This window comes from Cronobacter sp. 153480017-3 (genome assembly GCF_053627815.1).
This window is the reverse complement of the sequence record NZ_JBSEYN010000002.1, coordinates 515520-573190: the sequence shown is the minus strand read 5'-3', so window position 1 is coordinate 573190 and position 57671 is coordinate 515520. Positions and strand designations below refer to the sequence as shown.

Annotated in this window: 53 protein-coding genes (2 of these 53 cut by a window edge); 18 read left to right on the top strand and 35 right to left on the bottom strand. The window is 57.6% G+C overall.

The window, feature by feature from the left end:
* The 7 genes from ACUW6V_RS07120 to ACUW6V_RS07090 all read left to right on the top strand — a co-directional run.
* Window positions 1–431, top strand: the end of a protein-coding gene (locus ACUW6V_RS07120; protein WP_454038170.1) for a methyl-accepting chemotaxis protein. The gene continues 1519 nt to the left of window position 1, outside the view; only the last 431 of its 1950 coding nucleotides appear in the window; its start codon lies off the left edge, out of view; its stop codon occupies window positions 429–431.
* A gap of 189 nt (window positions 432–620) precedes the next feature.
* Entirely contained in the window at window positions 621–1730 is a 1110-nt protein-coding gene (gene mnmA / locus ACUW6V_RS07115) for a tRNA 2-thiouridine(34) synthase MnmA (protein ID WP_014729118.1), read from the top strand.
* Between the two features lie 55 nt (window positions 1731–1785).
* Window positions 1786–2415, top strand: coding sequence for a high frequency lysogenization protein HflD (gene hflD / locus ACUW6V_RS07110; RefSeq protein ID WP_085045525.1), 630 nt, complete (start codon window positions 1786–1788; stop codon window positions 2413–2415).
* A gap of 17 nt (window positions 2416–2432) precedes the next feature.
* Window positions 2433–3803 (top strand): adenylosuccinate lyase, encoded by a 1371-nt coding sequence (gene purB, locus ACUW6V_RS07105; RefSeq protein WP_007901069.1) that lies wholly within the window; start codon window positions 2433–2435, stop codon window positions 3801–3803.
* 154 nt (window positions 3804–3957) lie between these two features.
* Complete coding sequence (gene phoP, locus ACUW6V_RS07100) at window positions 3958–4629, top strand: two-component system response regulator PhoP (protein ID WP_004387968.1); 672 nt, start codon at window positions 3958–3960, stop codon at window positions 4627–4629.
* Entirely contained in the window at window positions 4630–6135 is a 1506-nt protein-coding gene (phoQ, locus tag ACUW6V_RS07095) for a two-component system sensor histidine kinase PhoQ (RefSeq protein ID WP_014729120.1), read from the top strand.
* 49 nt (window positions 6136–6184) lie between these two features.
* Entirely contained in the window at window positions 6185–7306 is a 1122-nt protein-coding gene (locus ACUW6V_RS07090; RefSeq protein ID WP_088277710.1) for a ribosomal protein uL16 3-hydroxylase, read from the top strand.
* Between the two features lie 293 nt (window positions 7307–7599).
* Here the strand turns inward: ACUW6V_RS07090 and pepT are convergent, their stop codons facing one another.
* On the bottom strand, window positions 7600–8829 hold the full coding sequence (pepT, locus tag ACUW6V_RS07085) for a peptidase T (RefSeq protein ID WP_076727052.1): 1230 nt from the start codon (window positions 8827–8829) through the stop codon (window positions 7600–7602).
* A 287-nt stretch (window positions 8830–9116) separates the two neighbouring features.
* Here pepT and potA point away from each other — a divergent pair, with 287 nt between their 5' ends.
* From potA to potD, 4 genes are read left to right on the top strand one after another with little or no spacing between them, the layout of a single operon-like run.
* A complete protein-coding gene (potA, locus tag ACUW6V_RS07080; RefSeq protein ID WP_454038169.1) occupies window positions 9117–10265 on the top strand; it encodes a spermidine/putrescine ABC transporter ATP-binding protein PotA in 1149 nt (382 codons plus the stop codon).
* The gene (potB, locus tag ACUW6V_RS07075; RefSeq protein ID WP_007866863.1) at window positions 10249–11106 is read left to right on the top strand and encodes a spermidine/putrescine ABC transporter permease PotB; all 858 of its coding nucleotides are present in this window, start codon (window positions 10249–10251) and stop codon (window positions 11104–11106) included. The genes potA and potB overlap by 17 nt, the downstream gene beginning before the upstream one ends.
* Entirely contained in the window at window positions 11103–11915 is an 813-nt protein-coding gene (gene potC, locus ACUW6V_RS07070; protein ID WP_007866860.1) for a spermidine/putrescine ABC transporter permease PotC, read from the top strand. Before potB ends, potC begins: the two co-directional genes overlap by 4 nt.
* Window positions 11912–12958 (top strand): spermidine/putrescine ABC transporter substrate-binding protein PotD, encoded by a 1047-nt coding sequence (potD, locus tag ACUW6V_RS07065; RefSeq protein ID WP_004387334.1) that lies wholly within the window; start codon window positions 11912–11914, stop codon window positions 12956–12958. The genes potC and potD overlap by 4 nt, the downstream gene beginning before the upstream one ends.
* Before the next feature lie 225 nt (window positions 12959–13183).
* Here potD and cobB read toward each other — a convergent pair whose 3' ends face one another.
* From cobB to lolC, 5 genes are read right to left on the bottom strand one after another with little or no spacing between them, the layout of a single operon-like run.
* Complete coding sequence (gene cobB, locus ACUW6V_RS07060; RefSeq protein ID WP_104658599.1) at window positions 13184–14008, bottom strand: Sir2 family NAD+-dependent deacetylase; 825 nt, start codon at window positions 14006–14008, stop codon at window positions 13184–13186.
* 1 nt (window position 14009) lies between these two features.
* The gene (gene nagK, locus ACUW6V_RS07055; RefSeq protein ID WP_454038168.1) at window positions 14010–14930 is read right to left on the bottom strand and encodes an N-acetylglucosamine kinase; all 921 of its coding nucleotides are present in this window, start codon (window positions 14928–14930) and stop codon (window positions 14010–14012) included.
* A 15-nt stretch (window positions 14931–14945) separates the two neighbouring features.
* Window positions 14946–16190 carry a lipoprotein-releasing ABC transporter permease subunit LolE gene (gene lolE, locus ACUW6V_RS07050; protein WP_004385170.1) on the bottom strand — a complete coding sequence of 415 codons (1245 nt, stop codon included), beginning with the start codon at window positions 16188–16190 and terminating at the stop codon, window positions 14946–14948.
* Complete coding sequence (lolD, locus tag ACUW6V_RS07045) at window positions 16190–16894, bottom strand: lipoprotein-releasing ABC transporter ATP-binding protein LolD (protein ID WP_109995577.1); 705 nt, start codon at window positions 16892–16894, stop codon at window positions 16190–16192. The genes lolE and lolD overlap by 1 nt, the downstream gene beginning before the upstream one ends.
* The gene (gene lolC, locus ACUW6V_RS07040) at window positions 16887–18086 is read right to left on the bottom strand and encodes a lipoprotein-releasing ABC transporter permease subunit LolC (protein WP_454038167.1); all 1200 of its coding nucleotides are present in this window, start codon (window positions 18084–18086) and stop codon (window positions 16887–16889) included. Before lolC ends, lolD begins: the two co-directional genes overlap by 8 nt.
* 140 nt (window positions 18087–18226) lie before the next feature.
* Between lolC and mfd the strand changes: the two genes are divergently transcribed.
* Window positions 18227–21673, top strand: coding sequence for a transcription-repair coupling factor (mfd, locus tag ACUW6V_RS07035; RefSeq protein ID WP_454038166.1), 3447 nt, complete (start codon window positions 18227–18229; stop codon window positions 21671–21673).
* A 134-nt stretch (window positions 21674–21807) separates the two neighbouring features.
* Window positions 21808–22782 (top strand): L,D-transpeptidase LdtC, encoded by a 975-nt coding sequence (gene ldtC / locus ACUW6V_RS07030; protein ID WP_454038165.1) that lies wholly within the window; start codon window positions 21808–21810, stop codon window positions 22780–22782.
* A 54-nt stretch (window positions 22783–22836) separates the two neighbouring features.
* Here the strand turns inward: ldtC and bhsA are convergent, their stop codons facing one another.
* Window positions 22837–23094, bottom strand: coding sequence for a multiple stress resistance protein BhsA (gene bhsA / locus ACUW6V_RS07025; RefSeq protein ID WP_007866836.1), 258 nt, complete (start codon window positions 23092–23094; stop codon window positions 22837–22839).
* Window positions 23095–23345: 251 nt separating this feature from the next.
* Between bhsA and ACUW6V_RS07020 the strand changes: the two genes are divergently transcribed.
* Complete coding sequence (locus ACUW6V_RS07020; RefSeq protein ID WP_004385175.1) at window positions 23346–23975, top strand: TetR/AcrR family transcriptional regulator; 630 nt, start codon at window positions 23346–23348, stop codon at window positions 23973–23975.
* A 642-nt stretch (window positions 23976–24617) separates the two neighbouring features.
* Here the strand turns inward: ACUW6V_RS07020 and ACUW6V_RS07015 are convergent.
* The 8 genes from ACUW6V_RS07015 to hinT all read right to left on the bottom strand — a co-directional run bounded on the left by ACUW6V_RS07015 (window position 24618) and on the right by hinT (window position 30712).
* Entirely contained in the window at window positions 24618–25157 is a 540-nt protein-coding gene (locus tag ACUW6V_RS07015) for a glycine zipper 2TM domain-containing protein (protein ID WP_007866833.1), read from the bottom strand.
* 184 nt (window positions 25158–25341) lie between these two features.
* Window positions 25342–26646 carry an NAD(P)/FAD-dependent oxidoreductase gene (locus tag ACUW6V_RS07010; protein WP_105622066.1) on the bottom strand — a complete coding sequence of 435 codons (1305 nt, stop codon included), beginning with the start codon at window positions 26644–26646 and terminating at the stop codon, window positions 25342–25344.
* Between the two features lie 236 nt (window positions 26647–26882).
* A complete protein-coding gene (gene ycfP / locus ACUW6V_RS07005) occupies window positions 26883–27425 on the bottom strand; it encodes an alpha/beta hydrolase YcfP (RefSeq protein ID WP_004385179.1) in 543 nt (180 codons plus the stop codon).
* Window positions 27426–27463: 38 nt separating this feature from the next.
* Window positions 27464–28489 carry a beta-N-acetylhexosaminidase gene (gene nagZ / locus ACUW6V_RS07000; protein ID WP_007888910.1) on the bottom strand — a complete coding sequence of 342 codons (1026 nt, stop codon included), beginning with the start codon at window positions 28487–28489 and terminating at the stop codon, window positions 27464–27466.
* A 17-nt stretch (window positions 28490–28506) separates the two neighbouring features.
* Window positions 28507–29325, bottom strand: coding sequence for a thiamine kinase (gene thiK / locus ACUW6V_RS06995; protein WP_105622065.1), 819 nt, complete (start codon window positions 29323–29325; stop codon window positions 28507–28509).
* Window positions 29303–29968 (bottom strand): penicillin-binding protein activator LpoB, encoded by a 666-nt coding sequence (gene lpoB / locus ACUW6V_RS06990; protein WP_012125073.1) that lies wholly within the window; start codon window positions 29966–29968, stop codon window positions 29303–29305. The genes thiK and lpoB overlap by 23 nt, the downstream gene beginning before the upstream one ends.
* 8 nt (window positions 29969–29976) lie before the next feature.
* Window positions 29977–30351 (bottom strand): YcfL family protein, encoded by a 375-nt coding sequence (locus tag ACUW6V_RS06985; RefSeq protein ID WP_105622064.1) that lies wholly within the window; start codon window positions 30349–30351, stop codon window positions 29977–29979.
* Window position 30352: 1 nt separating this feature from the next.
* The gene (gene hinT / locus ACUW6V_RS06980) at window positions 30353–30712 is read right to left on the bottom strand and encodes a purine nucleoside phosphoramidase (RefSeq protein WP_004385184.1); all 360 of its coding nucleotides are present in this window, start codon (window positions 30710–30712) and stop codon (window positions 30353–30355) included.
* Window positions 30713–31058: 346 nt separating this feature from the next.
* Here hinT and fhuE point away from each other — a divergent pair, with 346 nt between their 5' ends.
* On the top strand, window positions 31059–33260 hold the full coding sequence (fhuE, locus tag ACUW6V_RS06975) for a ferric-rhodotorulic acid/ferric-coprogen receptor FhuE (protein WP_454038164.1): 2202 nt from the start codon (window positions 31059–31061) through the stop codon (window positions 33258–33260).
* A 177-nt stretch (window positions 33261–33437) separates the two neighbouring features.
* Here the strand turns inward: fhuE and ptsG are convergent, their stop codons facing one another.
* From ptsG to yceD, 14 genes are all read right to left on the bottom strand, one after another.
* Window positions 33438–34871 carry a PTS glucose transporter subunit IIBC gene (gene ptsG / locus ACUW6V_RS06970; RefSeq protein WP_004385186.1) on the bottom strand — a complete coding sequence of 478 codons (1434 nt, stop codon included), beginning with the start codon at window positions 34869–34871 and terminating at the stop codon, window positions 33438–33440.
* Window positions 34872–35169: 298 nt separating this feature from the next.
* A complete protein-coding gene (locus tag ACUW6V_RS06965) occupies window positions 35170–35964 on the bottom strand; it encodes a metal-dependent hydrolase (protein WP_007866811.1) in 795 nt (264 codons plus the stop codon).
* A 10-nt stretch (window positions 35965–35974) separates the two neighbouring features.
* Entirely contained in the window at window positions 35975–36982 is a 1008-nt protein-coding gene (gene holB, locus ACUW6V_RS06960; RefSeq protein WP_004385188.1) for a DNA polymerase III subunit delta', read from the bottom strand.
* Window positions 36982–37620 carry a dTMP kinase gene (gene tmk, locus ACUW6V_RS06955; protein ID WP_007888922.1) on the bottom strand — a complete coding sequence of 213 codons (639 nt, stop codon included), beginning with the start codon at window positions 37618–37620 and terminating at the stop codon, window positions 36982–36984. The genes holB and tmk overlap by 1 nt, the downstream gene beginning before the upstream one ends.
* Window positions 37610–38632 (bottom strand): cell division protein YceG, encoded by a 1023-nt coding sequence (gene yceG, locus ACUW6V_RS06950; RefSeq protein WP_014729136.1) that lies wholly within the window; start codon window positions 38630–38632, stop codon window positions 37610–37612. The genes tmk and yceG overlap by 11 nt, the downstream gene beginning before the upstream one ends.
* Window positions 38633–38642: 10 nt before the next feature.
* Window positions 38643–39443, bottom strand: a complete 801-nt coding sequence (pabC, locus tag ACUW6V_RS06945) for an aminodeoxychorismate lyase (RefSeq protein ID WP_454038163.1) — start codon at window positions 39441–39443, stop codon at window positions 38643–38645.
* Window positions 39444–39551: 108 nt separating this feature from the next.
* Window positions 39552–40793 carry a beta-ketoacyl-ACP synthase II gene (gene fabF / locus ACUW6V_RS06940; protein ID WP_004385192.1) on the bottom strand — a complete coding sequence of 414 codons (1242 nt, stop codon included), beginning with the start codon at window positions 40791–40793 and terminating at the stop codon, window positions 39552–39554.
* Window positions 40794–40885: 92 nt separating this feature from the next.
* Window positions 40886–41122, bottom strand: coding sequence for an acyl carrier protein (gene acpP / locus ACUW6V_RS06935; protein WP_000103754.1), 237 nt, complete (start codon window positions 41120–41122; stop codon window positions 40886–40888).
* Between the two features lie 154 nt (window positions 41123–41276).
* The gene (gene fabG / locus ACUW6V_RS06930) at window positions 41277–42011 is read right to left on the bottom strand and encodes a 3-oxoacyl-ACP reductase FabG (RefSeq protein ID WP_007707910.1); all 735 of its coding nucleotides are present in this window, start codon (window positions 42009–42011) and stop codon (window positions 41277–41279) included.
* 13 nt (window positions 42012–42024) lie between these two features.
* Window positions 42025–42954 (bottom strand): ACP S-malonyltransferase, encoded by a 930-nt coding sequence (fabD, locus tag ACUW6V_RS06925; protein ID WP_142407946.1) that lies wholly within the window; start codon window positions 42952–42954, stop codon window positions 42025–42027.
* 17 nt (window positions 42955–42971) lie between these two features.
* Window positions 42972–43925 (bottom strand): beta-ketoacyl-ACP synthase III, encoded by a 954-nt coding sequence (locus tag ACUW6V_RS06920; RefSeq protein ID WP_004385195.1) that lies wholly within the window; start codon window positions 43923–43925, stop codon window positions 42972–42974.
* Window positions 43926–43931: 6 nt separating this feature from the next.
* Entirely contained in the window at window positions 43932–44966 is a 1035-nt protein-coding gene (gene plsX, locus ACUW6V_RS06915; protein ID WP_071602526.1) for a phosphate acyltransferase PlsX, read from the bottom strand.
* Between the two features lie 72 nt (window positions 44967–45038).
* Window positions 45039–45212: a 50S ribosomal protein L32 gene (gene rpmF / locus ACUW6V_RS06910; RefSeq protein WP_004385196.1), complete on the bottom strand. Its 174-nt coding sequence runs from the start codon at window positions 45210–45212 to the stop codon at window positions 45039–45041.
* Between the two features lie 51 nt (window positions 45213–45263).
* Window positions 45264–45785, bottom strand: coding sequence for a 23S rRNA accumulation protein YceD (yceD, locus tag ACUW6V_RS06905; RefSeq protein ID WP_007782922.1), 522 nt, complete (start codon window positions 45783–45785; stop codon window positions 45264–45266).
* Window positions 45786–45925: 140 nt separating this feature from the next.
* On the opposite strand from yceD, the gene ACUW6V_RS06900 reads away from it, so the two are divergent.
* Window positions 45926–46513, top strand: coding sequence for a Maf family protein (locus ACUW6V_RS06900; protein WP_012125082.1), 588 nt, complete (start codon window positions 45926–45928; stop codon window positions 46511–46513).
* Between the two features lie 57 nt (window positions 46514–46570).
* Here ACUW6V_RS06900 and ACUW6V_RS06895 read toward each other — a convergent pair whose 3' ends face one another.
* Together ACUW6V_RS06895 and rluC are read right to left on the bottom strand one after the other, a co-directional pair.
* Window positions 46571–47287 (bottom strand): DUF3053 family protein, encoded by a 717-nt coding sequence (locus ACUW6V_RS06895; RefSeq protein ID WP_007866801.1) that lies wholly within the window; start codon window positions 47285–47287, stop codon window positions 46571–46573.
* 124 nt (window positions 47288–47411) lie between these two features.
* Window positions 47412–48365, bottom strand: coding sequence for a 23S rRNA pseudouridine(955/2504/2580) synthase RluC (gene rluC / locus ACUW6V_RS06890; RefSeq protein ID WP_081396405.1), 954 nt, complete (start codon window positions 48363–48365; stop codon window positions 47412–47414).
* Between the two features lie 567 nt (window positions 48366–48932).
* Between rluC and rne the strand changes: the two genes are divergently transcribed.
* Complete coding sequence (gene rne, locus ACUW6V_RS06885; RefSeq protein WP_454038162.1) at window positions 48933–52109, top strand: ribonuclease E; 3177 nt, start codon at window positions 48933–48935, stop codon at window positions 52107–52109.
* 23 nt (window positions 52110–52132) lie between these two features.
* On the opposite strand, the gene ACUW6V_RS06880 is transcribed toward rne, so the two are convergent.
* Entirely contained in the window at window positions 52133–53104 is a 972-nt protein-coding gene (locus ACUW6V_RS06880; protein ID WP_015386798.1) for a LysR family transcriptional regulator, read from the bottom strand.
* 115 nt (window positions 53105–53219) lie between these two features.
* On the opposite strand from ACUW6V_RS06880, the gene ACUW6V_RS06875 reads away from it, so the two are divergent.
* Window positions 53220–54452: an MFS transporter gene (locus ACUW6V_RS06875; protein WP_454038161.1), complete on the top strand. Its 1233-nt coding sequence runs from the start codon at window positions 53220–53222 to the stop codon at window positions 54450–54452.
* 81 nt (window positions 54453–54533) lie between these two features.
* Here ACUW6V_RS06875 and flgL read toward each other — a convergent pair whose 3' ends face one another.
* The 3 genes from flgL to flgJ form a co-directional block, all read right to left on the bottom strand.
* Window positions 54534–55496 (bottom strand): flagellar hook-associated protein FlgL, encoded by a 963-nt coding sequence (gene flgL / locus ACUW6V_RS06870; protein WP_007866788.1) that lies wholly within the window; start codon window positions 55494–55496, stop codon window positions 54534–54536.
* Window positions 55497–55510: 14 nt separating this feature from the next.
* Entirely contained in the window at window positions 55511–57169 is a 1659-nt protein-coding gene (gene flgK / locus ACUW6V_RS06865; protein WP_007888943.1) for a flagellar hook-associated protein FlgK, read from the bottom strand.
* Window positions 57170–57244: 75 nt separating this feature from the next.
* On the bottom strand, window positions 57245–57671 hold the final stretch of the coding sequence (gene flgJ, locus ACUW6V_RS06860; protein ID WP_012125090.1) for a flagellar assembly peptidoglycan hydrolase FlgJ. Its footprint extends 539 nt past the window's final position; the window shows 427 of its 966 coding nt (coding positions 540–966); its start codon lies beyond the right edge, outside the window — the gene reads right to left on this strand; the stop codon is at window positions 57245–57247.

The window sequence follows — 57671 nt, the reverse complement described above, 5'->3', positions numbered from 1 at the left end:
TCAACGCGGCGGTAGAGGCGGCGCGCGCGGGTGAACAGGGCCGCGGCTTCGCGGTGGTGGCAAGCGAAGTCCGAAGCCTGGCGCAGCGCAGCGCCAACGCGGTGAAAGAGATTGCGGCGCTGATTGAAGAGTCGGGCCAGCGCGTGGCGAGCGGCGTACAACTGGTGAACGACGCCGGCAAAACCATGCAGGAGATGACCCAGGCGGTGCATTCCGTGCAGACCATTATCGGGGAGATTGTCAGCGCTTCGGATGAGCAGTCGAAAGGCATCAGCCAGGTGACGATCGCCGTGAACGAAATGGACGGCGTGACGCAGCAGAACGCCGCGCTGGTGCAGCAGATGGCGGCAGCGGCCAGCTCGCTCGAAGAGCAGGCGCAGCAGCTGGCGCAGACCGTCGAGCAGTTTAGTCTTCAGGAAAGTTACGCCTGATCCCACTCGCGGGGGCCGATGCGCCCCCGCCTCTTTTCCCCCTGTTTTTATACGCACCCGCGCATCGCAATTCTTGCCGTTAAGCCCTTTTCTTCACGCCCGTAGGCAAACCCGGCGCGCTCAGGGGGTGTTTGCGCCGCCAGCGCGTGCTAGAATACGCCGCCTTTGTTTTAAGTCGTGAGTGGTGCAATGTCTGATAACAGCCAGAAAAAAGTCATCGTCGGCATGTCCGGCGGCGTCGATTCCTCCGTTTCCGCATGGTTACTGCAACAGCAGGGCTATCAGGTGGAAGGTCTCTTTATGAAGAACTGGGAAGAGGATGACGGCGAGGATTATTGCACGGCCGCATCCGACCTCGCAGACGCCCAGGCGGTGTGCGATAAGCTCGGCATTGAGCTGCATACCGTGAACTTCGCGGCGGAATACTGGGATAACGTGTTTGAGCATTTCCTGGCGGAATATAAAGCCGGACGCACGCCAAACCCGGATATCCTCTGCAATAAAGAGATCAAATTTAAAGCCTTTCTCGAATTCGCGGCCGAAGATCTCGGCGCGGATTATATCGCGACCGGCCACTATGTGCGTCGCGCCGATGTGGACGGCAAAAGCCGCCTGCTGCGCGGGCTTGATGGCAATAAAGACCAGAGCTACTTCCTCTATACGCTCGGCCACGATCAGGTCGCCCAAAGCCTGTTCCCGGTCGGCGAGCTGGAAAAACCGGAAGTGCGCCGCATTGCCGAAGAGTTAGATCTGGTGACGGCAAAGAAAAAAGATTCCACCGGCATCTGCTTTATCGGCGAGCGTAAGTTTCGCGAATTCCTGGGCCGCTATCTGCCAGCCCAGCCGGGTAAAATCGTGACCGTTGACGGCGATACCATCGGCGAGCACCAGGGGCTGATGTATCACACGCTCGGCCAGCGCAAAGGGCTTGGCATCGGCGGCACCAAAGACGGCGGCGAAGAGCCGTGGTACGTAGTGGATAAAGACGTCGAAAACAATATTCTGATTGTCGCTCAGGGCCACGATCATCCGCGCCTGATGTCAGTCGGTCTTATCGCACAGCAACTGCACTGGGTCGATCGCGAGCCGGTCACCGCGCCGTTTACCTGCACCGTGAAAACGCGCTACCGTCAGGCCGATATTCCCTGCACCGTCCGTCCGCTGGATGACGATCGCATCGAAGTGGTGTTTGACGAGCCGGTCGCCGCGGTCACGCCGGGACAATCCGCCGTGTTTTATCGGGGCGAAGTGTGTCTTGGCGGCGGTATTATCGAACAGCGCCTGCCGCTGCCGGTTTAAGCCTGATGCCGCGTGCGCGGCCATGAATGAACAGCCGCGATAAAAAGGAGTCTGTGTGGCAAAGAACTTCTACGACATCACCCTTGCGCTGGCGGGCATTTGCCAGTCGGCACGTCTGGTTCAGTCGCTCGCGCATGAGGGCACGTGTGACAGCGAGGCCCTGCGCGTCTCGCTTAACAGCGTGATTGATCAGAACCCGGCGTCGACGCTTGACGTTTTCGGCGGCCGCGAAGCCGGGCTGAAAATCGGCCTGGAGACGCTGCTTGGCATGCTGAACACCAGCAGCCGTCAGGGCCTGGGTGCAGAACTGACGCGCTACACACTGAGCCTGATGGTGCTGGAGCGTAAACTTGCCGCCAGCAAAGGCGCGATGAATACGCTTGGCAATCGCATCGCGGATTTAAGCCGCCAGCTTGAGCATTTCGAGCTGGAATCCGATACGCTGATGAACGCGATGGCCGGCATTTATGTGGATGTGATTAGCCCGCTCGGCCCGCGTATTCAGGTCAACGGCTCGCCCAACGTGCTGCAAAGCCCGCAGATCCAGGCGAAAGTTCGCGCCACGCTGCTCGCCGGTATCCGCGCCGCGGTGCTCTGGCAGCAGGTCGGCGGCGGACGCCTGCAACTGATGTTTTCCCGTAATCGTCTGACCACCCAGGCGAAACAAATTCTTGCTCAATGTTAACCTCTCAGGAGTGACTGATGGAATTATCCTCACTGACCGCCGTTTCCCCCGTTGATGGACGCTACGGCGACAAAGTCAGCGCGCTGCGCGCCATTTTCAGCGAATTTGGCCTGCTGAAATTCCGCGTACAGGTTGAAGTACGCTGGCTGCAAAAGCTGGCCGCACACGCAGCGATCAAGGAAGTTCCTGCTTTTGACAAAAACGCAAACGATTTCCTCGATGCGATTGTCGCAGGCTTTAGCGAAGAAGACGCGGCGCGCATTAAGACCATCGAGCGCACCACCAACCACGACGTCAAAGCGGTTGAGTATTTCCTGAAGGAAAAGGTGGCTGACGTTCCGGCGCTGCACGCGGTGTCTGAGTTTATCCACTTCGCCTGTACGTCAGAGGACATCAACAACCTCTCCCACGCGCTGATGCTCTCCACCGCGCGCGAAGAGGTGATCCTGCCGTTCTGGCGCAACATTATTGACGCAGTGAAAGATCTGGCGCACCAGTACCGTGATATCCCGCTGCTCTCCCGCACGCACGGCCAGCCAGCCACGCCGTCCACCATGGGCAAAGAGATGGCGAACGTCGCGTACCGTATGGAGCGCCAGTACCGTCAGCTCCAGCAGGTCGAGATCCTCGGTAAAATCAACGGCGCGGTGGGTAACTATAACGCCCACATCGCTGCGTACCCGGAAGTGGACTGGCACCAGTTCAGCGAGGAGTTTGTGACCTCGCTCGGCATCCAGTGGAACCCGTACACCACCCAGATTGAGCCGCACGACTATATCGCTGAGCTGTTTGACTGCATGGCGCGCTTTAATACCATCCTTATCGACTTCGACCGTGACGTCTGGGGTTACATTGCGCTGAACCATTTCAAACAGAAAACCATCGCTGGCGAAATCGGCTCTTCCACCATGCCGCACAAGGTCAACCCGATTGACTTCGAAAACTCCGAAGGCAACCTCGGGCTTGCGAACGCCGTGCTGCAACATCTGGCGAGCAAACTGCCGGTCTCCCGCTGGCAGCGTGACCTGACCGACTCCACCGTTCTGCGTAACCTGGGCGTCGGCGTCGGTTATTCGCTCATCGCGTATCAGTCGACGCTGAAAGGCGTGAGCAAGCTGGAAGTGAACCGCGATCGCCTGCTGGCTGAGCTCGACAACAACTGGGAAGTACTGGCCGAGCCGATTCAGACCGTGATGCGCCGCTACGGCATTGAGAAACCGTATGAAAAGCTCAAAGAGCTGACCCGCGGTAAACGCGTCGACGCCGAAGGCATGAAACAGTTCATCGACAGCCTCGAACTGCCGGAAGACGAAAAAACCCGTCTGAAAGCGATGACGCCGGCCAATTACATCGGCCGCGCCATCCAGATGGTTGATGACCTGAAATAAGCCTCTGCGCGTCACCTGCGGGTGGCGCGCTGCCTTCTCCCCTCGCCTTTTCCGCCCGCCTGTTGATGCCTCGCTGGTTTATCCAATGTTTATGCCCTTTCAGTAATAATTGGCGTTAAACTATTTATATATTTGATGGATAAGGGGACCCCGGATGCGCGTGCTGGTCGTCGAGGATAACGCCTTACTGCGGCATCACCTGAAAGTGCAGCTCTCGGAGCTTGGCCATCAGGTGGATGCGGCGGAAGATGCCAAAGAAGCAGATTATTACCTGAATGAACACCTGCCGGACGTGGCGATTGTCGACCTGGGTCTGCCGGATGAAGACGGGCTGAGCCTGATCCGTCGCTGGCGCGCCAGTGAGATCACGCTGCCTGTTCTTGTACTCACCGCCCGTGAGGGCTGGCAGGATAAAGTCGAAGTGCTGGGCGCCGGTGCCGATGATTACGTCACCAAGCCGTTTCACATCGAAGAAGTGGTGGCGAGAATGCAGGCGCTTTTGCGCCGCAACAGCGGGCTCGCTTCGCAGGTGATCTCTATGCCGCCGTTCGTGGTGGATCTCTCGCGCCGGGAAGTGACCATCAACGACAATCTGATCCGCCTGACCGCCTTCGAATACACCATTATGGAGACGCTTATCCGCAACGCGGGCAAGGTCGTTAGCAAAGATTCGCTGATGCTTCAGCTCTACCCGGATGCGGAGCTTCGCGAAAGCCACACCATTGACGTGCTGATGGGCCGTCTGCGTAAAAAAATCCAGGCGGAATACCCGGGCGAAGCGATCACGACAGTGCGCGGCCAGGGTTACCGGTTCGATCTACGCTAAATGAAAAAAAACGTCCTGCGCCACTTTCTCCCGCTCTCGCTGCGGGTACGCTTTTTACTCGCGACCGCGGCGGTGGTGCTGGTGCTGTCGCTCGCCTACGGCGTGGTGGCGCTGGTGGGTTACAGCGTCAGTTTCGATAAAACCACCTTCAGACTGCTGCGCGGTGAGAGCAATCTCTTCTATACCCTTGCCCGTTTCGAAAACGGCAAACTGACCGTTGAGATCCCCGACCATATCGACAGGCAGAGCCCGACGCTGACCTTTATCTATAACGAAAAAGGCAAACTCCTCTGGTCGCAGCGCGATGTGCCGCGCCTGATGAAAGCGATTCGCCCCGAGTGGCTCAACGCGAACGGTTTTCACGAGCTGGAGACGCGCTTTAGCGATTCGCGCCTGCTGCTGGGCGCAAACCGGGCGCTGCAAAAGCGGCTTAATGATTACGACCCGGATAAAAACGACGAAACCACGCACTCGGTCGCGGTCAATGTCTATCCGGCGACCACCAATATGCCCGCGCTGACGGTCGTGGTGGTAGACACCATTCCTGACGAGCTGAAAAGCTCATGGAGCGTCTGGAACTGGTTTATCTATGTGCTGGCGGCGAATCTGCTGCTGGTGATCCCGCTCCTGTGGCTCGCCGCCTGGTGGAGCCTGCGCCCCATAGAAGCGCTGGCGCGCGAAGTGCGCGAACTGGAAGAGCACCATCGTGAACAACTGAACCCCTACACCACCCGCGAACTGACAAGCCTTGTGCATAATCTCAACCGGCTGCTGAAAAGCGAGCGCGAGCGCTACGAGAAATACCGCACAACGCTCACCGATCTCACCCACAGCCTGAAAACGCCGCTGTCGGTGCTCCAGAGCACGCTGCGATCGTTGCGCACCGGCAAAACGGATGTGGAACAGGCCGAGCCGGTGATGCTGGAGCAGATCAGCCGTATTTCACAGCAGATAGGCTACTATCTGCATCGCGCCAGTATGCGCAGCGGCAATATGTTGCTGAGCCGCGAACTGCACCCGGTGGCGTCATTACTCGATAATCTCACTTCCGCGCTGAATAAGGTCTACCAGCGCAAAGGCGTCAGCATCACGCTCGATATCTCGCCGGAAATTGTCTTTATCGGCGAGAAAAACGATTTTCTTGAAGTGATGGGCAACGTGCTGGATAACGCCTGTAAATATTGCCTGGAGTTTGTCGAAGTGACCGCGCGGGTGGCGGATGACACGCTGCACCTGGTGGTGGAAGATGACGGGCCTGGTATTCCTGAAAGCAAACGCGCGCTGGTGTTTGATCGCGGTCAGCGGGCCGATACGCTGCGCCCAGGCCAGGGCGTTGGGCTGTCGGTCGCCCGTGAAGTGGTGGAGCAATATAACGGGCAGATCCTTACCAGCACCAGCGCGCTTGGCGGCGCCCGCATGGAAGTGATTTTCGCCCGTCAGCAGCCGCCGGTGGGCGAATCTTCCGCAACGCTTCGAAAAAACCTGTCAGACAACCACGCAGAGTGACGCGCGTCCGTTATAATCCGACTCATCTTCAGAGCCTGCGGAATACAATATGGACTACCACGTAGAGATAAACTGGCCCGATTTCATTGAACGCTACTGGCAAAAACGCCCGGTGGTGTTAAAGCGCGGCATTAAGAATTTTGTCGACCCGCTCTCCCCGGACGAACTGGCCGGTCTTGCGATGGAGAACGAGGTGGACAGCCGCCTGGTCAGTCATCAGGACGGCAAATGGGACGTGAGCCACGGCCCGTTCCAGAGCTACGATCATTTAGGCGAAACCAACTGGTCGCTGCTGGTACAGGCGGTTAATAACTGGCACGAGCCGAGCGCCGCGCTGATGCGCCCGTTCCGCGCCCTGCCGGACTGGCGTATTGACGATCTGATGATCTCCTTTTCGGTGCCGGGTGGCGGCGTTGGCCCGCATCTTGATCAATACGATGTGTTTATTATCCAGGGCGTTGGCCGTCGCCGCTGGCGCGTGGGCGAAAAAGTGCCGATGAAACAGCACTGCCCGCACCCGGATCTGCTGCAGGTCGCGCCGTTTGAAGCGCTGATCGACGAAGAGCTGGAGCCGGGCGATATTCTCTATATTCCGCCGGGATTCCCGCACGAAGGCTATTCGCTGGAAAACTCGATGAACTATTCCGTAGGCTTTCGCGCACCGAGCGGTCGCGAGCTTATCAGCGGGTTCGCCGATTATGTGTTGCAGCGTGAGCTCGGCAGCCATCGTTACAGCGATCCGGATGTGCCCGCACGCGAATGTCCGGCAGACATTGTGCCTGCGGAAGTCGAAAAGCTGCGCGACATGATGCTGGATCTGATCCGCGACCCGGATAATTTCAATGAGTGGTTTGGTGAGTTTATCACCCAGTCGCGTCACGAGCTGGATGTGTCGCCGCCGGAGCCGCCGTACCAGCCGGATGAAATTTACGATGCGCTGAAACAGGGTGATACGCTGGTACGTCTCGGCGGTTTGCGCGTATTGCGTATCGGCGAGGACGTCTTTGTGAACGGCGAGAAGATAGATACGCCGCACCGCCCGGCGCTGCATCAGCTGGCCAATGAAGTGGTGCTGAATGAGGCGATGTTCGGCGAGGCGCTGGAAGACCCGTCATTCCTGGCAATGCTGGCCGCGCTGGTAAACAGCGGGTACTGGTATTTTGCGGAGTAAGGCGTCGGTTATCGCGGGTATTACGGTGGGTGCGCTCCGCTTACCCACCCTACGACATAACGTGAAGGGTTTGATGTGAATGGTGGATGCGCTTCGCTTACCCACCCTACGACATAACGTGAAGGGTTTGATGTGAATGGTGGGTGCGCTTCGCTTACCCACCCTACGACATAACGCGATGGATTTGATGTCAATGGTGGGTGCGCTCCGCTTACCCACCCTACATAAATGATCCCTGAATTTGTAGGGCGGGTAAGCGCAGCGCACCCGCCTCTTTTACGCCTTTTGCGCCTTTACGCCTCCCGCTGTGCGGTTAATTCGGCGATACGCACAATCACCTGCACCGCTTTTTCCATCCCTTCCAGCGTCGCAAACTCATGTTTGCCGTGATAATTGTACCCGCCGGTGAAGATGTTCGGGCACGGCAGTCCCATAAACGACAGCTGCGCGCCGTCGGTGCCGCCGCGAATCGGCTTTAACTGCGGCTCCATGCCGCAATCGACAATCGCCTGACGCGCAATCTCGATGATATGCGGATGCTCCGCCACCTTCTCGCTCATATTGTAATAGCTGTCCTCGATGGCAAGCTCAATATAACAATCCGGGTGCAGCCCCTTACCGACCTGTTTCGCGATATCCATCATACGGCGTTTGCGCGCTTCGAAATTCTCGCGGTCGAAATCGCGGATGATGTAATGCATCTCGGCACGATCCACCGAGCCTTTCATGGTGTGCAGATGGTAAAACCCCTCGTACCCTTCGGTGCACTCCGGGCTTTCGTCGGCAGGCACCAGCGCGTGAATGCGCGCGGCGAGCGACAGCGCGTTCACCATCACGCCTTTGGCGCTGCCGGGGTGCACGTTGTTGCCAACAATTTTGATGGTCACCGAGGCCGCGTTGAAATTCTCATACTCCAGCTCGCCGATACCGCTGCCGTCCATGGTGTACGCCCAGCGCGCATCAAACGCTTCAACGTCAAAATACTTCGCCCCCTTGCCCACCTCTTCATCCGGCGTAAAGGCCACGCGAATATCGCCGTGGGGAATGTTTTTCTGCGAGAGCGTCGCCATGGCGGTCATGATCTCTGCGACACCCGCTTTGTCATCCGCGCCTAACAGCGTTTTGCCGTCAGTGGTGATAAGCGTGTGGCCGAGCAACTGATGGAGCACCGGAAACATCACCGGTGAAAGGATCTCTTCGCCGGTGCCGAGCGCGATATCCCCGCCGCGGTAGTTTTCAACGATTTGCGGGTTCACGTTTTTGGCGGTGAAATCTGGCGAGGTATCGACATGAGAAATGAATCCGATGGGCGGGACGGGTTTATTCACGTTGGCGGGCAGCGTGCCCATCAACGTGCCGTGTTCGCTCAGCGACACGTTAACCATGCCCAGTTCTTCCATCTGGTTCTTCAGCAGGTTTAACAGCTTCCACTGGCTTTCGGTGCTGGGAACATGCTTCACCCCGGCCCGTGACTGGGTATCCATAGTGACATATTGCAGGAAACGTTCGAGTAATTTATCCATGTTCTCACCCCTGTTATTTTGTGACGTTATTATCATTAAGCATTAAAAGACAAATATTGTTTCAGGTCACCTTTCGCCCGGCGAAGAGGAATAATCCTGCGGGGAAAAAGGGGGTATCTCCTTCTTCATGCGCCTGACGTGACAGAAAACGTGGAAAACCACGCGAAACCGGCAAGAAAGCGTCTGTGGCATTGGCGATTTCAATGGTTTGCCGTAGAATGCCTGCCCTTATCACGTGCCAGACCCAAAGGTGGTTCATCACAAACCCCGCATCCGGTTTCTTCTTGATGCGTTTTTTACGGGACAGAGTCAAAAAATTGAATACACAGCCGCGCTCGCTTTCCCCGCTTCTGCAACTGGCGGATATCGGGAAAAGCTTTGATGGTAAAACCGTCATTTCTGATTTCTCACTGACCATCAATCATGGTGAATTCCTCACGCTCCTCGGCCCCTCCGGCTGCGGTAAAACCACCGTGCTGCGCCTTATCGCAGGCCTTGAGAACGCCGACGCCGGGCGGATCACGCTCGATTCACAAGACATCACCGACGTTCCCGCCGAGCATCGCCACGTCAATACCGTTTTCCAGAGCTACGCCCTGTTTCCGCATATGACGGTGTTTGAGAACGTCGCGTTTGGCCTGCGGATGCAAAAAACACCCACCGCTGAGATAACGCCGCGCGTGATGGATGCTTTAAAGATGGTGCAGCTTGAGGAATTTGCCCAGCGCAAACCGCATCAACTTTCCGGCGGCCAGCAGCAACGCGTGGCGATCGCCCGCGCCGTGGTCAATAAACCCCGCCTGCTGCTGCTTGATGAATCCCTCTCGGCGCTCGACTATAAACTGCGCAAACAGATGCAGAACGAGCTGAAAGCGCTGCAACGCAAGCTGGGTATTACGTTTGTGTTCGTGACGCACGATCAGGAAGAAGCGCTGACGATGTCCGATCGCATCGTGGTGATGCGCGACGGGCGCATCGAGCAGGACGGCACGCCGCGCGAAATTTACGAAGAACCCAAAAACCTGTTTGTGGCGAGCTTTATCGGCGAAATCAATATTTTTGACGCCACCGTCATTGAGCGTATCGACGCGCAGCGCGTGCGCGCAAATGTGGAAGGCCGCGAATGCGTGCTGTATGTCGCCTTCCCGGTGACGGCGGGCCAGAAACTCAACGTCCTGCTGCGCCCGGAAGATCTGCGCGTTGAAGAGATCAACGGCGACGGCGAAGCCGACGGCCTGATTGGTTTTGTGCGCGAGCGCAACTATAAAGGCATGACGCTGGAATCTGTCGTTGAGCTGGAAAACGGCAAAATGGTGCTGGTCAGCGAATTCTTTAACGAAGACGACCCCGATTTCGACCACTCGCTCGATCAGAAAATGGCCGTGACCTGGGTGGAAAGCTGGGAGGTGGTGCTGGCCGATGAAGAGCTCGCGTAAATTCCAGAATGTGGTGATCGCCACCATCGTCGGCTGGCTGGTGCTGTTTGTTTTTCTGCCCAACCTGATGATCATCGCCACCAGCTTTCTCACCCGCGACGACGCGCATTTCGTAAGCCTGGTCTTTACGCTGGATAACTACGCGCGCCTGCTCGACCCGCTCTATTTTCAGGTGCTGCTGCATTCGCTGAATATGGCGCTGCAGGCGACGCTGGCGTGCCTGGTGCTGGGCTACCCGTTTGCATGGTTTCTGGCGAAACTGCCCGCGAAAGTGCGCCCGCTGCTGCTGTTTTTGCTGATAGTGCCGTTCTGGACAAACTCGCTTATCCGCATCTACGGCCTCAAGCTGTTTCTCAGCACGCGCGGCTATCTGAACGAGTTTCTGCTGTGGCTTGGCGTCATCGACACCCCGATGCGCATTATGTACACGCCATCGGCGGTGATTATCGGCCTGGTCTATATTCTGCTGCCGTTTATGGTGATGCCGCTCTACTCCAGCATCGAGAAGCTCGATAAGCCGCTGCTCGAAGCCGCAAAAGATCTCGGGGCCAGCAAACTGCAAACCTTTGTGCGCATCATTCTGCCGCTGACGATGCCGGGGATTATCGCCGGGTGTCTGCTGGTAATGCTGCCCGCGATGGGGCTGTTTTATGTCTCCGATCTAATGGGTGGCGCGAAAAACCTGCTTATCGGCAACGTTATCAAGAGCCAGTTCCTGAATATCCGCGACTGGCCGTTTGGCGCGGCCACCAGCATTACGCTGACGCTGGTAATGGGGCTGATGCTGCTGGTGTACTGGCGCGCCGCGCGCCTGCTTAACAAGAAGGTGGAACTGGAATGATCGGTCGCCTGCTGCGCGGCGGTTTTATGACCGCCATTTACGCTTATCTTTATATCCCGATCGTGATCCTGATTGTGAATTCGTTCAACAGCTCGCGTTTCGGCATTAACTGGCAGGGCTTTACCACCAACTGGTACAGCCTGCTGATGAATAACGACAGCCTGTTACAGGCCGCGCAACACTCGCTGACAATGGCGGTGTTCTCCGCCACGTTCGCGACCATGATCGGCGCGCTGACGGCGGTCGCGCTCTACCGCTACCGTTTTCGCGGCAAACCGTTTGTCAGCGGCATGCTGTTTGTGGTGATGATGTCGCCCGATATCGTGATGGCGATTTCCCTGCTGGTGCTTTTTATGCTGGTGGGCATTCAGCTTGGCTTCTGGTCGCTGCTGTTCTCGCACATCACCTTCTGCCTGCCGTTTGTGGTCGTGACCGTCTATTCACGGCTGAAAGGCTTTGACGTGCGAATGCTTGAAGCGGCGCGCGATCTGGGCGCCAGCGAAATCACGATTCTGCGCAAAATCATTCTGCCGCTGGCGATGCCGGCGGTGGCGGCGGGCTGGCTGCTGAGCTTTACGCTGTCGATGGATGACGTGGTGGTGTCGTCGTTCGTGACGGGGCCGGGCTATGAAATCCTGCCGCTGAAAATTTACTCGATGGTCAAAGTGGGCGTGTCGCCGGAGGTGAACGCGCTCGCCACCATTCTGCTGATGCTGTCGCTGGTTCTCGTACTGGCAAGCCAGCTGATGCTTCGCGATAAAACGAAAAGCCTGCCTCGCCAGGCCTTAAATCCAGGGGACGTAAAATGAAAAAATGGTCACGCCACCTGCTTGCTGCGGGTGCTCTGGCGTTCGGCATGAGCGCCGCGCATGCTGATGATAAAAACACGCTCTATTTCTACAACTGGACCGAGTATGTGCCGCCGGGCCTGCTTGAGCAGTTCACGAAGGAGACGGGCATTAAGGTTATCTATTCGACCTATGAATCGAATGAAACCATGTACGCCAAGCTGAAGACCTATCAGCAGGGTGCCTACGATCTCGTGGTGCCGTCCACCTACTTTGTCGACAAGATGCGCAAAGAAGGGATGATCCAGAAGATCGACAAGAGCAAGCTGTCGAATTTTCACAATCTGGATCCGGCGATGCTGAATAAGCCTTTCGATCCGAATAACGACTACTCCATTCCCTACATTTGGGGCGCGACGGCGATAGGCGTGAACAGCGACGCCATCGATCCGAAAAGCGTGACCTCCTGGGCCGATCTCTGGAAGCCGGAATACAAAGGTAGCCTGCTGTTAACCGACGATGCGCGCGAAGTGTTCCAGATGGCGCTGCGTAAGCTCGGACTTTCCGGCAATACCACCGATCCGAAAGAGATTGAAGCGGCCTATAACGAGCTGAAAAAGCTGATGCCAAACGTGGCGGCGTTTAACTCCGACAACCCGGCGAACCCGTATCTGGAAGGCGAAGTGAATCTCGGTATGGTGTGGAACGGCTCCGCGTGGGTCGCTCGTCAGGCGGGCGCGCCGCTGGATGTCGTCTGGCCGAAAGAAGGCGGGATTTTCTGGATGGACAGCCTCGCTATTCCGGCGAATGCGAAGAATGTTGAAGGCGCGCATAAGCTGATTAACTTCCTGCTGCGTCCGGATGTGGCAAAACAGGTGGCAGAGACCATCGGTTACCCGACGCCGAACCTGGCGGCCCGTAAGCTTCTGAAGAAAGAGGTGGCGGAAGATAAGTCGCTCTATCCGGACGAAGCTACCATCAAGAAGGGCGAATGGCAGAACGATGTCGGCGACGCCAGCGCGATTTACGAGTCGTATTACCAGAAGTTAAAGGCGGGACGGTAAGTTTCATTGTGGTGAAAAGGTGGGTGCGCTTCGCTTACCCACCCTACGATCCGGAAATGTAGCGTTACATGGTGGGTGCGCTTCGCTTACCCACCCTACGATCCGGAAATGTGACGTTACATGGTGGGTGCGCTTCGCTTACCCACCCTACGAAAACCGGTTAACGATCTGTGTAGGGCGGGTAAGCGTTAGCGCACCCGCCGTTTCCCTGTGACACCACTGCCGTCACAGACCTTTCAACAGCTTCTCGACATACTCCGGCACCACCTGGCTTGCCAGCCCGTAATGCTTCTCTTCAAACTCGCTGCCGACCTGGCTTGGCTCCAGGTTAAGCTCCACGGTATGCGCGCCCTGAAGCTTCGCTTCATGCACGAATCCGGCTGCCGGATAAACGTGCCCGGAGGTGCCGATGGCGATAAACACATCGGCGCGCGCGAGTGCCTCATAAATACGATCCATCCCGAACGGCATCTCGCCGAACCACACTACGTGCGGGCGCAGCGGCGCGGGGAACTGGCAACAGTGGCACTTATCGCCAGGCGTCACATCGCCCGTCCACTCCAGCACCTGCCCGCTCTGCGAACAACGCACCTTCAGCAGTTCGCCATGCATATGCACCACATTTTTGCTGCCCGCGCGCTCGTGCAGGTTATCGATATTCTGGGTGACCAGTAAAAAACGGTCGCCGAGCGCCTCTTCCAGCCGCGCCAGCGCCAGATGCGCCGCGTTAGGCTTAATCTCCGGCTGCTGTAGCTGGCGGCGCCGGGCGTTATAAAACTCCTGCACCAGCTGCGGATTGCGCGCGAACCCTTCCGGCGTCGCCACATCTTCCACGCGATGCTCTTCCCACAGGCCATCAGCGGCGCGGAACGTGCGAATGCCCGATTCCGCCGAGATCCCCGCCCCGGTTAAGACCACTACCACAGGTTTATTCATCACTTCAGGTGTCATAATTCTGTCCCGGAAAAAAATACGCTGGCGCAAGCGCTCGCGCAGCCGACGTTTATTCCTTCGAAACCGGCCCAGCCGGTGCAGACGACGCGATTGCATTTCAACTCCGTGAGCGTGTGAGATGGAGAAAAGCCGCGCCGCGCATACCGCCCGCGTCGCCGTGGCGCGCCTGCTCAATACGCGGCACTTTCGCCACGGGCAGCAGATACGCAGGCAGCTTCGCGCTGAGCGCCGTTGTCAGATGCGAAAACCCCGACAGCCCGCCGCCGAGCACTACCAGCTGCGGGTCCAGCACGGTCAACAGGCTCGCGACACAGGCCGCCAGCAGGTCGGTATAGCGCTCAACATGCGCCTGCGCCTGCGTGTCACCCTGCTGCCAGCGCATGATGATTTGCGGCGCGTCCAGTGATTCATGGTAGAAGTGATGCCAGAGCCATGCAAAGCCCCGGCCTGAAAGATAATTCTCAATACAGCCGTATTGCCCGCAGCCGCAGCGGATGAGCGGGATATCGCGCCCGAGGATGGCGAGCGCGTCCACCGGCAGGCGGATATGGCCGAATTCGCCCGTGATAAAGCTGCGTCCGGTCACCGGTTTGCCATCAACAACCACGCCGCCGCCGACGCCAGTGCCGAGGATAAGCCCCATCACAACAGGATACGCGCTGAACTCATCGTCCCACGCTTCGGAGAGCGCAAAACAGTTGGCGTCGTTATCGATACGCACGTCGCGCCCGAGCCGCGCGCTGAGATCGCGCCTCACCGCCCTGCCGCTGGCGGCGGGCAGATTGGCGGCATACAGCAGGCCGTCGTCCGTTTCCGGGATGCCGGGAATGCCAACGCCGACATACCCCGCGCCGCCAAAGCGGCGGTCAGCCTCTGCCACCAGCGCGCTGATGGCATCGAGAAAGTTCTCGTAGCGGTCATGCGGCGTCGCGACGCGGGTTTGCCATTGCAGACGCCGCGCGTCATCGTATACCCCGAGGGCGATTTTGCTGCCGCCAATGTCAAACCCGTAATACATCCGCCGCTCCCTGAATTATTGTCCGCTCAGTACCCGCGCCGGATCGATGCGGCTCGCGCGCCGTGCCGGATACCAGCTCGCCAGCAGGCTCAGCACCAGCGCCGTCAGCAGCACATAGACCACGTCGAGCGCGTGCAGCTCCGATGGCAGGAAGTCGATAAAATAGATATCGCCGGAGAGGAAATGATGGCCGATCAGTTTTTCAATCCCGTGAATGATAGCGGTCAACTGCCATGACGCCAGCACGCCCACCACCACGCCGCTGACCGAGCCGAGCAGCCCGGCGAGCAGTCCGTACCAGACGAAAATCGCACGGATAAGCCCGTCTTTCGCACCGAGCGTACGCAGCACCGCGATATCGCTGCTTTTATCTTTCACCGCCATCACCAGCGTCGAAACGATGTTAAAGCAGGCGACGCCAATCACCAGCACCATCGCCAGATACATAATCGCGCGGATCATCTGGATATCGCGGTACATGTAGCCGTAGGTGTTGATCCAGCTTTTGATATAGACATAGGCGTCCGTCACCTGACCCGCGTCACGCACCAGTTGATTCGCGTTAAAGACGTCATTCACCTTGATGGCGATGCCCGTGACACTGTCACCGAGGTTCAGATAGCCCTGCGCATCGGCCAGCGGCACCATCGCAAAGCTGTGATCGAGCTGGCCGCTCAGTTGCAGAATACCTGCTACCTGCAAACGCACGCGTTTGGGCTGCAACAGCTTATGGTCGGCGTCAGAATTCGGGATCATGATGGAGAGCCAGTCGCCCTGCTTCACTTTCAGCGCATCCGCAACACCTTTACCGATGATGATTTGCTGTTTGCCCGCCTGAAAACTCTGCCAGGCGTTGTTTTGCACATAATGCGGCAGCGCGCTTAAACGCTGCTCCTGCGCCGGGTCAACGCCTTTCACCTGAATGGCGCGCAGGTTCGCCCCGCTCTCCACCAGCCCGGTAAAGTTGACGTATGGCGCCGCCGCGACGATGCCGTTGACCTTCTCAACGCGCGTCACAACATCCTGCCAGCCGCGCCACGGCTGCTCCACCGGCTCGATTTCACCATGCGGCACGACCGCCAGAATGCGATTGTTCAGCTCACGCTCAAAGCCGTTCATGGCGCTTAAGCCCACAATCAGCACCGCCACGCCAAGCGCGATGCCAATCGTTGAAATAACGGAGATAAGCGACACCATGCCGCTGCGTCTGCGTCCCCGGCTAAAGCGCAGACCAATCAGTAATGATAACGGGGAAGCCATTACGCCCTCCCCATCAGGGTTAGCTCAGGGTTCAGGTGTCCGTCGCGCATCTCCAGCTGGCGCGACAGCCGCTTCGCCAGTTGCAGATCGTGCGTCACCACCAGAAAGGCGGTGCCCTGGGTTTTATTCAGCTCGCCGAGCAGGTCGAAAATGCTGTCAGCGTTACGGGCATCAAGGTTACCGGTCGGTTCATCCGCCAGCACCAGACGCGGATTATTCACCAGCGCGCGGGCAATCGCGACACGCTGGCGCTCGCCGCCGGAAAGCTCAGACGGACGGTGGCTGCTGCGGTGCGCGAGCCCCACGGCGTCCAGCATCGCGAGCGCCCGGCGCTCGGTCTCGGCCTTCGGCGCTTTGCCGATAAGCAGCGGCATCGCCACGTTTTCCATCGCGGTGAAATCGGGAAGCAGATGGTGGAACTGGTAAATAAAACCGAGCTCGCGGTTACGCAGCTCCGCTTTGGCGGAAGAAGAGAGCGTGCTCAGCGCCCGACCGCTGAAAATCACGTCGCCGGAGGTAGGCGTATCCAGCCCGCCCAGCAGGTGCAACAGCGTACTTTTACCGGAGCCGGAGCTGCCGACAATCGCCATCATTTCGCCCGCGTCGATGCTGAAGCTGACGTTGTGCAACACATCCGTTTGCACTTTGCCTTCCTGGTAGCGTTTGCACAGGTTGTCGCACTGTAACAGCACAGAATTACTCATAACGTAAAGCCTCAGCGGGTTCGGTGGCGGCAGCGCGCCAGGAAGGATAAAGCGTGGACAACAGCGCGACGGCCATCGCCGAGAGCGCAATACCGATGACCTGCCACGGTTCGATAACGACTGGCAGCGCAGCGCCATCAAGGAACGCGCCAATCACCGGCATCAGATTATTCAACTGGCTGGCAAGGAGCGCGCCGAGCAGCGCGCCAAACAGCGCGCCGATAACGCCCGCGCTTGCCCCCTGCACCATAAACACCGCCATGATCTGACGGCGCGTAAGCCCCTGGGTTTGCAGGATAGCCACCTCGCCCTGCTTCTCCATCACCATCAGCCCGAGCGACGTAATGATGTTAAACGCGGCGACGGCGACAATCAGGCTCAGCAGCAGGCCCATCATGTTTTTCTCCATGCGCACGGCCTGGAACAGCTCGCCTTTACGCTCGCGCCAGTCCTGCCACTGCGTGCCGGGCGGTAACGTCTGCTGGCTCAGCGTATCCACTTTCAGCGGCTCATTCAGCCACAGTCGCCAGCCGGTGATATTTCCGGCCGGGTAGCGCATCAGGCGTGAAGCGTCCTGAATATTGACCAGCATCTGATAGCCATCCACTTCGCTGTTGGCGGCAAAAGTGCCGATAATGGTGAAGAGACGCTGGCTCGGCAGGCGGCCCATCGGCGTGAACTGGCTGGCGGACGGCACCATCAGGCGCAGCTGGTCGCCGCGTTTCACGCCAAGCTGGCCCGCGAGCTGCTCGCCGAGAATAATGTTGTATTTCCCGGCCGCCAGGGCCTGCTGGTTGACGTTGACCAGATACGGCGTCAGCGGGTCGCGCTGCGCCGGGTCAATCCCCAGCATCACCCCGACCGCCACGCTGCGGGCGCTTTGCAGCACCACATCGCCGGTGGTCAGCGGCGCGATACGGTTAACGCCCTGCAGGTGGAGGCTGTCAGCAGGCAGTTGCTGCGGGTTGACAGAGCCTTTGGATGAACTGATAAGCGCCTGCGGCATCAGCCCGAGAATGTTGTTTTGCAGTTCTCGCTCGAAACCATTCATCACCGAGAGCACGGTCACTAGCGCCAGCACGCCGAGCGTGATGCCGATAGTGGAGAGCCAGGAGACGAAACGGCCGAAGCGGTCTGCTGCACGCCCGCGCATATAGCGCAGGCCGATAAATAACGCGACAGGTTGATACATGAAATCCGTCTTGTACGGTTGCTAATGCAAAGTGATCAACGATAATAAAGCCCAGATCTGATTTATGGAACCACTAACCCACTCTGTCGCCGGGTTTTTATCCCGGACAAGCGGCACAACCGGAGCACGCTTCGCCTTCTATGCCTGAACAATATCGTTACTCTCTGCCCGTCAAAGCGGGCGATCAGCGTCAACTGGGTGAACTGACCGGCGCGGCCTGCGCCGTTGAGGTGGCGGAAATGGCGGAACGCCATGCCGGCCCGCTGGTGCTTATCGCGCCGGATATGCAAACCGCCCTGCGTCTGCACGATGAAATTCAACAATTTACCGAAAGCCTGGTGATGAACCTGGCTGACTGGGAGACGCTGCCGTATGACAGCTTCTCGCCGCATCAGGAGATTATCTCCTCGCGCCTGTCGACGCTCTATCAGCTGCCTGGCATGCAGCGCGGCGTGCTTATCCTGCCGGTGAATACGCTGATGCAGCGCGTCTGTCCGCACAGCTTCCTGCACGGTCACGCGCTGGTGATGCAAAAAGGCCAGCAGCTCTCGCGCGACACCCTGCGCGCGCAGCTGGACCAGGCGGGCTATCGCCATGTGGATCAGGTGATGGCGCATGGCGAATACGCCACCCGCGGCGCGCTGCTCGATCTCTACCCTATGGGTAGCGAGCAGCCCTACCGCATCGACTTTTTCGACGACGAAATCGACAGCCTGCGGCTGTTTGACGTCGATACCCAGCGCACGCTGGAAGAGGTTGAGGCGATTAACCTGCTGCCGGCGCACGAATTCCCGACCGACAAAGCGGCCATTGAGCTGTTCCGCAGCCAGTGGCGCGACCGTTTCGAGGTCAAGCGTGACCCGGAGCATATCTACCAGCAGGTGAGCAAAGGCACCCTGCCCGCGGGTATTGAATACTGGCAGCCGCTGTTCTTTAGCGAGCCGCTGCCGCCGCTGTTCAGCTATTTCCCGAAAAATACGCTGGTGGTGAGCACGGGCGATCTGGAAGCGAGCGCCGATCGCTTCTGGGCCGATGCCGTGGCGCGCTTTGAGAACCGCGGCGTCGACCCGATGCGTCCGCTGCTGCCGCCGGAAGCACTCTGGCTGCGCACCGATGAACTTCATGCGCAGTTAAAAGCCTGGCCGCGCGTGCAGCTGAAAACCGAGGCGCTGGCTGACAAAGCCGCCAATACCAATCTGGGCTACCAGCCGCTGCCGGATATCGCCGTGCAGGCGCAGCAGAAATCGCCGCTCGACAGCCTGCGTCGCTTTCTGGAGTCCTTCACCGGCCCGGTGATTTTCTCGGTGGAAAGTGAAGGCCGCCGCGAGGCGCTCTCGGAGCTCCTTTCGCGCATTAAAGTTATGCCGAAGCGCCTTCTGCGGCTTGAAGACGCGCAGGCGGGTGAGCGCTATCTGAGCATCGGCGCGTCGGAGCGCGGATTTATCGATACCCTGCGCCAGCGCGCGTTTATTTGCGAGAGCGATCTGCTGGGCGAGCGCGTCACGCGCCGTCGCCAGGAGAGCCGCCGCACCATTAACCCGGATACGCTCATCCGCAACCTGGCGGAGCTGCGCCCCGGTCAGCCGGTGGTGCATCTGGAGCATGGCGTGGGCCGCTACGCGGGGCTGACGACCCTTGAAGCGGGCGGCATCACGGCGGAATACCTGATGCTCACCTATGCCAACGACGCGAAGCTCTATGTGCCGGTGTCGTCGCTGCATCTCATCAGCCGCTATGCGGGCGGTGCCGAAGAGAACGCGCCGCTGCACAAGCTTGGCGGCGACGCGTGGTCGAAAGCGCGCCAGAAAGCGGCGGAAAAAGTGCGCGACGTGGCGGCGGAGCTGCTGGATATCTACGCCCAGCGCGCCGCGAAATCCGGTTTCGCCTTTAAGCATGACAAAGAGCAGTATCAGCTCTTCTGCGAGGGGTTTCCGTTTGAGACTACGCCCGATCAGGCGCAGGCGATTAACGCGGTGCTGAGCGATATGTGCCAGCCGCTGGCGATGGATCGTCTGGTGTGCGGCGACGTGGGCTTCGGTAAAACCGAAGTAGCGATGCGCGCGGCGTTCCTGGCGGTCGAGAACAATAAACAGGTGGCGGTGCTGGTGCCGACCACGCTTCTGGCCCAGCAGCATTACGACAACTTCCGCGATCGCTTCGCCAACTGGCCGGTGCGCATTGAGTTACTGTCGCGCTTTCGCAGCGCCAAAGAGCAGGCGCAGGTGCTGGAACAGGCCGCTGAAGGCAAAGTCGATATTCTTATCGGCACCCACAAGCTGTTGCAGAGCGACGTCAAAATGAAAGATCTCGGTCTTTTGATCGTCGATGAAGAACACCGCTTCGGGGTGCGTCACAAAGAGCGTATTAAAGCGATGCGCGCCGATGTGGATATTCTGACGCTCACCGCGACGCCTATTCCGCGCACGCTGAACATGGCGATGAGCGGCATGCGTGACCTGTCGATTATTGCCACGCCGCCCGCGCGTCGTCTGGCGGTGAAAACCTTCGTGCGCGAGTATGACAATCTGGTGGTGCGCGAGGCCATCCTGCGTGAAGTGCTGCGCGGCGGTCAGGTCTATTACCTCTACAATGATGTCGAGAATATCCAGAAGGCCGCCGAGCGGCTGGCGAATCTGGTGCCGGAGGCGCGCATCGCCATCGGTCACGGCCAGATGCGCGAGCGCGAGCTTGAGCGGGTGATGAACGATTTCCATCATCAGCGCTTTAACGTGCTGGTGTGTACCACAATCATTGAAACCGGTATCGATATTCCGACCGCCAATACCATTATCATCGAGCGCGCCGATCATTTTGGTCTCGCCCAGCTGCACCAGCTGCGCGGCCGCGTCGGGCGTTCGCATCATCAGGCGTATGCGTGGCTGCTGACGCCGCCGCCGAAGGCGATGACCACCGACGCGCAGAAGCGTCTTGAGGCGATCGCGTCGCTGGAAGATCTCGGCGCGGGCTTTGCGCTCGCGACGCACGATCTGGAAATTCGCGGCGCGGGCGAGCTGCTGGGCGAAGATCAGAGCGGCCAGATGGAAACCATCGGCTTCTCACTCTATATGGAGCTTCTGGAAAACGCGGTGGACGCGCTGAAAGCCGGGCGCGAGCCGTCGCTTGAAGATCTCACCAGTCAGCAGACGGAAGTGGAACTGCGGATGCCGTCGCTACTGCCGGAGGCGTTTATCCCGGATGTGAACACGCGCCTGTCGTTCTATAAGCGCATCGCCAGCGCCAAAAAAGAGCAGGAGCTTGAAGAGATCAAAGTGGAGCTTATTGACCGCTTTGGCCTGCTGCCGGACCCGGCGCGCAATCTGCTGGATATCGCGGCCCTGCGCCAGCAGGCGCAGAAGCTTGGCGTGCGTAAAATTGAGGCTAACGAGAAAGGCGGCACCATCGAGTTTGCCGAGAAAAATCATGTCGATCCGGGCTGGCTTATCGGCCTGCTGCAAAAAGAGCCACAGCATTACCGTCTCGACGGGCCGACGCGCCTGAAATTCTTCCGCGAGCTGGATGAGCGGAAAACCCGAATGGAATGGGTGCGTCAGTTTATGGCGCAACTCGCCGAACACTCGCTGCCTTAAATCCTTGACGCCCCCGCGCGGGGCGTAACTTTACAATCCTTTGCAATCGTCCAGGGTTTCCCTGGACGAAGCCCCGCCATACTTCTCTCTTTATCTATGTATTACAAAAACTTCTCCGCCTTTGGGATCTGTAAATGAAAAGAGAACACGCGCGTTTTTCTCGCTGGCTGTCATGGCTGGCGCTTGTCGCTGGCATGACGTTTGGCGCAAGCCAGGCGCTGGCGAATACTTACCCTCTCCCCGCACCAGGCAGCCGGTTGATTGGCGAAACCCTCTACCACACGGTGGCGGACGACGGCGGCTCGCTGGAGGCGATCGCCAAACGCTATAACGTCGGGTTTCTGGCGCTGTTGCAGGCAAATCTAGGCGTTGATCCGTATGTGCCGCGCGCGGGTAGCGTGCTGACCATTCCGCGCCAGATGCTGCTGCCGGACGCCCCGCGCGAAGGCATTCTGATTAATCTTGCCGAGCTGCGGCTCTACTATTTTGCGCCGGGCGAGAACACAGTGACCGTCTACCCGATTGGCATCGGCCAGCTTGACGGCGACACGCTCACGCCAAACATGCAGACCACGGTATCGCAAAAGCGCGCCAACCCGACCTGGACGCCGACGGCCAATATTCGCGCACGTTATAAAGCACAAGGGATCGATTTACCGGCCGTGATGCCTGCCGGGCCGGACAACCCGATGGGCCATCACGCCATTCGCCTTGCAGCTTACGGCGGCGTCTATCTGCTGCACGGCACGAATGCGGATTTCGGTATCGGAATGCGCGTCAGCTCGGGCTGTATCCGTCTGCGCGATGACGACATCAAACACCTGTTCAGCGCAGTGCCGGTCGGCACGCGCGTCAATATCATCAACGCGCCAGTGAAAGCGTCTGTCGAGCCGGACGGGCGTCGGTTTGTTGAAGTCCATCAGCCGCTCTCAAAGCGCATTGAGGATGACCCGAAAACGCTGCCGATAACTCTTAACGCGACGCTCAAAACTTTTGAAGCCGCAGAGCAAACCGACCGCGAGGTGATGGAACAGGCGCTGCGACTGCGCTCCGGCATACCGGTTAACGTCACTGCTCACCCGCCAGCGCCTGCCAGCGACGCCATCTGAAACAAAAAAGGCCCTGTCCGGAGACAGGGCCTTTTAACAGGTGATCTTGACGGCTTATTTATAGATGACAGCGGTGCCGTGCAGATTATTCGGGCCGTTAACAGAGGTGATACGGAACGATTTTGCGCCCATATCGTCAGCTTTCTGCGCAAGCTCGGCTTCCAGCGAAGACAGGTTAGTCCCTGCGGTCGCAGAGATGGTGCCCGCTTTTTGTTGACCTGCCGGGGTGGACTGCACCTCAACGGCAGCGACGCTTGCAAACGACAACGAACTCAGTACAGCGGCGGCGAACAGTGCTTTAACGGTTTTCATGTGGGTACCCTTTCTTTTGTAATGCGGATTTAGTTACGTGGTCGTTAATATTTATTTAATTAACGATCGATAGATAAATGATAGTTGTGATCTGCGTCACGTGTCAATATAATTTTTAACGATCGTTATTTTAATCACTTAAACGCCTGTCACGTCGCCTGTGGCGCACCTGCAGCGCGGTTTTGCTGGTACTGCGGGGGCAAAAAGGGGTATTTTGAGGGCAGGTTTACATAAAGAGGTTAAACGGCACTATGACTACAGAAGCCCACAGTGGCGCTAAAAAAAGCCGTGGCCGACCAAAAGTGTTCGACAGGGAAGCGGCGCTTGATAAGGCCATGGCACTATTCTGGCAACACGGATACGAAGCGACGTCACTTGCGCACCTGGTCGAAGCGACTGGCGCCAAGGCACCCACGCTGTATGCGGAGTTCACCAATAAAGAGGGCTTGTTCCGGGCTGTGCTCGATCGCTATATCGCGCGTTTCGCACAGCAGCAGGAAACCCTGCTGTTTCACGCCGAAAAACGCGTCGACGAAGCGCTGCACGATTATCTATGCGCGGTGGCACGTTGCTTCGCCAGCAAAGAGACGCCCGCTGGCTGTTTTATGGTCACCACCTCCGCTGCGCTGGCCGCCTCGTCAGAGGAGATCGCCGCCACGCTGAAAGCGCGTAATACGCAACGTGAGGCCATTTTGCTGCGGTTCTTCAGTGAACGTCAGGCGCAAAAGGAAATCCCGGAAAACTGCAATTTGCCTGCGCTGGTGCGCTTTATCAGTTGCCTGGTCCACGGCATGTCTGTCAGTGCCCGTGAAGGCGCGACGCAGGAAGAATTAATTGAGATTGTGAATATGACTATGCGGTTGTGGCCGCATCTGCTGTAAAGCAATTCTCTCCCTTCGTGAGCGGTACCCGCCGCTCACCCTTCACATATAACCGCAATGAATACCATATTCCTTCTGGATCTCTTTTTCTGACGATCATTAATAGGTAAAAACTGGCAAATATATCCTCCAGAATAGCTACTCTTTTACCGTTAAAGAAATGATTATTCGTGTGCTAATTAATTAGCACCACCAATTATTAGAACAGGAGCGATTTACGTCATGAAGACGGGGCCGTGCAGGGACGAGGACGTTTTTCCACACAGTATCCGTGGTGTATCGAGTTTCACAGATGGACGACACGAGACGCGTTTTGGCTATACACCTACAGAAGGAAGATGAACATGGCTTTGCTATTACCATTATTTAAGGTGTTAATAGTAATAACATTGTTATTTGGCCTTTGGTTGTTCTGCGGTGGTTCTATTCTTTTTGCGTTTCTCTCAGTGCTGATAACTGGTTTTATCTTATTCAGACAACACAATGCTATGTAATGGTTTTCCGACGCTCATGCCTGCATTTTGTCAGGCATGAGCGTTTTCCTGTTAGGTTTTCTGGTTGTTATTCACCTGCAAAAAACCAAAAAAAAGCCCCTCCGCCTGAGTGCAAGAGGGGCAATAATGATGTGAAGCTATTTTATTTTCAGGTTTTCTGATTCAGAACCAGCTGTCCGTTGCTGTCCAGCGGGATACGGCTACCCGGGTCGTTATCCATACGGATTTTGCCCTGCTCTTCCCCGATGCGGTATGTCACATCGTAACCCAGCATTTTCTCTGATTTGTCATACACCGTTTTGCAGCGCTGCTGCGTTGTGGTGTAGGTATCGCCTTCCTGCAGGTGGCCCTGGATCTGGTTGCCCGCATAACCACCGCCGAGCGCCCCCACCACCGTCGCGACGTCTCTGCCGCGTCCGCCGCCAAACTGATGGCCGATAACGCCGCCTGCGACCGCACCCAGTACCGAGCCGGTCAGGCGATTTTCATCCTGAACCGGACGGCGATGCGTGACAGTGACGTTACGGCACTCCTGACGCGGCGTTTTCACCGTCTCTTTGATAGGGGTGGCAGAAACCACCTGGGCATACTTTGGCGAAGTGCTGAAAACATTCAGACTGGCCACCGCCGCTACGCCCAGCGCAGCTGCTACCCCGATACCAATACCCGCTAACATTGATTTATTCACAGGAATTCCTCCCGGCTGTGCAATTAGTAACAATTTTGCAATTAAGGCCACAGAGTGGATATCGGAAAACGACTCAAAAAACAGGATAACGTGGGGTGGATCAGCGGATTGAGAGTTGTCTGAGGGGAAATATGACGGAAACAAAATGACATCCGCCCCTGTATGACAGAGGCGGAGGCTGAACTTAGTGCAGCTTGAGGCGCGGTCGGATCACGCGGTTAATGCTGCCTACCAGCATCATCAGCCCGGTTTTAAAGTAACCGTGCAGCGCAATCTGGTGCATGCGGTACAGCGAGATGTAGACAAAGCGCGCGATGCGCCCTTCAATCATCATTGAGCCGCGCATCAGGTTACCCATCAGGCTGCCGACCGTCGAGAATTTCGACAGTGACACCAGCGAGCCTTTGTCTTTGTAGACATACGGCTTAAGCGGCTTGCCTTTGATCTGCGCCAGGATGTTATCCAGCGCGCAGGAAGCCATCTGGTGCGCGGCCTGGGCGCGCGGCGGGACGAAGCCGCCCTCCGGGCGCGGGCAGGAGGCGCAATCGCCAATGGCGAAGATATCCGGGTCGCGCGTGGTTTGCAGCGTCTGCTCCACCACCAGCTGATTGATGCGGTTGGTTTCCAGCCCGCCAATCTCTTTCATGAAATCCGGCGCTTTGATGCCCGCCGCCCAGACCATCAGATCAGCCTGGATAAATTCGCCGTCTTTGGTGTTAAGCCCATCTTCCTGCGCGCTGGTCACCATGGTATTGGTGAGCACGCGCACGCCGAGTTTGGTCAGCTCATTATGCGCCGCACTGGAGATGCGCGGCGGCAGCGCAGGCAGAATACGTTCGCCCGCCTCCACCAGCGTCACGTTCAGCGCTTCGTTGGTCAGCCCTTTGTAACCGTAGCTGTGCAGCTGTTTCACCGCGTTATGCAGCTCAGCGGAAAGCTCAACGCCCGTCGCGCCGCCACCGACAATCGCGATGTTGACTTTGCCGTTAGCGCCCAGGTTAGCGGAATATTTCAGGAACAGGTTGAGCATTTCCTGATGGAAACGGCGCGCCTGATGCGGGTTGTCGAGGAAGATGCAGTGATCTTTCACGCCCGGCGTGTTGAAGTCGTTAGAGGTACTGCCGAGCGCCATGATCAGCGTGTCATACGGCACTTTACGCTCGGCCACCAGCAGCTCGCCTTTTTCATCACGCAGTTCAGCAAGCGTAATGGTTTTGGCTTCGCGGTTGATATCCACCACCGAACCGAGCTGGAACTGGAAACCGTGGTTGCGCGCGTGCGCCAGATAGCTCAGCGCGTCGACGCCTTCATCCAGCGAACCGGTTGCCACTTCATGCAGCAGCGGCTTCCACAGGTGACTATGGTTGCGATCCACCAGCGTGACTTTCGCTTTTTTGCCACGGCCCAGTTTGTGACCGAGCTGCGTTGCGAGCTCCAGTCCGCCGGCGCCGCCGCCCACGATAACGATCTTTCTTAATGGCGTAGTCAACGTGACCCCCTTAAAGTGTTTAACTAATTGTTAATTCAAAGTTATTAAAAATAGCTTTTAATTAACAATAGTTTAGCAACCCGGCTCACAACAGATATGAGCATAACATGAACGGTGCATTGGTCATACCAAATTTGATGTGCATCAATTTTTATGCATTAAAGTTAAACAAAAACGGGCCAGCGTTTGGCTGACCCGTTTGTTCGTTGATGCAAAATATCGGCGTGACGGCGGGATTACCCCAGCGCTTTGAATGCCTTAATGCGCTGAAGGTGCGGCGAGATATTTTTGAACTTGTGCGTCTGCTCTTCATCCCAGACGATTTCATAATACTGATGCAGCAGCTCGGCGGAGCGCTGGCTGTCGAGCGCTTCATCCTCACGCGAGAGAATCACGAGGCAGCGATCGCGGTTTTTCTCACGGAAGTTCTCAACGCATTTAGTGGCGATATCGAGATACTCCTCCGGCCGGTCGATTTTCCCTTCCATGTTTTCATACGGAAACAGGTTCGGGTTGAAAATCACCTGCCGGATGTCGCACAAAAAGCCGATTCGCTCAGCCCAGAATCCGCCGAGCCCCACACCGCAGATGAGCGGGCGGTCATCGACATTCAGTTGCAGCATTTTGTCCACTTCACGCAGCAGATGCTGCATGTCATGTTTCGGGTGACGCGTGCTGTAGCTGATAAGCCGCACATCCGGGTCGATAAACTGCAGTTGCAGCACTTTCTCGTGGTTACCCGGACTGTTTGAATCGAAACCGTGTAAGTAGATTATCATCGCATTCTCATCCCAGCGTAGCAGCTTCAGGGCAAGCGTTATTGCCCCGCCTTGTGCGTCTGCCAGCGCTCATGCAGCGCGGTAAGCTCCCCGCTTACCTGCTTCCAGCGCGCCGACGCCATCAGTTCCTGACGCGTAATTACACCTTTATGATACAAACGTGTAACACGCTCTGCTTTGATCGGTGACAGGTTATCAAGAACGCTTACGGCACCCTTACGATTATTACAGACAAGGATCATATCGCAACCGGCATCCAGCGCCGCCTGGCCGCGCTCCGCGTAGCTTCCGAGGATAGCCGCGCCTTCCATCGACAGATCGTCTGAGAAAATCACGCCGTCAAAACCGAGCTCCTTGCGCAGCACCTGCTTAAGCCAGTAAGGCGAACCGCTGGCTGGCAGCGGATCGACGTCGCTATAGACGACGTGTGCCGGCATCACCGCATCAAGCATGTTGTAACTAATCAGCTCGCGAAACGGCAGCATATCGTGGCGGCGGATTTCCGCGGCCGGACGCGGGTCGCGCGGCGTCTCTTTATGGGAATCGGCGCTGACGGCACCGTGACCGGGGAAGTGTTTGCCCGTCGCTTTCATTCCCGCGCTCTGCATGCCGGTAATGAAACGCTTCGCCATCGCCAGCACGTTTTCAGGCTCTTCGTGGAAGGAACGCTCGCCAATCGCGGCGCTGAGATGCCCGACATCCAGCACCGGCGCAAAGCTGATATCGATATCCATCGCGATCATTTCACACGCCATCAGCCAGCCGGCTTCTTCCGCCAGTTTGCCACCGGCGTCCATTCCCAGCAGCGCGGCGAAACTTTGTGCCGCTGGCAGACGCGTAAAGCCCTCGCGAAAACGCTGTACGCGTCCGCCCTCCTGGTCTACGGCAATCACCAGATGATTGCGGGCACTTGCGCGGATCTGGCGGACCAGTTCACGCAGTTGCTCTGGATCGTGATAGTTGCGGGTAAAGAGGATAAGCCCTCCCACCAGCGGATGCGCGAGGATTTCACGCTCTTCGGCATCAAGCTCAAAGCCTTCCACATCCAGCATGACCGGACCCATGTTTTTCTCCCTTGGTGTTAACGCGTTTGCAGCTGGCGCCAGACCTCGTCTGCAAGTGTGATAAATGTGCGGTCGCCGGTTTCCTGATAGCGGCGCTCGTACCAGCCCGCCATCAGCAACCCGCTCCACGGTATCCAGCGCGCCACCTGACGGCGCAGTTGCGTCTCGTCGATAGCCGCGCGATGCGCATAATCGGTAATCAGCGCCTGCCGCGTCTCGTCATTGAGCCAGACGCACGCGAGCTCCAGCGCCACGTCGCCGTCACCGGCGTATTCCCAGTCAATAAGCATGAGTCTGTTTGACTGCCAGACCAGATTGCCGGGATGCACGTCCATATGCAGCGGCGCGAGGCGCAGCGGACGGGGCTCGCCCGTGCGACGTAACCGGTGCAACAGTCGCAGCCAGAAGCGCGTGCGGCGCGACGGCGCGCTTTGCTGCCAGTCGCGCAGCAGAAGCGGCAGCAGCTCGATGCACCAGCCAAAACGCGGCTGCTGGTGCAGATAATACAGCAGCGCACCCAGTTGCGGCACCGGTGGCAGCGCATCCCGTATCTCACCGGGTAAAAACGTGACCGCCAGCCAGCCGTTGACGCAACAGCGCGGACGCGGCGCGAGCGTTGCCGGCAGCCGTTTCAGCGCGCGGTACTGACGCGGGCTACGGGCACGGCTTTGGCGTAGGTCCCGGCGCGCCACCAGCGTTTCGTCATCGACAACCACCTGCCAGGCACCGTCGCTGAGACCGGGTAGCGCGCAAACGACACCGGCGGCCGAAGCCGCCGGGAAATTCTGCGCTAAGAACCCTTCCAGGTTCAGATTACTGGGTTTGCTGAACGGCACCTTTACCTGACCAGATAATTTCGCCGGTCTGTACCAGCATCAGCTGCATTTGCAGCGTAGGCGCATTCACGTTGCCGCTGGCGTTGGCATACAGCACATACTGCGCGCCCACGTTGCGGGCGATACCGATGGCTTTGCTGCGTGAACCCAGGCTGTCCTGCGGCGAAAGCCCCAGTTGCTGTTTCGCCATGGAGAGCTGCTGTGCGGAGACCAGCGTGAATTTACCGTTATTCGCCAGCGCGCCGCGCAGGGCTTCGGTGGCCGGGCCGGTTTGCATTGAACCGTTGGTGCGGTTGTTTACGCTATCGACCAGCAGCACGCTGCCTGCGTTCACCCCGTCAGCCTGCAACATTTTGCCGACCATCGGTGCCATCGCGCTGTTCCAGTCATAGGTACGCGCTTTTGGCTCAGGCGTTGCGTTTTCAGGCTGATGTTCAATCGGGCCAGGCTGCGCCGGAATCGACGGCACGGACGGCACGGTCGGTACCGGCTGCGTCGGTTGTGGTACAGGCTGCGTGGGTTGCTGCGTGCCTGGCTGCGCTTCTTCGACCGGTGCCGGTTTTTGCTCGCCGGGCAAAATACAGCCCGACAGCGCCAGGGCGACGGTCGCCAGCAGCGCATAGCGATACATTCTGTTCAACATTTCCCCCTTCAGAGATAGAGATAAAGACGGGCTTTCCGTGCCGCCAGATAATTAGTCTGACTGGTCACCGTTACGCGTCCCTGGGCCGGGATAACGACTGTCTGCGGGACTTCCAGCGGCTGTCCTTCCAGCCCACGGGCGTCATACCAGTAAAAGCGGTAGTGCACGGTAACGGGCGCGTCTTTGTTATTGTAAATGGTCGCGGCGGCGACAGGCTTGCCGTTTTGCAAAGAAAAGTCTGGTTTTTCAGCGGTGATGCCCGCTGCCAGCACGCTGGATTCCATGACAATGGCCTGCTCATCGCCGACGGGAATGGTCGGCGTGGAACGGCACCCCGCCATCAGCAGAGCGGCCAGCAACCAGCCTGTGCGTACGCGTGCCATCTCAGAGGCCTTTATGCGCAAGCATTGGCCCCAGCGCACGGCCGCCGACCAGATGCATATGGATGTGGTAGACCTCCTGCCCGCCATGACGATTGCAGTTCATGATAAGGCGATAGCCGTCTTCGGCGATGCCTTCCTGCTGTGCGATTTTCGCCGCGACAGTAAAAAGACGCCCCAGCGCCTGTTCGTGTTCCGCCGTGACGTCATTGACCGTCGGCACCAGCACATTCGGGACGATTAAAATATGGGTCGGGGCCTGGGGAGAAATATCGCGAAACGCGGTGACAAGCTCATCCTGATAGACGATGTCGGCGGGGATCTCGCGACGAATAATTTTGCTGAAAATGGTTTCTTCGGCCATGGTTTTTTTCCTTCTTGGATAAACGTTAAGAGTATGAGCGAGATAATCGCATCCTTTCAACCTTTGCCCCGGTTTTTCTTTATAAAGCGGATATTTATAGCGCGCTGCACGCGACTCCTGATGCCGCTGCGCCTGACAGTTATTCCGCCCTGGTTACGCATGAGTTTGTAACGCCTCTTACATTTGTTTACAGCGCAAAGACAAATGATTATATTTCTCATTCTTATTGACAGCGGAACGTTGTTTTAGTCTGCGAACATTTTCCATCAGGACGGGAAGCCTGGGGAGAGCGTCGTATGACAACAGCCTGATGCACAGCATCATTTTCTTATTTTAAGGGCAACACATGGCTAAGCATGCACTCCGTCAGGGCGTCGTTCCGGCGTCTTCCCTTCCCTCTTTGCTCGCGCTCAGTATCGCCAGCGCGCTGGCGGTGCCCGCGGTTTACGCAGCGCCTGCCGCCAGCGACACGATAGTGGTCGATGCCGCCGCCGACAGCGGCACGCCTGACGAATCACAGGATTACAGCGTCAAAACCACCACGTCCGGCACCAAAATGCTCCTGGTGCCGCGTGATATTCCGCAGTCGGTCAGCGTCATTAGCCAGCCGCGCATGCAGGATCAGCAGTTAACGACTATTGAAGATGTGCTGGAAAACACCACGGGCGTGACCGCCTCGCGCATCGACACCAGCCGGACCAACTTTTTCGCGCGCGGTTTTTACATCAGCAATTTCGCCTACGAAGATATGCCGACGTTTCTTGATAACCGCTGGAACTTTGGCGACACCGCGGGCGACACGGCGATATACGATAAAATCGAGATCGTGCGCGGCGCGGCCGGGCTGATGAGCGGCACCGGCAACCCGTCGGCGTATGTGAATATGGTGCGTAAACACGCCGACAGCCAGACGTTTAAAGGCAACGTCTCTGCCACTTATGGCAGCTGGGACAAACAACGCTACGTGATGGATGTGCAGTCACCGCTGGTGGAGTCCGGTAAGGTGCGCGGTCGCGTGGTCGCCGGTTATCAGGATAACGACAGCTTCGTTGAGCGTAACCATTACCGCAAAAAATTCATTTATGGCGTCGTGGATGCCGACATCACCGAGTCAACGCTGCTGTCACTCGGCTATGACTATCAGAAAAGCGAAGAAGACAGCCCGACCTGGGGCGGATTCCCTTCGCTTTACAGCGACGGCAGCCGGACGCATTTCCGCCGCGGTTTTAATACCGCCGCCGACTGGGCCTACTCCGATCTCGATTCCACCAAAATTTTCGCCAACCTGACGCAGCGCTTTAATAACGGCTGGGAGGCGAAAGTGAACGCGATGCACGCCGAAACCAATTTCGACAACCGCATGATGTATATCGACGGTTTCCCGGATAAAACCACCGGTCGCTACAATGCCGCGCTCTGGCAGGGCGCGTGGGGCGGCTGGAACGTGGGCGAGCGTAAGCAGGATTCGGTCGACGCCTTCGTGCGCGGCGGCTACGAGCTGGCGGGACGTCAGCATGAAATGATGTTTGGCGGCAGCTACAGCCGCCAGCGCAACAATTATGATAATTCATATCCGGTGAATGATAATTCCGGCCTGATGGATGTCGGAAATATTCACGATTATGACGGCAACACGGTGGCGAACCCGACGTGGTCCAGCTTTGCGCTTTACCAGCGCGACGTGATTCGTCAGAAATCCATTTACGCCGCCACGCGCCTCTCGCTTGCCGATCCGCTGCATCTGATTCTGGGCGCGCGCTACACCGAGTGGAACGCAAAATACAATCTGGAGCGCAAGCCGGATGAAATTCGTCGCAGCAAAGCGGATGACGTGACGCCTTACGCGGGCCTGATTTACGATATCGACGATACGTGGTCGGCGTATGCCAGCTATACCTCTATCTTCCAGCCGAGCGGTCAGCGCGATGTAAACAGCGAGTTCCTCGATCCGACCACCGGTAAAGCCTATGAAGCCGGGCTCAAAGCCGACTGGTTTAACACCCGTCTGACGGCCTCGCTCGCGGTGTTCCGCATCGAGCAGGATAACGTGGCGTTGAACACCGGTGTGATCATCCCTGGCTCCGGCGGGCAGACGGCGTATAAATCCGTTGATGGCACCGTCAGTAAAGGGGTTGAGCTTGAGCTGAACGGCGCGCTGACCGATAACTGGCAGCTGACCTTCGGTGCGAGCCGCTATGTGGCCGAAGCGGGCGATGGCGTGGCCGTCAACCCGGACCAGCCGCGCACCACCATGAAATTGTTTACCCGTTATCAGTTGCCGACGCTGCCCGCATTGACCGTTGGCGGCGGCGCGCGCTGGCAGACCAAAACCTGGCAGGATATCGCAGGGCCGAATGGCGACACGCGCATTTCCCAGAACGGCTATACCGTGGTGGATCTGTTCACGCGCTACCAGGCGACCAAAAATCTTGCGGTACAGGCGAACCTGAACAACGTCTTCGATAAAGTGTATTACGATTATCTGGGCACGTATGGCGTCTACGGCGCGCCGCGCAACTTCTCCGTGACGGCGAGCTACAGCTTCTGACATTTATTACTACGAACAAAAGGGAGCCTGATGGCTCCCTTTTTTATTCCCTGATTAACGTCTGCCGCGATCCAGGTTTATCGATGCTATCCCTGTGCGCTCTCATCTTTACCCTTATGACAGACGTAAAAAAGGGAGGCTTACGCCTCCCTCTTTTTATCTCCCCGTCAGCCAGGATTAGCTGTTACGGATGTACTCATCCATTTCGGTTTTCAGGTTATCGGATTTAGTCCCGAAAATCGCCTGAACGCCGGAGCCTGCGACAACCACGCCCGCAGCACCCAGTTTCTTCAGGCCAGCCTGATCCACTTTCGCCACATCCGCCACGCTTACGCGCAGACGAGTAATACAGGCGTCAAGGTTAGTGATGTTCTCTTTACCACCAAACGCGGCCACCAGAGCCGGCGCCATTTCGCTGGTGCCAGCGGCTTTGGCGTCTTCGGTCGCGTCTTCACGGCCCGGGGTTTTCAGATCCAGCGCTTTGATAAGCACACGGAAGATGGTGTAGTAAACCACCGCGTAGCCCGCGCCCACAATCGGAAACAGCCACAGTTTGCTGCTGTTACCGGACAGAACGATAAAGTCGATCAGGCCGTGGGAGAAGGACGTACCGTCACGCATACCCAGAAGGATACAGATCGGGAAAGCCAGACCTGCCAGAATCGCGTGGATAACGTACAGGATCGGTGCCACGAACATGAAGGAGAACTCGATCGGCTCGGTGATACCGGTCAGGAACGAGGTCAGCGCCGCGGAGATCATGATACCGCCCACTTTGGCGCGGTTTTCCGGTTTAGCCGAATGCCAGATAGCGATGGCAGCAGCCGGCAGACCGTACATTTTGAACAGGAAGCCGCCAGAGAGTTTGCCCGCGGTCGGGTCGCCCGCCATGTAGCGCGGGATATCGCCGTGGAACACCTGACCTGCCGCGTTGGTGAATTCGCCGATCTGCATCTGGAAAGGTACGTTCCAGATATGGTGCAGACCAAAGGGCACCAGGCAGCGTTCGATGAAGCCGTAGATACCAAACGCGACAACCGGGTTCTGGTAAGCCGCCCACTGAGAGAACGTCTGGATAGCGGAACCAATCGGCGGCCAAATGAAGGACAGGATAACGCCGGTGAAGATCGCCGCCAGACCAGAGATGATCGGCACGAAGCGTTTACCGGCGAAGAAGCCCAGATACTCAGGAAGCTTAATGCGGTAGAAACGGTTGAACATATAGGCTGCAATCGCACCCGAGATGATCCCGCCCAGCACACCGGTATCAGCCAGGTGTTTCGCCGCGATTTCGTCCGGTGGGAGGTGCAGAACCAGTGGTGCAACGACTGCCATGGTTTTCACCATGATGCCGTAAGCCACCACAGCGGCCAGTGCAGAAACGCCGTCGTTATTGGTGAAGCCCAGCGCAACACCGATAGCGAAAATAAGCGGCATGTTGGCGAAAACCGATCCGCCCGCTTCCGCCATAACGTGGGAAACCACGGCTGGCAGCCAGCTGAAGTTTGCAGAACCGACGCCCAGCAGGATACCTGCGATAGGCAGTACGGAGACTGGCAGCATCAGCGATTTACCCACCTTCTGCAGGTTAGCAAATGCATTCTTAAACATAATTGAGAGTGCTCCTGAGTATTTGTGCTTTTTTTACGCGTTTCACGCATCAGCCCGGGGGAGAAACGGGCCATAAACAGGGCATCTGAGCGCCCTTTATTTATTACGCAGAGTAAAATAAATCACGCGATCTTTGTTTGACGGCTATCACGTTTCAAACAAGCCCTGGGCAAAAACTTGCGATTCTTTACATTAAGTGTTTCAGGATGTTTATAAATCGCCGTTCACCGCCCGAATTTCGGCGGTGAACTTTACTCGCTTTGCCCATTAATTACGAGCTTTAAAATAACTCAGATTTTCAGGCAGATTGCAGCGTGGCGAGGTCGATATGAAACAGCGTGGAGAAGTTGCGGGTAGTGGTTTCAGCAAGCGTTTCCAGGCTTACGCCCTTAAGTACCGCCATATATTCCGCCACATCGCGCACCATCGCTGGCTGATTCTCTTTACCGCGATGCGGAACCGGCGCCAGGTACGGCGAGTCAGTTTCCACCAGTATCCGGTCGAGCGGAACATAGCGCGCGGCCTCGCGGATCTGCTCCGCATTGCGGAAGGTCACAATGCCGGAAAAGGAGATGTAAAAACCCAGATCCAGAAGTTTACCCGCCGTCTCTTTGTCTTCCGTAAAACAGTGTAGTACGCCTGAACAGTCCGTCACTTTTTCTTCGCGCAGAATAGCGAGCGTATCCTCGCGGGCATCGCGTGTATGGACGATAACGGGCTTGTTCAGCTCACGGCCAATGCGGATATGATGGCGGAAGGATTCCTGCTGGCGGGCTTTAGTTTCCGGCGTGTAGTAGTAATCAAGGCCCGTTTCGCCCATCGCAACCACGCGCGGATCGGCGGCCAGGCGACGAAGCTCTTCCACATCGTACGCTTCGTCCTGATTGAGCGGATGCACGCCGCAGGAGTAAGCCACGTTGTCACGCTCGCCAATAAGCTCGCGCATCGTTTTATAGCCCGGCAGCGTCGTGGCCACCGCCAGTAAATATTTCACGTCGCGCGCGGCGGCTTTCGCCAGCACGTCATCCACATCTTTATGCAGAGACTGATAATCCAGGCCATCGAGATGGCAGTGTGAGTCGACTAAAAACATAACGTCTCTCTCAGAGGTGATAAGAAGGAAGCACCGCGTCAGGGCGCATGTAGCGCTCCCAGGTGAGTAACAGTTCGGTGAGCAGCAGTTCGCGATTGACGGCTGCGACATTGAGCAGCCTGTCGCGACAGCGGAACAGAGAATCGAGCATCGCCTGAATGACGGCAGGTGAAAACCGTTGCGCCAGTTGCGCCACCAGCACCGGGTAATCGGTATTGACCAGCGCGCTCTGCGCTCCGTGTCGCCACTTCAGCGCGTCCATCAAAAACGCGGCCAGCCAGTGCAGACGAAATGGCGCCTGTTCATGGTTAAGCGCAGGCAACAGAGAGAGCCAGTCGCCGCTCGTCAGCGCCGCTGTCATTTTATCGCCAAGCGCCACGCGCTGCTGCCACTGCTCCGGCTGGAGCAGCTCAAGCGCGGCGGCGGGCGCACCGCCGGTAAGACGCAGCGCGGCGTTGATACGCGACGGCTCCGCCTGCGTCTCGCGTGCAAGCCAGGCCTCGGCATAGCGCGTGTCGGGTGGCGCGAGATGCCAGCTAAAACAGCGGCTGCGAAGCGTTGCGGGCAGCTGCTCCGGCACGCGGCAGCCCAGCAAAAACCAGGTGTTTTCCGGCGGCTCTTCCAGCGTTTTCAAAAGCGCATTCGCCGCCGCTTCGGTCAGCTGCGCCGCCTCTTTGATCCAGACCACTTTGGCGCCGCCGAGCCGCGCGCGATCGTAGAGCTTTTCGCTGATGTCGCGGATAGCGTCGATGCCGAGCGTCGATTTGCCCTTCTCCGGCTCCGCCAGATAATAATCCGGGTGCGTGCCCGCCTGCATCAGCTGGCAGGCGCGGCACTCGCCGCAGCTTTTCTGGCCCTGCGGCTGCTGACACATGCGCCAGCGGCTCAGCGCGTAAATCAGCGCGTCGTCGCCCATGCCGGGCAGCGCGTGGATCAATACCGCATGGTGTCCCCTGCCGGCCTGCCAGTTGCCGACCAGATGTTCAAACGAGGGGCGCAGCCACGGATACCATTTCATTATTGCTGCTCCTGCACCCAGCGCGTCACCGTCGCACGAATATCGTGACTGACTGCCTCCAGCGGCTGGCAGGCGTCAATCGTGATGATGCGCGGATCGGCGGCGGCCAGTTCAAGATAGCGGGCGCGAGTGCGATTAAAGAAGTCGAGCGACTCCTGTTCGATACGATCGAGCTCACCGCGCGCGCGCGCGCGTTCAAGCCCGATGCGCGGATCGACATCCAGATAAAGCGTCAGATCGGGGGCGAAATCGCCGAGCACCGCCTGACGCAGTGTCGCCAGCAGCTGTCGGTCGATACCGCGCCCGCCGCCCTGATAGGCCTGCGTTGAGAGGTCATGACGATCGCCGATCACCCATTCGCCACGCGCAAGCGCAGGCTTAATGACCGTTTCCACCAGTTGTACGCGCGCCGCGTAAAACAGCAGCACTTCCGCGTTATCGGTAATCACTTCATCGCCGACCGATTTAATATCCAGCACCAGGCTGCGTAGTTTTTCCGCCAGCACCGTGCCGCCCGGCTCGCGGGTAAACGTCATGTCGGTCACGCCAAGCGATTTCAGCGTCTCCACCACCAGATTGCGCGCTGTGGTTTTCCCCGCGCCCTCCAGGCCTTCAATAACAATATATTTACTGCTCATTTTTATCCTTAAGCGCCTTGAGATAATCCTGCACCGCACGATTATGGCTGGCGAGATTCGTGGTAAACGTGTGGCCACCCTTGCCGTCCGCCACGAAATAGAGATACGGCGTTTTCGCCGGATGCGCTGCCGCCTTCAGCGACGCCTCGCCCGGTATGGCAATAGGGCCTGGCGGCAAGCCGCTAATGACGTAGGTATTATACGGCGTCGGCGTTTCCAGATCTTTACGCGACAGCTTACCGTTGTAATCCTTACCCATGCCGTAAATGACCGTTGGGTCCGTTTGCAGGCGCATGCCGATACGCAGGCGGTTGATAAAGACAGAGGCGACGCGATCGCGTTCAGCAGCCACCGCCGTCTCTTTCTCAATAATCGAGGCCATCGTCACCAGTTGGTTCGGATCCTGATACGGCAGTCCGTCCATACGCTCTTTCCAGACGTTATCGACCGCTTTTACCATCTTGTCGTGAGCGCGTTTCAGCAGTGTCACGTCAGACGTATTCGCCGTATAGAGCCAGGTATCTGGCCAGAACCAGCCTTCCACCCACTCCGGATGCTCAAACTTGAGCGCCTGCGCGACCGTCGCGTAGTCGTCATCTTTAAGCGTATGTTTGATATACGGCGCGTCGCGCAGCTGTTTCAGCCAGTCGCTCAGCTTCATCCCTTCGACGAAGCGGATCGGGAACTGCGCCTCTTTGCCGCTCGCCAGCAAACGCAGGGCGTCACGAACGGTCATTTGTGGCGTGAATCGATAAGTGCCCGCTTTAAAATGTGAAAGCTCAGGCTCCAGGCGCAACAGCCATTGAAACACGCGCGGGCGCGTGATGAGCTTTTCGTCGTAGAGCTGCTGACCAAGCGCCAGACGCCCGGTGCCGGGCTTCAGCGTGAAAATCGTTTCTGCCGTAATCGGCAGCGGGCTTTGCGCCAGCTGGCGCACTTTCCAGTAACCGACGCCGGCCGCGATGGCAAGCACAAGAACCAGCAGAAGCGCGACGCGCAACATTTTCTTCATGGGAACCCGGTTATTCACAGTGGGGAATGAGGTAGTGATACAGTTCGCGCGAGGCGTAAGCGTGGCCGTCAATGCTGCGCACCGGCACCAGCGGCATCAGCGCGTTACAGATGAAGACTTCATCCGCCTCTTCAAGCGCACTGGCGGGCGCGTTAATTTCAGACAATCGCCAGACTGACTGATTCAGCAAACCAATAATATGACGCCGCATAAGGCCGTCAACGCCAGCCTGATCGAGACGGGGAGTGAACACCGCTTTTCCTTTACGCCAGAACAAATTAGCCGCACAGCATTCCGTAACCCACCCTTCGCTGTCAAGCACCAGCGCCTCATCGGCGGATGTCTGCTCAAGATGCGTGCGGATCAACACCTGTTCGAGTCGGTTAAGATGTTTAATGCCTGCGAGATGGGGGTTGCGCCCGAGGCGCACGGGGCTTGTCGCGAGGCTTACGCCGCGCTCGCGCCATTCGCTATAAAAGTCAGGGTACGCGCCGCGCGACACAATGCGCGTGGGCGCGCTGCAACCGGCAATACTGTAGCCGCGCTTGCCTGCGCCGCGGGAAATAATAACTTTCACAACTGCGCTCCCCTGCCCCTGCGCCGCCTGGCGCATTTCGTTACGCAACGTGTCGATATCCAGCACGGGGATCATGAGCCGTTCACAGCCTTCGTGCAGGCGCGCCAGATGCGCTTCCAGTAAATGAACGACGCCATCACGAACGCGGGCGGTCGTAAAGCAGCCATCACCGAACTGCACGGCGCGATCGGTCGCCGACAGGCAATCCTGTTCGATACCATTAATTAACAGCATAGAGGCTCCTTAACGGGTAGCGCATTAGTCTCGCAGGATGACCGACAGGGAGCAAGAGGAAGGGAGAATGTACAAAGGCCCGCGCGGGGCGGGCCTTTGTGACGACTGTCAGACCTTTTTGAAGATCAGAGAGCCGTTGGTGCCACCGAAGCCGAAGGAGTTACACAGGGTATACTCCATACCGCTTACCTGGCGCGCTTCATGCGGAACGAAGTCGAGGTCGCAGCCTTCGTCCGGATTGTCCAGGTTGATAGTCGGCGGAACAGCCTGATCGCGCAGCGCGAGGATGGAGTAGATAGACTCTACCGCACCCGCCGCGCCAAGCAGATGGCCGGTCATCGATTTGGTGGAGCTCACCAGTACGCGTTTTGCCGCGTCGCCGAAGACCGATTTCACTGCCTGCGCTTCGGCAACGTCGCCTGCAGGCGTAGAAGTGCCGTGCGCGTTGACATAGCCGATCTGGCCTGCGTCGATACCGGCGTCACGCAGCGCATTGACCATCGCCAGCGCCGCGCCTGCGCCGTTTTCCGGCGGAGAGGTCATGTGGTAAGCATCGCTGCTCATACCAAAACCGACCAGTTCAGCGTAAATCTTCGCGCCGCGTTTTTTTGCGTGCTCGTACTCTTCGAGTACGATGATGCCCGCGCCGTCGCCCAGCACAAAACCATCCCTGTCTTTATCCCACGGACGGCTTGCCGCCTGCGGGTTATCGTTACGGGTGGAGAGCGCACGCGCCGCGCCGAAACCGCCGACGCCAAGCGGCGTACTGGCTTTCTCAGCACCGCCTGCGAGCATAACGTCAGCATCGCCATAGGCGATGATACGCGCCGCATGGCCGATGTTGTGCACGCCTGAAGTACACGCAGTGGCGATGGAAATGCTGGGACCGCGCAGACCGTACATGATGGTCAGGTGACCGGCCACCATGTTGACAATCGTTGATGGCACGAAGAAAGGGCTGATTTTCCGCGGGCCGCCGTTAACCAGCGAACTGTGGTTTTCTTCGATAAGGCCAAGACCGCCGATGCCGGAACCGATAGCCGCTCCGATGCGGGTGGCGTTCTCTTCCGTCACTTCAAGGCCGGAATCCTGCATGGCCTGCACGCCGGCGACAATTCCATATTGAATGAAGGCATCCATCTTGCGCTGTTCTTTGCGCGAGATGATCTCTTCACAGTTAAAATCCTTTACTAAGCCAGCAAATTTCGTTGCATAGGCGCTAGTATCGAAATGGTCGATCAGGCTGATGCCACTCTGACCGGCAAGGAGAGCTTTCCAGGTAGACTCTACGGTATTGCCGACAGGAGACAACATGCCCAGTCCGGTCACAACTACACGACGCTTAGACACGTTTGTCCTCCAGGGAGGGATGATATTAGTAGATACTTGTGGGACTAAAAGATAAAACTCAGGCGGTCGAGCGACCGCCTGGAGATGTTCACTTACGCCTGGTGGCCGTTGATGTAATCAATGGCAGCCTGAACGGTGGTGATTTTCTCAGCTTCTTCGTCCGGAATCTCAGTATCAAACTCTTCTTCCAGAGCCATTACCAGCTCAACGGTGTCAAGAGAATCAGCGCCCAGGTCTTCAACGAAGGAAGCATTGTTGGTAACTTCTTCCTGCTTAACGCCCAGCTGTTCGCCGATAATTTTCTTAACGCGTTCTTCGATAGTGCTCATACTCTTAAATTTCCTATCAAAACTCGCTTTCGCGATGGTTTTCGTAGTGTATAAAATGTTGAAAAAGTTGCAACTAAATCCCGGCAGGTCTTACCACGATTTTACGCTATTTTGCGGGCAATTGCCCTGATAACGCAAATAATTTTATTCGTGGTTAAACCATGTACATTCCGCCGTTGACGTGCAGGGTCTCACCAGTGATGTACCCGGCCTCGTCAGAGGCTAAAAATGCAACCGCACTGGCGATTTCTTTTGCGTCGCCTAAACGACCCGCAGGAACTTCCGCCAGAATACCCGCACGCTGATCGTCAGACAGCGCACGCGTCATGTCCGTTTCAATAAAGCCCGGAGCAACAACGTTTACCGTAATACCGCGGGACGCCACTTCGCGTGCCAGCGATTTACTGAAACCGATAAGACCCGCTTTCGCCGCAGCGTAGTTGGCCTGACCGGCATTTCCCATGGTACCGACCACAGAACCGATAGTGATAATGCGACCGTGACGTTTCTTCATCATAGCTCGCATTACCGCTTTTGACAGACGGAAAACCGATGACAGGTTGGTTTCGATGATATCGTTCCACTCGTCATCTTTCATTCGCATCAGCAGGTTGTCACGGGTGATTCCGGCATTATTGACCAGAATGTCCACTTCGCCAAATTCTGCGCGAATATTTTCCAGAACCGATTCGATGGATGCCGCATCGGTCACATTCAGCATCAGGCCTTTGCCATTCGCGCCCAGATAGTCGCTAATCGCTTGCGCGCCGCTTTCGCTGGTCGCGGTGCCGATAACCTTAGCGCCACGTGCGGCCAGGGTTTCGGCGATAGCGCGGCCGATACCGCGGCTCGCACCGGTGACCAGCGCGATTTTTCCTTCAAAGCTCATGGTTTTCCTCGTTTTATTGCGCAAGTGCCGCTGACAGGCTGGCAGGCTCGTTAATCGCCGCCGCCGTCAGGGTGTCAACAATACGTTTTGTCAGGCCGGTCAGCACTTTGCCCGGGCCCACTTCATACAGCTGCGTGACGCCCTGCGCCGCGATAAATTCAACGCTCTTCGTCCACTGCACCGGGCTATAAAGCTGGCGCACCAGCGCATCGCGGATAGCTTCCGGCGACGTTTCGCATTTCACGTCAACGTTGTTTACTACCGGAATCTGCGGGGCGTTAAACGTAATTTTTTCAAGCTCAGCAGCCAGTTTCTCAGCGGCAGGCTTCATCAGCGCGCAGTGGGATGGCACGCTCACCGGCAGCGGCAGCGCACGTTTAGCGCCCGCGGCTTTACAGGCAGCGCCCGCACGCTCAACGGCTTCTTTGTGACCAGCGATAACCACCTGGCCTGGCGAGTTGAAGTTAACCGGTGAAACCACCTGCCCTTCAGCCGCCTCTTCACAGGCTTTAGCAATCGCGTCGTCGTCCAGACCGATAATCGCGGCCATCGCGCCCGTGCCTTCCGGCACCGCTTCCTGCATGAATTTACCGCGCAGTTCAACCAGACGAACCGCATCAGCGAAATCGATAACGCCTGCGCACACCAGCGCGGAATATTCGCCAAGGCTGTGACCGGCCATCAGCGCAGGCGCTTTACCGCCCTGCTCCTGCCATACACGCCACAGCGCGACGGAAGCGGCCAGCAGCGCAGGCTGCGTCTGCCAGGTTTTGTTCAGCTCTTCCGCCGGGCCTTGCTGCACCAGCGCCCAGAGATCATAGCCCAGCGCCGCGGAGGCTTCGCGAAACGTCGCTTCAATAACGGGAAAATTTGCCGCCATGTCAGACAGCATTCCCACGGCCTGAGAGCCCTGGCCCGGGAATACAAAAGCAAATTGCGTCATTTTTTTATCCTTCTCGATTAAAAACGAACCAGTGCGGAACCCCAGGTAAAGCCGCCGCCGAAGGCTTCCAGCAGCACCAGTTGGCCCCGCTGAATGCGCCCGTCGCGTACCGCTTCATCCAGCGCACATGGCACGGAAGCCGCAGAGGTGTTGCCGTGTCGGTCGAGAGTGACAACGACATTATCCATCGACATGCCGAGTTTTTTCGCAGTGGCGCTGATGATGCGCAGGTTCGCCTGATGCGGTACCAGCCAGTCGAGATCGGCGCGATCCAGTTTATTCGCTTCCAGCGTCTCGTCGACAATATGTGCCAGTTCCGTCACTGCCACTTTAAAGACTTCATTCCCGGCCATGGTCAGGAAGGTCGGGCTGTCCGGGTTTACGCGATCCTGGTTTGGCAGGGTCAGCAGTTCGCCGTAGCTACCGTCGGCATGCAGATGCGTGGAGAGAATGCCCGGCTCTTCGCTGGCACCCAGTACAACTGCTCCAGCGCCATCGCCGAACAGAATGATCGTACCGCGATCCTCAGGATCGAGCGTACGCGCCAGCACGTCGGAGCCGATCACCAGCGCATTGTTGACCGCACCGGATTTCACGTATTGATCGGCAATGCTTAACGCATAGGTAAAACCGGCGCAGGCGGCGGCAACGTCAAATGCCGGGCAGCCTTTGATGCCGAGCATGCCCTGCACCTGGCAGGCGGCGCTCGGGAAAGCGTGCGTGGCGGAGGTGGTGGCGACGATAATCAGGCCAATCTGTTCTTTGTCGATACCGGCCATGTCGATGGCGCGCAGTGCCGCTTCGTAGCCCATAGTGGCGACGGTTTCGCCGGGCGCCGCAATGCGACGCTCGCGGATACCAGTGCGAGTGACAATCCACTCATCAGAGGTTTCCACCATTTTTTCCAGATCGGCGTTCGTCCGCACGTGTTCAGGCAGATAGCTGCCTGTACCAATAATCTTCGTATACATGTACGCTCAGTCACTCTTGGGTAATACAGATTCCAGGCGAGCGGCAATCCGCTGAGGAACTTGTCGCTGCACCGCCTGCACTGCCTGTTCAATCGCGACCGCAAAAGCTCGCTGATTGGCTGCACCGTGGCTCTTAATCACCGTGCCGCGCAATCCTAACAGACAGGCGCCATTATACTGGTCGGGGTTGAGGTGACTGAATCGCCTTGAGAGGCTTTTTTGTAACCAACGCTTTAATAAAAGCCACCACCACGACCGTTTTTTTCCTTCGCCCTGCGATTTGAGCAGCGAAAGGAACATCCTGACAACACCTTCCATCGTTTTTAGCGTGACGTTACCGACAAAACCGTCGCATACCAGCACATCGGTTTTGCCGGTCAGTAATTCGTTGGCTTCGAGATAGCCGATATAGTTCAACGATGGCACCGTTTTTAACAACGCGGCAGCGTCACGAATGCTATCCAGCCCTTTCGTTTCTTCTTCGCCGATATTGAGCAGCGCGACGCGCGGATTTTTGATGCCGAGCACCTCTTCCGCCATCACTGAGCCCATAATCGCAAACTGCGCGAGCATCGTGCTGTCGCAATCCACGTTGGCGCCTAAATCGAGCACCACCGTTTTTCCTTTCTGCTGATGCGGCAGCACCGTCACCAGCGCGGGCCGCTCAATCCCGTCGACCGGTTTAAGCAGCAGTTTAGCAAGCCCCATCAGCGCGCCGGTGTTACCGGCGCTGATGCAGGCCTGCGCGCGCCCTTCTTTCACCAGCTCCAGCGCGATACGCATAGAACTGCCGCGGCTGTTGCGCACAGCCTGTGAAGGACGGACATCACTGGCAATAACCGACTCTGCCGCAATGATCTGCAGCCGCGAACGTTGTTCAAAATCAGCTCTGGCAAGTAATGGCGTGATGGCGTCGGGATCGCCGACTAAAAGAAGATGCAAATGTGGATCAGAATTCAGTGCCTGCAATGCTGCAGGCACTGTCACGGCAGGACCAAAGTCCCCGCCCATGACATCTAACGCCAGGGTTAGAGGTGTCAAGATATCGCCAGGTTACGGTTATCCCCGCTTAAGCGGGGAAAGCGCACTAAGCTCAACCACGCTTACGCGTGATTACTTAGTGATAACCTTGCGACCGCGGTAGTAACCGTCGGCGGTGATGTGGTGACGCAGATGGGTTTCACCAGAAGTTTTGTCTACAGACAGGCTGGTGACAGCGGTCAGCGCGTCATGAGAACGACGCATACCGCGCTTGGAACGAGTGGGTTTATTCTGTTGTACGGCCATGGACCTTACTCCTCAATTACGGCTTATTCCCGCTCGCGCGGGAAACGCCAATTACTTACGCTTTAAACTGGCTAACACGGCAAATGGATTTGGTTTCTGTGCCTCTTCAGGCAGTTCGCCAAACACCATGTCCGCCTCGGACACTTCACAGTGTTCAGAATCATGCACCGGAACTACAGGCAGAGCGAGGATGAGTTCATCTTCAACCGTTGCCAGCAGGTCGATTTCGCCGAATTCATTAACTTCAATCGGCTCATACGCTTCCGGGAGTGCTTCCGCCTGATCGTCGTTAGAGATCGGGCTGAAACAATACGTTGTGTGGACTTGATGACTAAACGGCTGGCCGCAACGCTGACACGCGAGCGTTACCGTAACCGTCGCATCGCCTTTCATCACGGCGAGACGCTGGTTATCGATAGCGAACGACATGGAGCATTCGACATCGCTGTCCACACTGACCACAGATTCGGCGATACGCTCTACCTGTTCAGGAGTATAGATACCCTGGTAATCGAGGCGTTTTTGAGCCGTACGAACCGGATCAAGAGTCAGGGGTAATTTTACCTTTTGCATAGGGCGCGCATATTAACTTTGTAACGTCATAGAGTCAAAGAAAAAGGCGGGTTTGAAACACCTTTTACCATTTATTCGCACACATTGCGGCCGACAGTTTAAAATAGCGCACATCGATTCGCTATCTTTCCCTGAAAAATATGACCTCAATCGTGCTTGCTTCCACGTCGCCGTTCCGCCGTAGCCTGTTAGAAAAGCTCGGTTTACCGTTTGAAACCGCAGCCCCCGAGACCGACGAAACCCCATACGCGGATGAAACCGCACAACAATTAGTATTAAGGCTGGCTTTGCAAAAAGCGCAAGCGCTGCGGGAGAAATATCCCCGGCATTTGATTATCGGCAGCGATCAGGTTTGCGTGCTGAATAATACCATTACCGGCAAACCGCACACCTTTGAAAATGGGATTAAGCAGTTGCAACAGGCCAGCGGTAACGTTGTGACGTTTTATACTGGCCTCGCGCTTTATAATAGCGAGACCGGCGCGTATCAGGTCGACTGCGAGCCCTTTCACGTCCATTTCCGCTCGCTGACTACAAGTGAAATCGAAAACTATCTGCATCGCGAAACACCGTGGCAATGCGCGGGCAGTTTTAAAAGCGAAGGGCTTGGCATCACGCTCTTTGAGCGTCTCGACGGGCGCGACCCGAACACGCTGGTGGGCCTGCCTCTCATTCGGCTTTGTGAAATGCTCAGAAACGAAGGGGTCGATCCTCTCGCCCATCGCTGAGCGCTTAAAACGCAAAAGCCCTGCAATGCAGGGCTTTTTTATAGTGCGGGGCGAGACTTACTGCATGCCTGCCAGCTGACGCGCAACGGTCAGCAGCTCTTGCTGCTTCTCACGCATCGCGCTCAGTTTTTCGTTAAACAGATCCAGCTGTTTCTGGTCGGTAAACTGTGCCATCGCGCCAGTGTACTGCACTTTATTGCCAAGGCTATTCAGGTAGTTGCCGATATCCAGCGCCTGGCCAAGAATGGCGTCGGTCAGCGACAGCGTCTGGGTCAGCAGCGCGTTCGGGCGCACCACAGTTTTCTGATAGGCCTGGTCAAACACCGCTTTCAGGTCGTCCGGCTGTTTCAGTTTGGAATAACGATCTTCCACGCTCTTCATGGTGTCGGCACGTTTTGACTCGATATTCCCCACTTCTTTGCGGGATTTCTCGATAGTGTCGCGCTTTTCCACCATATCTTTCGCACTGGTCACGCTGCGCATCTGGCGCATCGCCTGATCGTTGCCGGAAAACGCCGTGGTCATTTCGCTGGAGTAATCGCTAAGGATGGCATAATCATCAGCGTACTTGCCAAAGCTCTCTTTTTCCTGCGCGGTCAGCGTCGGGACGGACAGTTTTTCAGACGGCAGAATGCGAGTCTGGAGGAACTGGATAAACGCTTTGCGCTGCTCCGGTTCTTTATCGTTATCGCATCCAGCGAGCTGCCACACCATGCCTGTCAGAAACAGGGTAAAGAAAACACGTTTCCATGTCCGGGATTGTAACCAGGCCATTTTCATCTCCATGCGGTTGTAATTGTATAAAAAAACACCCGGCCTAAGCCGGGTGTTCAGTATAGTGCATTTCAAACCGCAACGCGGGGAGGCAAACCTGAGAACTACTACATTCGGGAGGCTGTCAGCCGCCCGCGCGTAACACTTTCAGACAATGCTTAAGTTCGTCGTCCAGTGGCGCTTCAATACGCATCGTCTCGCCGGTGCCTGGATGCTCAAAGCGCAGCGCCGCCGCATGCAGGAAAAGCCGGTTAAGGCCGGTTGACGCCAGCTGCATGTCAAACGCGCGGTCGCCATAGCGATCGTCAAACGCGATGGGGTGGCCCGCATACTGCGTATGAACGCGGATCTGATGCGTGCGTCCTGTCACCGGGCTACAGCGTACCAGCGTCGCAATGGCAAAGCGCTCTTCCACTTTAAAACGCGTCTCGGAGGGTTTCCCTTCCTGATTCACGCGCACGATACGCTCGCCACTTTGCAGAATATTTTTCAGAAGCGGCGCCTGCACGTTTTTCACATGCGACTGCCACTGTCCGCGCACCAGCGCCAGATAATCTTTCTGCATCCCTTTCTCGCGCAACTGTTCATGCAGGGAACGCAGCGCCGAGCGCTTTTTCGCCACCAGCAGCACGCCGGAGGTATCGCGATCGAGGCGATGTACCAGCTCCAGGAAACGCGCCTCAGGGCGCAACGCGCGCAGCCCCTCGATAACACCGAAGCTCAGCCCGCTGCCGCCGTGCACGGCGGTGCCGGACGGTTTATTCAGCACCAGAATATGGTCATCTTCATAAAGGATAACGTCGCTTAACGCCGCCACCTTCTGTAAATGCGGGGAAACCGCCTCTTCTTCGCGCTCCGCTACGCGAACCGGCGGAATGCGCACTTCATCGCCCGCTTCGAGCTTATATTCTGGCTTAATGCGTTTTTTGTTCACGCGCACTTCGCCTTTGCGCAGGATGCGGTAAATCATGCTTTTCGGCACGCCTTTCAACTGGGTGCGCAAAAAATTATCGATACGCTGCCCGGCCTGATCGGCGGAAACGGCAACGATTTTTACGGATGGAGTCTCTGTTTTCATGGTGCGCGATTCTAAATACCGGATGCCCGTAGCGCCACACATTTTTATATGCTTATATTTACTAACTCATCGATTCACACAGCTAATGAGTTCGTTTTGTCACCGCTTCGGCGGAACTGACGAACAAGAAGTTAAAAAACTGTGAGTAAGTCGGTGATAAAGGGCAAAAGTCAGCTTGCTATATCAAGCTTAGCAATGGAATAATGCGACTGTTTTCCGTGTTGAGACTTGTTTAGACAAGGAATTTTGCGGAATTACCAGTTTTGCCTGACAGTCCTTCCACGCGGCAATGGCGTAAGACGTGTTGAACTTTCAGGCAGTTAGCGGGCTGCGGGTTGCAGCCTGGCCGGTAAAGGGAAGCTTCCGGAGAAACAATCCCGGTCATTCCTCTGATAATTGCGCTGTATTTCCACCTGAAATACAGGCTACCGACACTCTGCGCCTCTTAAGCGTTCGACAACCGGGAGGTTGACGGCGCGAACAGTCACGAGGCCATCGGTTCACTCCCGGTCAGCGTCACCATGCCCGCAGCTTTGTCGTCAATGTAAGAATAACGAGTAAGTTACGATGAAAAGAATGCTAATTAACGCAACTCAGCAGGAAGAGTTGCGCGTCGCCCTCGTGGATGGGCAACGTCTGTACGACCTGGATATCGAAAGTCCTGGACACGAGCAGAAAAAAGCGAACATCTACAAAGGCAAAATCACCCGCATTGAACCCAGTCTCGAAGCCGCATTTGTGGATTATGGCGCCGAAAGACACGGTTTCCTCCCCTTAAAAGAAATCGCCCGCGAATATTTCCCCGCAAACTACGCCTCTCATGGTCGTCCGAATATTAAAGATGTCCTGCGCGAAGGCCAGGAAGTCATCGTTCAGATAGACAAAGAAGAGCGTGGCAACAAAGGCGCAGCGCTGACGACGTTTATCAGCCTCGCGGGCAGCTACCTCGTGCTGATGCCGAACAACCCGCGTGCGGGCGGTATCTCTCGCCGTATCGAAGGCGACGATCGCACCGAGCTTAAAGAAGCGCTTTCAAGCCTGGAGCTGCCGGATGGCATGGGGCTTATCGTGCGCACCGCAGGCGTCGGTAAATCCGCCGAAGCGCTGCAGTGGGATTTAAGCTTCCGCCTCAAGCACTGGGAAGCCATAAAAAAAGCCGCTGAAAACCGCCCGGCACCGTTCCTTATCCATCAGGAAAGTAACGTCATCGTGCGCGCGTTTCGCGACTATCTGCGCCAGGACATCGGCGAAATCCTTATCGATAACCCGAAAGTGCTTGAGCTGGCCCGCCAGCACATCGCGGCGCTGGGTCGTCCGGATTTCAGCAGCAAAATTAAGCTCTACACCGGTGAAATTCCGCTGTTCAGCCACTATCAGATAGAATCCCAGATTGAGTCCGCCTTCCAGCGCGAAGTGCGTCTGCCGTCCGGCGGCTCGATTGTTATCGACACCACCGAAGCGCTGACCGCTATCGACATCAACTCCGCCCGCGCGACCCGCGGCGGCGATATCGAAGAGACGGCGTTTAACACCAACCTGGAAGCGGCGGATGAAATCGCCCGCCAGCTGCGCCTGCGCGACTTAGGCGGTCTTATCGTTATCGACTTCATCGATATGACGCCGGTACGCCACCAGCGCGCGGTGGAAAACCGTCTGCGCGAAGCGGTGCGTCAGGATCGCGCGCGCATCCAGATTAGCCATATTTCCCGCTTCGGCCTGCTGGAGATGTCCCGTCAGCGCCTGAGCCCGTCGCTTGGCGAATCCAGCCATCACGTCTGTCCGCGCTGTAGCGGCACCGGCACCATCCGCGATAACGAATCTCTGTCGCTCTCCATTCTGCGTCTGATTGAAGAAGAAGCGCTGAAAGAGAACACCCAGGAAGTTCACGCTATCGTTCCGGTGCCCATCGCCTCCTACCTGCTTAACGAGAAGCGTGAAGCCATCACCGCTATCGAAACCCGTCAGGGCGGCGTGCGCTGCGTGATCGTGCCAAACGATCAGATGGAAACGCCGCACTACTCCGTACTGCGCGTGCGTAAAGGCGAAGAGACGCATACCCTGAGCTACATGCTGCCGAAGCTGCATGAAGAAGCGATGGCACTGCCGTCTGAAGACGAATACGCCGAGCGTAAACGTCCTGAGCAGCCTGCACTTGCCACATTCGTAATGCCGGACGTGCCGCCAGTGCCGCAGGAAACCACCGCACCGAAAGCCGAAACCGCCGCGCCGAAAGCGCCGGTCAATGCCGCAGCGCCTGCCAAAGAAGGCTTCCTGAGCCGCGCCATCAGCGCGCTGAAGAGCCTGTTCGCCAGCGAGCCGCAGGCACAGCCTGTCGCGAGCGAGCCGGAGCAGCAGCCTGCGAAAAACCGCGACGAGAAACAACAGGAGCGCCGCAACGGTCGTCGTCAGAACAACCGTCGCGACCGTAACGAGCGTGGCGATCGCAGTGAACGCGGCGAGCGTCCGTCCCGTGATAACCGCGACAATCGCGATAACCGTGACAACAGCGAAGCGCGCGAAGAGAACCGCCGTAACCGCCGTGAGAAACAGCAGAACACCGAAGCGCGTGAAACCCGCGCCCCGGTTGCTGAAGAGGCCGCCGATAAGGCGAAATCCCGTGACGATCAGCCGCAGTCTCCGCGCCGCGAACGCAACCGCCGTCGTTCTGAAGAGAAACGTCAGGCACAGCAGGAAGTCAGCGCGCTGAACCGTGATGAGGCCGTTGAAGAGACCGAACAGGAAGATCGCGTTGTTCAGGTAATGCCGCGCCGTAAACCACGCCAGCTGAGCCAGAAAGTGCGTATCGAATCCGCAGCGGAAGCAGAAGCTGTCGGCACCACCGACGCGCCGGTCGCTGAACCGCGTGAAGAAGCCGCACCGCTGGCGCTGCCAGCCAACGTGGAAACGCCTGCCGTCGCTGAAGAGACCAACCAGACGGGCAGCGAAAACGCCGGTATGCCGCGTCGCTCTCGCCGTTCCCCGCGTCACCTGCGCGTCAGCGGCCAGCGCCGTCGTCGCTACCGTGACGAGCGTTACCCGACCCAGTCGCCGATGCCGCTGACCGTCGCGTGCGCGTCGCCAGAAATGGCGTCCGGTAAAGTCTGGATCCGCTACCCGCTGCCGCGTGTACAGGAGCAGGACGAACAGCAGCTGGAGCAGAACACCGCGCCGGTGGCTGAAACCCAGGCGACTGAAGCACCGGTTGCGCCGGTCGCTGAAGCCGTGGTGGTCGAGCCGTCTGTGGTGGAAACTGCACCGCAGGAGCCAGTTGTGGAAACCACGCATCCTGAAGCGATTGCCGCGCCGGTTGACGCCGAGCCGCAGCTTATCGAGCCGCAGGATCAGGCCGTCGCTGAGCAGGTCGCACAGGAAGCCGTTCCGGCTGACGCCCCGGTCGCTGAAGAAGCGCCTCGTGAAGAAGCCGCTGCTGACATCGCAGAAAGCGCACCTGAACAGGCACCTCAGCCGGAAGTGATTGCTGATGAGCCGGTGAAAGCCGCGGAAGCCGCGCCGGTTGAAACGCCGCAAGACGACGTGAAAGCGCCGGTGGTGGCTGTCGCGTCCGCAAGCGTCGCCTCAGCACCCATGACCCGCGCACCGGCACCGGAATATGTCCCGGAGCCGCCGCGTCACAGCGACTGGGTTCGCCCGGCGTTCGAGTTCAGCGGTAAAGGCGCGGCGGGCGGTCACAGCGCCACCCATCAGGCCTCTGCCCCTGCAACGCGTCCTCAGCCGGTGGAGTAACCTTCCCCGCACAAAAAAGCCGGTCAATGACCGGCTTTTTTATTGCCTGCTTTCCCCTGTTTTTTGGTGGCGGTCACCTGCCGCATTCCCGCAAGCTCGGGCATCACCGCTTTCATCAGCTCCAGAAAACGACGCAGCCGCGCCGGATAGTAGCGCGCCCACGGATAGAGCAGATATACCGGCAGCGCGGGCGCCTGCCACTGCGGCAACAGCTGCACCAGACGCCCTTCGCGCAAATCCTCCTCCACCGCCCACGCGGAAATCATCCCCACGCCAAGCCCGTTAAGGATCGTGCGGCGGATAGCGTACAAGCTGTCGGAACTGAGCCGCGGCAGCACCGTAAACGCCTGCCGCTCGCCGCTCCCGGTATGATGCAGCGTGACTTCACGCCGGTAAAACGTGCTGAGCGCCACCCACGGCAGCGCGGCGAGGCTGTCAATATCCTCGACGGGCGGGTGACGCGCCAGAAGCTCAGGCGACGCCACCACGATGCGCGGCACCTCGGCGAGCTCAACGGCAATCACCGACGGGTCGATATCCGGGCCGACGTGCAGCGCACAGTCGATGTTATCGCTGATAAAGTCCGGCGATTTGTCATTCAGCATCCAGTCGACGCACAGCCCCGGATAACGGTTTAAAAACGCGGTAAGCGGCGCGATAAGCTGATCCTGACCAAACGCGTGCGGCGCACGCACACGCAGAACGCCAACCGGCTCCCCTTCGGCGTTTTTGATTTCATCCTCAAGCGCCTGCCAGCTCGCCAGCACGCTGCGCGCATGTTGATAGCAGCGCTCGCCGTCATCGGTGAGCTTCATGGCGTGCGTGGTACGCAGCAGGAGCCTCGCCCCAAGCAAATCTTCCAGCGATTTCAGCCGACGGCTGACGGTCGCCTGGGTGGTATTCATCTGCTGCGCGGCGGCGGAGAGCGAGCCACTCTCAATAATGCGCACAAAGGTATGCATCAGCTCCACGCGGTCTATACGCTCAATACCCATCTTATTTCTCTCTGTCATACGCCAGACGTATAACCGTTTTATCATGTCGGCCTCTACCGCGCCAGCCGCCGCGGGCGGACAATCCTTCGCACTGACTACTTACGAGGGTTTCACCATGAATAACCATAACAACGCTGCACAACCCGCCCCTGGGCTCTCACGATTACTGATACTGATTCTGGCGATGGCGACGGGGCTGAGCGTCGCCTCGATTTACTACGCGCAGCCCATCCTGCCGCTTATCGGCAGCGATCTGCATCTGAGCGTTGACGGCATGGGCCTTATCCCAACGCTGACCCAGGCGGGCTACGCGCTTGGTATTCTGTTCTTGCTGCCGCTGGGCGATCGCCATGACCGCCGCACGCTGATTCTGGTGAAATGCCTGACGCTCGCCGTCATGCTGGCGCTCTACAGCCTGAGCGGCGGATTGCACAGCCTGCTGGTATTAAGCCTGCTGGTGGGCATGATGGCGACCATGGCGCAGGATATCGTGCCCGCCGCCGCGATCCTCTCGCCTGCCGGCCAGCAGGGTAAAATCGTCGGCACCGTGATGACCGGTCTGTTGCTTGGCATTCTGCTCTCCCGCTCGGTGAGCGGCGTTATCAGCGCGGCCTTTGGCTGGCGGGTGATGTATCAGCTCGCCGCCGCCAGCATCGTGCTCATTGGGCTGGTGCTGTGGCGCGTACTGCCGCGTTTTGAAACCCATGCAACGCTGAGCTACCCGGCCCTCCTGCACTCGATGGGCGTTCTGTGGAAACGCTACCCGACGCTGCGCGGCGCGGCGATGGCGCAAGGGTTTCTGTCGATTGGCTTTAGCGCGTTCTGGTCGATGCTCGCGGTGATGCTGGCCGATAAATTCCACATGGGAAGCGCCGTCGCGGGGGCTTTCGGTCTGGCGGGGGCTGCGGGCGCGCTGGCCGCTCCGCTCTCCGGTGCGCTGTCCGATCGCTTTGGTCCGGCGCGTGTCACGCAGCTCGGCAGCCTGCTGGTGATGATCTCATTTGCTGCCATGTTTGCGTTGCCGCTGCTTTCGCCTTCCATGCAACTGGTGCTGATTGCCGTCGCAGCGGTGGGTTTTGATTTAGGGTTGCAGTCGTCGCTGGTGGCGCATCAGACGCTGGTTTACAGCCTGGAGCCGAAAGCGCGCGGTCGTCTTAACGCCCTGCTCTTTACCGGTGTGTTTGTGGGTATGGCCCTCGGTTCACTGCTCGGCAGTAAAGCCTGGGCGCTGGGCGGCTGGCCTGCCGTGGTGGCGCTGGCAACGCTTGCCGGTGGCGTGGCGCTTGTGATTCGCCTCACACAGAAAGCGCGTCCGGCAGAAATTGCAGCGCAACAGGCTGCACAATAGGCAAAAAAAAGCCCGCCTCAGGATAACGAGGCGGGCACATCAAGCATGCCCAGTTTCATGACATGCTTCAAATCGACAAACTTACTTATTCAACTGGAACAGCGACATACCCTGCATGTCGCTAAACGCTTTGTAGGAAGCCTGAAGCGCCGCCTGCTGCATCACGTAGGAGGAGATGGCCGAGTTCCAGTCCACATCCACCAGGTTACTCATCTGCGCCGTCTGGCCCAGCGTACGTTCCGCGCCCAGCTGATCGAGGTTTTCCAGCTCTTTCTGCTGAGTACCGACTTCCGCCAGTACGGTGCCGACGTTATCCAGGGCGTTGCTAAGCCCACGCGAAGTTTTAGATACGGCGTCCAGCAGGCCCTGCTGGGTCGTTTCATCCGCGCCTTCCATCGGCGTTTTCAGCGCGGCGATAGCGGAGTCGAGCATTTTAAACAGGTTGGTTTCGCTCGGCGATCCATCCGGCTCCGGCTTGGCGTTGCTGGTGATACGGTCGAACACCAGATCGCCGGTATGGCCGATAACCATTGTGCGCGCGGAATCCACCTGCTGCGTGATGTTTTCGGTGCCGCCGTTATAGGTGATGTTGCCAGGCGTACCGGAGAACGGCGCGGCATCGGTTTTATAGCCTGCGAAAATATAGCGGCCATTACCATCGGTGCTGTTTGCCAGGTTCAGCAGCTGATCGCGCATCCCCTGCAGGTCTGTTGCGACCGACGCGCGGTCGGTGTCGCTCAGCGTACCGTTGTTCGCGTAAACGATTTTTTCCTGCGCGGAGGTGATAACGCTTGTCACCTGAGACAGGACGCTCGACTCCAGCGACACTTTCTGCGTCGCGAAAGTACGCGCCTGGGTGTACTGCTCGTTCTGCGCCTGCGCCTGGGAGAGCACCACAGCCTGGGCTGCGGCGATCGGATCGTCAGACGGACGGTTAACGCGTTTACCGGTGGACATCTGCTCACCGTATTTCAGCCAGGTACTCTGCGAGTCGGTAATGCCCCGCATGTTCTGCTGATACATCATTTGTGTACTAATACGCATCGTTCGGTTCCCTGTTAGCGAATCTGGAGAAGCGCGTCAAACAGCGCGGACGCGGTTTGCAGCACCTGAGCGTTCGCCATGTAGTACTGCTGATAGCGTTGCAGGTTGCCGTACTCTTCATCCAGGTTAACCCCGGAAATGGACTGCTGCTGGTTAGTCAGCTGCGTGACCACGTTAGTCTGGGTCGTACTGGAGCTTTTCAGCGTGTTGGTTTTGTTACCCACTTCACTGATAAACGCCGCGTAAGCATCGTTAAACGTTTTGCTGCCGCCGACGACTTTGCTGTTTTGCAGATCCAGCAGCGCTTTGCCGTTACGGTTGTCGCTCTCGCCAGAGGTCGCGTCTGACGCCATCGCGATTTCAGACTCGTCATGGACATTCACATCCATGCTGATGATGACGTCGTTAACCGGCTTCACGATGAAGGTATCTTTGTTCGCAGCCGCGCCCGTAATGCCGATCTTCAGGCCGTCAAACTCCAGCGCGGTCACGTTGCCGGCACCATCGGTGGTCGGCGTCGCGTTCACGGTGACATTGTCAGACAGACGCGTCACTTTCCAGTTCGTGCCGTCATATGCCATCTGGTAGTTGCTGGCTTTCACCGCCGTGCTGTCGGTAATGCTTGCCGTCAGCGAAGCGGAGCCCGTGTTACGCGCGTTGCTCATGGCCGCCGGAGAACCGAGCTTAAAGAAAGCCTTACCGGCGTCGCCGTTAGCGTCAAAGCCCGCTTCGTGCTGTTTGTTGAACGCGTCACCAAAAGCCAGCGCTATCTGGCCAAGGTTATTACGCGCCTGGTCGAGATCTTCGCTGCGGAAGGCGAACAGGCCGCCCAGTGAACCACTGGTGACCAGCTTTTCCGGGATCTCAATGTTCCCGGCGGTCTTGTCGACAAATGCAATCGTCGTACGAGACGGATCGGCGCTGGACGGCACGGCAGCCACCTGGCTTGCCTTACTGCCCTGTACCAGGTTATAGCCGTTCGCCATCGTCACGTTAAAGGTGTTGCCGTCCTGAACGGACACATCCACGCCGACGATTTTATTCAGTTCGCTCACCAGCTGATCGCGCTGATCCAGCAGATCGTTTGGCGACGCGCCCGCGCCCATACCGGTCAGGCGGGTGATCTGTTCGTTCAGCGACGCAATCTGGGTCGCGTAGTTGTTGATCTGCTGGACGCTGGCGGTCACGGCCGTATTGACCTGTTTATCCTGGTCGCGCAGATACTGATCCACCACTTTAAACTGGTTTACCAGACCGTCAGCTTTACCCAGCAGGGTCTGACGCGCAGCCGGATCTTCGGCATTGCTGGCCAGCGTCTGCAGGCTTTTGAAGAAATCCTGCATAGTGGTGGAGATATTGTTGGTGGTGCCAGAGACCATATCGTCGATTTTCGACATCTGCTCATAGCGGGTGGTTAAGCCGCTGCTCTGGTTTTGCGCGGCGTTCAGCTGATTGGTGATGAACGCATCATATTCACGCTGAATACCGGAAACATAAACGCCGTTGCCGACCCAGCCGCCCTGCGTCATGGTGCTGTTAGACTGCCCCAGAACGGTGGTCTGGCGGGTATAGCCTGCGACGTTATAGTTAGAGATGTTATTGCTCACCGTGCTCAGTGCGGTTTGTGCCGCACTCAGGCCACTCATGGCGCTATTAATTAAGCTACTGGACATGGAGGTTCCTTTTGAACATTCATATGCGGGTCCTGACGATAATTATCGGCAGCGCTTAAGAGAACTTGAGTGGTTTCAGAACAGCGTCGAGATATCCTGGTTGTACGCCTTGCTCACTTTTTCACCGAGCGATTTCATCTGCTGGATCATGCTGGTCAGCTTGCGGGCGTAGTTCGGATCGGTCGCGTAACCGGCATTCTGCAACGCTTGCGCGCCCTCTTCCGCCGACGCGGCCGTAGTCACCGCCGCATAGCGCGGGTTGCGCGTCAGCATGCCCACGTAATCGGACAGCGCCTCAAGATAAGAGCCGTAAACGCGAAACTTCGCCTTCACTTTTTTCGCTTCGCCGTTTTCATATTCGGTGGTGGTAATTTCGGTCACCGGCCCTTTCCAGGACGATGTCGCCTTCACGCCGAAAATGTTAAAGCTCGGCTCGCCGTTCTCTTTGCGGATCTGGCGCTGGCCCCAGCCGGATTCCAGCGCGGCCTGCGCCAGAATCAGG

Excerpts from the sequence above, each read along its gene's own strand:
- ACUW6V_RS06920 (WP_004385195.1), bottom strand. The coding sequence starts at position 43,925 with ATGTATACGAAGATTATTGGTACAGGCAGCTATCTGCCTGAACACGTG.
- acpP (WP_000103754.1), bottom strand. The coding sequence starts at position 41,122 with ATGAGCACTATCGAAGAACGCGTTAAGAAAATTATCGGCGAACAGCTG.
- potB (WP_007866863.1), top strand. The coding sequence starts at position 10,249 with ATGAAGAGCTCGCGTAAATTCCAGAATGTGGTGATCGCCACCATCGTC.
- potD (WP_004387334.1), top strand. The coding sequence starts at position 11,912 with ATGAAAAAATGGTCACGCCACCTGCTTGCTGCGGGTGCTCTGGCGTTC.
- phoP (WP_004387968.1), top strand. The coding sequence starts at position 3,958 with ATGCGCGTGCTGGTCGTCGAGGATAACGCCTTACTGCGGCATCACCTG.
- mfd (WP_454038166.1), top strand. The coding sequence starts at position 18,227 with ATGCCTGAACAATATCGTTACTCTCTGCCCGTCAAAGCGGGCGATCAG.
- purB (WP_007901069.1), top strand. The coding sequence starts at position 2,433 with ATGGAATTATCCTCACTGACCGCCGTTTCCCCCGTTGATGGACGCTAC.
- fhuE (WP_454038164.1), top strand. The coding sequence starts at position 31,059 with ATGGCTAAGCATGCACTCCGTCAGGGCGTCGTTCCGGCGTCTTCCCTT.
- holB (WP_004385188.1), bottom strand. The coding sequence starts at position 36,982 with ATGAAATGGTATCCGTGGCTGCGCCCCTCGTTTGAACATCTGGTCGGC.
- flgL (WP_007866788.1), bottom strand. The coding sequence starts at position 55,496 with ATGCGTATTAGTACACAAATGATGTATCAGCAGAACATGCGGGGCATT.
- fabD (WP_142407946.1), bottom strand. The coding sequence starts at position 42,954 with ATGACGCAATTTGCTTTTGTATTCCCGGGCCAGGGCTCTCAGGCCGTG.
- ACUW6V_RS06875 (WP_454038161.1), top strand. The coding sequence starts at position 53,220 with ATGAATAACCATAACAACGCTGCACAACCCGCCCCTGGGCTCTCACGA.
- ACUW6V_RS06965 (WP_007866811.1), bottom strand. The coding sequence starts at position 35,964 with ATGTTTTTAGTCGACTCACACTGCCATCTCGATGGCCTGGATTATCAG.
- ACUW6V_RS07090 (WP_088277710.1), top strand. The coding sequence starts at position 6,185 with ATGGACTACCACGTAGAGATAAACTGGCCCGATTTCATTGAACGCTAC.
- lolC (WP_454038167.1), bottom strand. The coding sequence starts at position 18,086 with ATGTATCAACCTGTCGCGTTATTTATCGGCCTGCGCTATATGCGCGGG.
- pepT (WP_076727052.1), bottom strand. The coding sequence starts at position 8,829 with ATGGATAAATTACTCGAACGTTTCCTGCAATATGTCACTATGGATACC.
- rne (WP_454038162.1), top strand. The coding sequence starts at position 48,933 with ATGAAAAGAATGCTAATTAACGCAACTCAGCAGGAAGAGTTGCGCGTC.
- nagZ (WP_007888910.1), bottom strand. The coding sequence starts at position 28,489 with ATGGGTCCGGTCATGCTGGATGTGGAAGGCTTTGAGCTTGATGCCGAA.
- tmk (WP_007888922.1), bottom strand. The coding sequence starts at position 37,620 with ATGAGCAGTAAATATATTGTTATTGAAGGCCTGGAGGGCGCGGGGAAA.
- rluC (WP_081396405.1), bottom strand. The coding sequence starts at position 48,365 with ATGAAAACAGAGACTCCATCCGTAAAAATCGTTGCCGTTTCCGCCGAT.
- ACUW6V_RS06880 (WP_015386798.1), bottom strand. The coding sequence starts at position 53,104 with ATGGGTATTGAGCGTATAGACCGCGTGGAGCTGATGCATACCTTTGTG.
- lolE (WP_004385170.1), bottom strand. The coding sequence starts at position 16,190 with ATGGCTTCCCCGTTATCATTACTGATTGGTCTGCGCTTTAGCCGGGGA.
- cobB (WP_104658599.1), bottom strand. The coding sequence starts at position 14,008 with ATGCAATCGCGTCGTCTGCACCGGCTGGGCCGGTTTCGAAGGAATAAA.
- lolD (WP_109995577.1), bottom strand. The coding sequence starts at position 16,894 with ATGAGTAATTCTGTGCTGTTACAGTGCGACAACCTGTGCAAACGCTAC.
- mnmA (WP_014729118.1), top strand. The coding sequence starts at position 621 with ATGTCTGATAACAGCCAGAAAAAAGTCATCGTCGGCATGTCCGGCGGC.
- fabG (WP_007707910.1), bottom strand. The coding sequence starts at position 42,011 with ATGAGCTTTGAAGGAAAAATCGCGCTGGTCACCGGTGCGAGCCGCGGT.
- hinT (WP_004385184.1), bottom strand. The coding sequence starts at position 30,712 with ATGGCCGAAGAAACCATTTTCAGCAAAATTATTCGTCGCGAGATCCCC.
- lpoB (WP_012125073.1), bottom strand. The coding sequence starts at position 29,968 with ATGTTGAACAGAATGTATCGCTATGCGCTGCTGGCGACCGTCGCCCTG.
- ACUW6V_RS06895 (WP_007866801.1), bottom strand. The coding sequence starts at position 47,287 with ATGGCCTGGTTACAATCCCGGACATGGAAACGTGTTTTCTTTACCCTG.
- flgK (WP_007888943.1), bottom strand. The coding sequence starts at position 57,169 with ATGTCCAGTAGCTTAATTAATAGCGCCATGAGTGGCCTGAGTGCGGCA.
- ACUW6V_RS06900 (WP_012125082.1), top strand. The coding sequence starts at position 45,926 with ATGACCTCAATCGTGCTTGCTTCCACGTCGCCGTTCCGCCGTAGCCTG.
- phoQ (WP_014729120.1), top strand. The coding sequence starts at position 4,630 with ATGAAAAAAAACGTCCTGCGCCACTTTCTCCCGCTCTCGCTGCGGGTA.
- ACUW6V_RS06985 (WP_105622064.1), bottom strand. The coding sequence starts at position 30,351 with ATGGCACGCGTACGCACAGGCTGGTTGCTGGCCGCTCTGCTGATGGCG.
- rpmF (WP_004385196.1), bottom strand. The coding sequence starts at position 45,212 with ATGGCCGTACAACAGAATAAACCCACTCGTTCCAAGCGCGGTATGCGT.
- pabC (WP_454038163.1), bottom strand. The coding sequence starts at position 39,443 with ATGCTGTTAATTAATGGTATCGAACAGGATTGCCTGTCGGCGACCGAT.
- ycfP (WP_004385179.1), bottom strand. The coding sequence starts at position 27,425 with ATGATAATCTACTTACACGGTTTCGATTCAAACAGTCCGGGTAACCAC.
- ACUW6V_RS07020 (WP_004385175.1), top strand. The coding sequence starts at position 23,346 with ATGACTACAGAAGCCCACAGTGGCGCTAAAAAAAGCCGTGGCCGACCA.
- nagK (WP_454038168.1), bottom strand. The coding sequence starts at position 14,930 with ATGTATTACGGGTTTGACATTGGCGGCAGCAAAATCGCCCTCGGGGTA.
- yceG (WP_014729136.1), bottom strand. The coding sequence starts at position 38,632 with ATGAAGAAAATGTTGCGCGTCGCGCTTCTGCTGGTTCTTGTGCTTGCC.
- ptsG (WP_004385186.1), bottom strand. The coding sequence starts at position 34,871 with ATGTTTAAGAATGCATTTGCTAACCTGCAGAAGGTGGGTAAATCGCTG.
- ldtC (WP_454038165.1), top strand. The coding sequence starts at position 21,808 with ATGAAAAGAGAACACGCGCGTTTTTCTCGCTGGCTGTCATGGCTGGCG.
- potA (WP_454038169.1), top strand. The coding sequence starts at position 9,117 with ATGCGTTTTTTACGGGACAGAGTCAAAAAATTGAATACACAGCCGCGC.
- potC (WP_007866860.1), top strand. The coding sequence starts at position 11,103 with ATGATCGGTCGCCTGCTGCGCGGCGGTTTTATGACCGCCATTTACGCT.
- bhsA (WP_007866836.1), bottom strand. The coding sequence starts at position 23,094 with ATGAAAACCGTTAAAGCACTGTTCGCCGCCGCTGTACTGAGTTCGTTG.
- yceD (WP_007782922.1), bottom strand. The coding sequence starts at position 45,785 with ATGCAAAAGGTAAAATTACCCCTGACTCTTGATCCGGTTCGTACGGCT.